At 57.3% G+C, this 56,829-nt stretch carries 48 protein-coding genes, 2 pseudogenes and 1 riboswitch (1 of these 51 cut by a window edge); of the genes and pseudogenes, 23 read left to right on the top strand and 27 right to left on the bottom strand.

The genetic code is table 11. The annotated features are described in order from the left end of the window. Positions 1-1,561 carry the 5' portion of a PTS mannitol transporter subunit IICBA gene (locus DW56_RS20595; protein ID WP_024562032.1) on the bottom strand. It extends 368 nt beyond the left edge of the window, so the window shows 1,561 of its 1,929 coding nt (coding positions 1-1,561); its start codon is at positions 1,559-1,561; its stop codon lies off the left edge, out of view. Between the two features lie 489 nt (positions 1,562-2,050). Here DW56_RS20595 and DW56_RS20590 point away from each other — a divergent pair, with 489 nt between their 5' ends. The 4 genes from DW56_RS20590 (at position 2,051) to yiaY (ending at position 7,370) form a co-directional block, all read left to right on the top strand. Next, positions 2,051-2,659, top strand: a complete 609-nt coding sequence (locus DW56_RS20590; RefSeq protein ID WP_024553634.1) for a glutathione S-transferase — start codon at positions 2,051-2,053, stop codon at positions 2,657-2,659. 124 nt (positions 2,660-2,783) lie between these two features. Continuing rightward, positions 2,784-4,175, top strand: coding sequence for an L-seryl-tRNA(Sec) selenium transferase (gene selA, locus DW56_RS20585; RefSeq protein ID WP_024553635.1), 1,392 nt, complete (start codon positions 2,784-2,786; stop codon positions 4,173-4,175). After that, on the top strand, positions 4,172-6,019 hold the full coding sequence (selB, locus tag DW56_RS20580) for a selenocysteine-specific translation elongation factor (RefSeq protein WP_024553636.1): 1,848 nt from the start codon (positions 4,172-4,174) through the stop codon (positions 6,017-6,019). The genes selA and selB overlap by 4 nt, the downstream gene beginning before the upstream one ends. Before the next feature lie 199 nt (positions 6,020-6,218). Next, on the top strand, positions 6,219-7,370 hold the full coding sequence (gene yiaY, locus DW56_RS20575; protein WP_024553637.1) for an L-threonine dehydrogenase: 1,152 nt from the start codon (positions 6,219-6,221) through the stop codon (positions 7,368-7,370). Between the two features lie 24 nt (positions 7,371-7,394). Here the strand turns inward: yiaY and DW56_RS20570 are convergent, their stop codons facing one another. Next, positions 7,395-8,267 carry an ROK family protein gene (locus tag DW56_RS20570; protein ID WP_024553638.1) on the bottom strand — a complete coding sequence of 291 codons (873 nt, stop codon included), beginning with the start codon at positions 8,265-8,267 and terminating at the stop codon, positions 7,395-7,397. Between the two features lie 169 nt (positions 8,268-8,436). Between DW56_RS20570 and exaC the strand changes: the two genes are divergently transcribed. After that, the gene (gene exaC / locus DW56_RS20565) at positions 8,437-9,975 is read left to right on the top strand and encodes an acetaldehyde dehydrogenase ExaC (RefSeq protein WP_024562033.1); all 1,539 of its coding nucleotides are present in this window, start codon (positions 8,437-8,439) and stop codon (positions 9,973-9,975) included. 31 nt (positions 9,976-10,006) lie between these two features. On the opposite strand, the gene DW56_RS20560 is transcribed toward exaC, so the two are convergent. From DW56_RS20560 to DW56_RS20550, 3 genes are all read right to left on the bottom strand, one after another. Then, entirely contained in the window at positions 10,007-10,318 is a 312-nt protein-coding gene (locus tag DW56_RS20560; protein WP_024553640.1) for a hypothetical protein, read from the bottom strand. Between the two features lie 137 nt (positions 10,319-10,455). Continuing rightward, positions 10,456-11,712 (bottom strand): valine--pyruvate transaminase, encoded by a 1,257-nt coding sequence (gene avtA / locus DW56_RS20555; RefSeq protein WP_024553641.1) that lies wholly within the window; start codon positions 11,710-11,712, stop codon positions 10,456-10,458. Between the two features lie 173 nt (positions 11,713-11,885). After that, the gene (locus DW56_RS20550; RefSeq protein ID WP_024553642.1) at positions 11,886-13,916 is read right to left on the bottom strand and encodes an alpha-amylase; all 2,031 of its coding nucleotides are present in this window, start codon (positions 13,914-13,916) and stop codon (positions 11,886-11,888) included. Positions 13,917-14,230: 314 nt separating this feature from the next. Here DW56_RS20550 and DW56_RS20545 point away from each other — a divergent pair, with 314 nt between their 5' ends. After that, complete coding sequence (locus DW56_RS20545) at positions 14,231-15,055, top strand: protein bax (RefSeq protein WP_071789791.1); 825 nt, start codon at positions 14,231-14,233, stop codon at positions 15,053-15,055. A 47-nt stretch (positions 15,056-15,102) separates the two neighbouring features. On the opposite strand, the gene xylR is transcribed toward DW56_RS20545, so the two are convergent. From xylR to xylF, 4 genes are all read right to left on the bottom strand, one after another. Next, on the bottom strand, positions 15,103-16,281 hold the full coding sequence (gene xylR / locus DW56_RS20540) for a D-xylose utilization transcriptional activator XylR (RefSeq protein WP_024553644.1): 1,179 nt from the start codon (positions 16,279-16,281) through the stop codon (positions 15,103-15,105). A 98-nt stretch (positions 16,282-16,379) separates the two neighbouring features. After that, complete coding sequence (xylH, locus tag DW56_RS20535; RefSeq protein WP_024562034.1) at positions 16,380-17,561, bottom strand: xylose ABC transporter permease XylH; 1,182 nt, start codon at positions 17,559-17,561, stop codon at positions 16,380-16,382. Continuing rightward, positions 17,539-19,080 (bottom strand): xylose ABC transporter ATP-binding protein, encoded by a 1,542-nt coding sequence (locus tag DW56_RS20530; protein WP_024554910.1) that lies wholly within the window; start codon positions 19,078-19,080, stop codon positions 17,539-17,541. Before DW56_RS20530 ends, xylH begins: the two co-directional genes overlap by 23 nt. 64 nt (positions 19,081-19,144) lie before the next feature. Next, positions 19,145-20,137 (bottom strand): D-xylose ABC transporter substrate-binding protein, encoded by a 993-nt coding sequence (gene xylF / locus DW56_RS20525; protein WP_024554911.1) that lies wholly within the window; start codon positions 20,135-20,137, stop codon positions 19,145-19,147. Positions 20,138-20,516: 379 nt separating this feature from the next. Here xylF and xylA point away from each other — a divergent pair, with 379 nt between their 5' ends. The 4 genes from xylA (at position 20,517) to DW56_RS20505 (ending at position 24,960) form a co-directional block, all read left to right on the top strand. After that, the gene (gene xylA / locus DW56_RS20520; protein WP_029697303.1) at positions 20,517-21,839 is read left to right on the top strand and encodes a xylose isomerase; all 1,323 of its coding nucleotides are present in this window, start codon (positions 20,517-20,519) and stop codon (positions 21,837-21,839) included. 45 nt (positions 21,840-21,884) lie between these two features. Further along, a complete protein-coding gene (gene xylB, locus DW56_RS20515; protein ID WP_024554913.1) occupies positions 21,885-23,339 on the top strand; it encodes a xylulokinase in 1,455 nt (484 codons plus the stop codon). Between the two features lie 164 nt (positions 23,340-23,503). Next, positions 23,504-24,046 carry an isochorismatase family protein gene (locus DW56_RS20510; RefSeq protein ID WP_024554914.1) on the top strand — a complete coding sequence of 181 codons (543 nt, stop codon included), beginning with the start codon at positions 23,504-23,506 and terminating at the stop codon, positions 24,044-24,046. Beyond that, positions 24,043-24,960, top strand: coding sequence for a GlxA family transcriptional regulator (locus DW56_RS20505; RefSeq protein WP_024554915.1), 918 nt, complete (start codon positions 24,043-24,045; stop codon positions 24,958-24,960). Before DW56_RS20510 ends, DW56_RS20505 begins: the two co-directional genes overlap by 4 nt. Here DW56_RS20505 and DW56_RS20500 read toward each other — a convergent pair. Further along, positions 24,953-25,948, bottom strand: a complete 996-nt coding sequence (locus DW56_RS20500; protein WP_024554916.1) for an acyltransferase — start codon at positions 25,946-25,948, stop codon at positions 24,953-24,955. The two genes, DW56_RS20505 and DW56_RS20500, sit on opposite strands and share 8 nt — an antisense overlap. A 172-nt stretch (positions 25,949-26,120) precedes the next feature. On the opposite strand from DW56_RS20500, the gene DW56_RS20495 reads away from it, so the two are divergent. The 4 genes from DW56_RS20495 to DW56_RS20480 all read left to right on the top strand — a co-directional run bounded on the left by DW56_RS20495 (position 26,121) and on the right by DW56_RS20480 (position 30,303). Continuing rightward, positions 26,121-26,435 carry a YsaB family lipoprotein gene (locus DW56_RS20495; protein ID WP_024554917.1) on the top strand — a complete coding sequence of 105 codons (315 nt, stop codon included), beginning with the start codon at positions 26,121-26,123 and terminating at the stop codon, positions 26,433-26,435. Between the two features lie 118 nt (positions 26,436-26,553). Continuing rightward, complete coding sequence (gene glyQ, locus DW56_RS20490; RefSeq protein WP_024554918.1) at positions 26,554-27,465, top strand: glycine--tRNA ligase subunit alpha; 912 nt, start codon at positions 26,554-26,556, stop codon at positions 27,463-27,465. Positions 27,466-27,474: 9 nt separating this feature from the next. Then, positions 27,475-29,544: a glycine--tRNA ligase subunit beta gene (gene glyS, locus DW56_RS20485; RefSeq protein WP_024554919.1), complete on the top strand. Its 2,070-nt coding sequence runs from the start codon at positions 27,475-27,477 to the stop codon at positions 29,542-29,544. Between the two features lie 48 nt (positions 29,545-29,592). Further along, positions 29,593-30,303 carry a hypothetical protein gene (locus DW56_RS20480; RefSeq protein WP_024562035.1) on the top strand — a complete coding sequence of 237 codons (711 nt, stop codon included), beginning with the start codon at positions 29,593-29,595 and terminating at the stop codon, positions 30,301-30,303. A 76-nt stretch (positions 30,304-30,379) separates the two neighbouring features. Here the strand turns inward: DW56_RS20480 and DW56_RS20475 are convergent, their stop codons facing one another. The 8 genes from DW56_RS20475 to DW56_RS20440 form a co-directional block, all read right to left on the bottom strand. Next, on the bottom strand, positions 30,380-30,670 hold the full coding sequence (locus tag DW56_RS20475; RefSeq protein WP_024554884.1) for an HTH-type transcriptional regulator: 291 nt from the start codon (positions 30,668-30,670) through the stop codon (positions 30,380-30,382). A 251-nt stretch (positions 30,671-30,921) separates the two neighbouring features. Further along, entirely contained in the window at positions 30,922-32,295 is a 1,374-nt protein-coding gene (locus tag DW56_RS20470) for an MFS transporter (RefSeq protein WP_024554883.1), read from the bottom strand. Positions 32,296-32,626: 331 nt separating this feature from the next. Next, the gene (gene uca / locus DW56_RS20465) at positions 32,627-36,190 is read right to left on the bottom strand and encodes an urea carboxylase (RefSeq protein WP_029590229.1); all 3,564 of its coding nucleotides are present in this window, start codon (positions 36,188-36,190) and stop codon (positions 32,627-32,629) included. 74 nt (positions 36,191-36,264) lie between these two features. Beyond that, entirely contained in the window at positions 36,265-36,900 is a 636-nt protein-coding gene (locus DW56_RS20460; protein WP_024555196.1) for an urea amidolyase associated protein UAAP2, read from the bottom strand. A 2-nt stretch (positions 36,901-36,902) separates the two neighbouring features. Continuing rightward, a complete protein-coding gene (locus tag DW56_RS20455) occupies positions 36,903-37,613 on the bottom strand; it encodes an urea amidolyase associated protein UAAP1 (protein WP_024555195.1) in 711 nt (236 codons plus the stop codon). Positions 37,614-37,627: 14 nt separating this feature from the next. Beyond that, on the bottom strand, positions 37,628-38,443 hold the full coding sequence (locus DW56_RS20450; RefSeq protein ID WP_024555194.1) for an ATP-binding cassette domain-containing protein: 816 nt from the start codon (positions 38,441-38,443) through the stop codon (positions 37,628-37,630). Between the two features lie 10 nt (positions 38,444-38,453). Then, positions 38,454-39,266: an ABC transporter permease gene (locus DW56_RS20445; RefSeq protein ID WP_024555193.1), complete on the bottom strand. Its 813-nt coding sequence runs from the start codon at positions 39,264-39,266 to the stop codon at positions 38,454-38,456. A 15-nt stretch (positions 39,267-39,281) separates the two neighbouring features. Then, a complete protein-coding gene (locus tag DW56_RS20440; RefSeq protein WP_024555192.1) occupies positions 39,282-40,337 on the bottom strand; it encodes a putative urea ABC transporter substrate-binding protein in 1,056 nt (351 codons plus the stop codon). 59 nt (positions 40,338-40,396) lie between these two features. Continuing rightward, positions 40,397-40,491: riboswitch (guanidine-I (ykkC/yxkD leader) on the bottom strand. A 301-nt stretch (positions 40,492-40,792) separates the two neighbouring features. Here DW56_RS20440 and DW56_RS23205 point away from each other — a divergent pair. The 3 genes from DW56_RS23205 to DW56_RS20430 all read left to right on the top strand — a co-directional run bounded on the left by DW56_RS23205 (position 40,793) and on the right by DW56_RS20430 (position 42,113). Continuing rightward, positions 40,793-41,035: a DUF5431 family protein gene (locus tag DW56_RS23205; RefSeq protein ID WP_412093698.1), complete on the top strand. Its 243-nt coding sequence runs from the start codon at positions 40,793-40,795 to the stop codon at positions 41,033-41,035. Beyond that, positions 40,986-41,144, top strand: a complete 159-nt coding sequence (locus tag DW56_RS20435; protein WP_024554594.1) for a type I toxin-antitoxin system Hok/Gef family toxin — start codon at positions 40,986-40,988, stop codon at positions 41,142-41,144. The genes DW56_RS23205 and DW56_RS20435 overlap by 50 nt, the downstream gene beginning before the upstream one ends. Before the next feature lie 258 nt (positions 41,145-41,402). Continuing rightward, positions 41,403-42,113, top strand: a complete 711-nt coding sequence (locus tag DW56_RS20430) for a DUF3053 domain-containing protein (RefSeq protein WP_024554595.1) — start codon at positions 41,403-41,405, stop codon at positions 42,111-42,113. A 43-nt stretch (positions 42,114-42,156) separates the two neighbouring features. Here DW56_RS20430 and ghrB read toward each other — a convergent pair whose 3' ends face one another. From ghrB to DW56_RS20405, 5 genes are all read right to left on the bottom strand, one after another. Then, a complete protein-coding gene (gene ghrB / locus DW56_RS20425; protein ID WP_024554596.1) occupies positions 42,157-43,131 on the bottom strand; it encodes a glyoxylate/hydroxypyruvate reductase GhrB in 975 nt (324 codons plus the stop codon). A 67-nt stretch (positions 43,132-43,198) separates the two neighbouring features. Further along, positions 43,199-44,479 (bottom strand): MFS transporter, encoded by a 1,281-nt coding sequence (locus DW56_RS20420; RefSeq protein WP_024554597.1) that lies wholly within the window; start codon positions 44,477-44,479, stop codon positions 43,199-43,201. Positions 44,480-44,672: 193 nt separating this feature from the next. Beyond that, positions 44,673-45,611, bottom strand: a complete 939-nt coding sequence (locus DW56_RS20415; RefSeq protein ID WP_024554598.1) for a sugar kinase — start codon at positions 45,609-45,611, stop codon at positions 44,673-44,675. 5 nt (positions 45,612-45,616) lie between these two features. Next, positions 45,617-46,366 (bottom strand): sugar phosphate isomerase/epimerase family protein, encoded by a 750-nt coding sequence (locus DW56_RS20410; RefSeq protein ID WP_024554599.1) that lies wholly within the window; start codon positions 46,364-46,366, stop codon positions 45,617-45,619. Between the two features lie 112 nt (positions 46,367-46,478). Next, entirely contained in the window at positions 46,479-47,498 is a 1,020-nt protein-coding gene (locus DW56_RS20405; RefSeq protein ID WP_024554600.1) for a LacI family DNA-binding transcriptional regulator, read from the bottom strand. Between the two features lie 192 nt (positions 47,499-47,690). Between DW56_RS20405 and zinT the strand changes: the two genes are divergently transcribed. Then, the gene (zinT, locus tag DW56_RS20400; protein ID WP_024554601.1) at positions 47,691-48,329 is read left to right on the top strand and encodes a metal-binding protein ZinT; all 639 of its coding nucleotides are present in this window, start codon (positions 47,691-47,693) and stop codon (positions 48,327-48,329) included. 76 nt (positions 48,330-48,405) lie between these two features. On the opposite strand, the gene DW56_RS20395 is transcribed toward zinT, so the two are convergent. After that, positions 48,406-49,068 carry an OmpA family lipoprotein gene (locus DW56_RS20395; RefSeq protein WP_024554602.1) on the bottom strand — a complete coding sequence of 221 codons (663 nt, stop codon included), beginning with the start codon at positions 49,066-49,068 and terminating at the stop codon, positions 48,406-48,408. Between the two features lie 179 nt (positions 49,069-49,247). Between DW56_RS20395 and DW56_RS20390 the strand changes: the two genes are divergently transcribed. After that, positions 49,248-51,581, top strand: coding sequence for a molybdopterin guanine dinucleotide-containing S/N-oxide reductase (locus DW56_RS20390; RefSeq protein WP_024554603.1), 2,334 nt, complete (start codon positions 49,248-49,250; stop codon positions 51,579-51,581). Here the strand turns inward: DW56_RS20390 and DW56_RS20385 are convergent. Next, a complete protein-coding gene (locus tag DW56_RS20385) occupies positions 51,544-51,990 on the bottom strand; it encodes an N-acetyltransferase (protein ID WP_024554604.1) in 447 nt (148 codons plus the stop codon). The two genes, DW56_RS20390 and DW56_RS20385, sit on opposite strands and share 38 nt — an antisense overlap. Next, positions 51,987-52,550: a DNA-3-methyladenine glycosylase I gene (locus tag DW56_RS20380; protein ID WP_024554605.1), complete on the bottom strand. Its 564-nt coding sequence runs from the start codon at positions 52,548-52,550 to the stop codon at positions 51,987-51,989. Before DW56_RS20380 ends, DW56_RS20385 begins: the two co-directional genes overlap by 4 nt. Positions 52,551-52,703: 153 nt before the next feature. Here DW56_RS20380 and DW56_RS20375 point away from each other — a divergent pair, with 153 nt between their 5' ends. Further along, on the top strand, positions 52,704-53,408 hold the full coding sequence (locus tag DW56_RS20375; protein ID WP_024554606.1) for an autotransporter domain-containing protein: 705 nt from the start codon (positions 52,704-52,706) through the stop codon (positions 53,406-53,408). A 6-nt stretch (positions 53,409-53,414) separates the two neighbouring features. On the opposite strand, the pseudogene DW56_RS20370 reads toward DW56_RS20375, so the two are convergent. Next, a pseudogene (locus DW56_RS20370) lies at positions 53,415-53,683 on the bottom strand (helix-turn-helix domain-containing protein). A gap of 335 nt (positions 53,684-54,018) precedes the next feature. Here DW56_RS20370 and DW56_RS20365 point away from each other — a divergent pair. The 3 genes and pseudogenes from DW56_RS20365 to DW56_RS22970 all read left to right on the top strand — a co-directional run. Then, positions 54,019-55,221: an L-lactate MFS transporter gene (locus DW56_RS20365; RefSeq protein WP_024554607.1), complete on the top strand. Its 1,203-nt coding sequence runs from the start codon at positions 54,019-54,021 to the stop codon at positions 55,219-55,221. A 129-nt stretch (positions 55,222-55,350) separates the two neighbouring features. Beyond that, complete coding sequence (locus DW56_RS20360) at positions 55,351-55,779, top strand: organic hydroperoxide resistance protein (protein WP_024554608.1); 429 nt, start codon at positions 55,351-55,353, stop codon at positions 55,777-55,779. Positions 55,780-55,992: 213 nt separating this feature from the next. Continuing rightward, positions 55,993-56,829, top strand: a pseudogene (locus tag DW56_RS22970) (phosphoethanolamine transferase domain-containing protein); the annotation flags it as partial.

Genomic DNA, 56,829 nt, shown 5'->3' with positions numbered 1-56,829 from the left:
CCGCGAAGCGGATAGCCTCTTCTTTTGTGGCGGCGGTACGGCCAAGGAAGATGTTTTCCGCGCCCAGTTTGAACAGGTTGTTGCTGTTATCGTCAAAGCTGTCCTGCAAGCTGGTACGTACTTTCTCTTCATGCTCGGTATGGCGCTGCGCGGCGACCAGGCGCTCGGTCAGGCTGGCGTACAGGCCGCTGTCGAGGAAGTTAGTCAGCGAAATGTGCTGCGCCTGCGGCGCCTGGCGCATAGCGCGCTCAGTCAGATCGCGGTGGGTGATCACCACGTCCACATCGGAAGGCAGGCTGTTAATCGCGCTGTTGGTGACCGAAATATTACTCAGGCCCGCATCCTGCACTTTCTTACGCAGTACGCCCGCACCCATTGCGCTGGAACCCATACCGGCGTCGCAGGCGACGATGATTTTGCGCACGTGGCTCAGGTCATTAGTCACTTCGCCAGCTGACAGCGGCGTGGCGGTCGCTGCGCCTTTAGACTGCGCTTTCATATCCTGCATACGACGGGTCGCTGCTTCCAGATCGTCTTCCTCTTTCACTTTGCTGGTTTTCAGCAGGATAGCGGAGATAACAAAGGAAACCGCCATGGCCGCGACGATAGCCGCCAGGTTCGCGAAGTAAGCGCCTTTCGGGGTCATCGCCAGCACCGCCAGGATAGAACCCGGAGAAGCCGGAGAAACCAGGCCGCCGTTCAGCACGCTCAGGGTAAACACGCCGGTCATGCCGCCGAGAATAACGGCAATCAGCAGACGCGGGTTCATCAGCACGTAAGGGAAGTAAATTTCGTGGATACCGCCCAGGAAGTGGATGATAGCCGCGCCGCCCGCAGACTGTTTAGCGCTGCCGCGACCAAAGAAAATATACGCCAGCAGCACGCCCATGCCCGGACCCGGGTTAGCTTCAATCAGGAAGAAGATAGACTTGCCAAGCTCATGGGACTGCTGAATGCCCAGCGGCGAGAAAATACCGTGGTTGATGGCGTTATTGAGGAACAGGATCTTCGCCGGTTCAACAAAGATAGACGCCAGCGGCAACATGTCGTGAACCACCATGAAGTTCACGCCCGCAGCCAGCGCTTTGGAGAGCACTTCAACCGCCGGGCCGATGCCGAGGAACGCCAGAATCGCCAGGAGCATGCCGATGATGCCGGCAGAGAAGTTGTTCACCAGCATTTCGAAGCCGGACTTGATCTTGCCATCAACCCAGACGTCAAAACGTTTAATCGCCCAGCCGCCCAGCGGACCGGCAATCATCGCGCCAAGGAACATCGGCATATCCGCGCCCACAATCACGCCCATCGTCGTAATTGCGCCGACAACGCCGCCGCGATCGCCGCCAACCAGACGCCCGCCGGTATAACCGATAAGCAGCGGCAGCAGATAAGTAATCATCGGGCCGACCAGCTTCGCCAGCGTCTCGTTCGGCCACCATCCTGTCGGAATAAATAAAGCGGTGATAATACCCCATGCGATAAACGCGCCGATATTGGGCATTACCATATTGCTGAGAAAGCGACCAAAGCTTTGCACTCTGATCTTGATATCGGATGACATAAAACACCCCTTCTTATGGTTACGCGCAGGCCAGCTGCCCGAGGTTTATTGTTAACGTGGCGGCAGAGGTAGCCGGCCGAATGCTCTGGATGACGCGAATCTGGCACCGAAAGAGGGAACTGTCCAGATGGTGGAATGGAGTGTGATCTACATCACATGAAGTTGGGGTGAGCAGGGGGCTAACTAGTGATGTCAGTCACAAAATTAATGTGTAAAAAAAGAACGATGCCGAATTTATGAACATAAAACCTAAGAATATGTGAACTTAATCACCTTTTTGTGTGATGTATTTGTTTTTATTTTGTGATCTTGGTCACATGCGATTTTTCCTTCTTTTCGCCGTCTGTGATCGATCGCAAAGTGTCCGGCTGCGTATCTCAACGCTGTAACTTAATTACAGCGATTATAGCCTGTGACGTCCCGCCTGCTTTTAACGTAACCTGAGCCATACTTAGCCACTGTTGGCGTTAACGCATAAAGGAGCAGGCCATGAAGCTTATCGGCAGTTATACCAGCCCGTTTGTCCGCAAAATTTCGGTCATTCTGCTGGAGAAAGGCATTACTTTCGAATTCGTCAATGAATCGCCTTATGCTGAGCAAAGCGGCGTGGCGCAATATAACCCCTTAGGCAAAGTGCCTGCGCTGGTGACCGACAACGGCGAGCAATGGTTTGATTCGCCGATCATCGCCCAGTATCTGGAACAGCTTAGCGTCGCTCCCGCGCTGTTGCCGGACGACCCGCTCGAGGCCTTAAAAGTGCGCCAGCTGGAAGCGCTGGCGGACGGCATTATGGACGCCGGGCTGGTGCACGTGCGCGAATTGCAGCGTCCGGCGGCGCAGCAATCAGAGACAGAGCTGCTGCGCCAGCGGGAAAAAATCAGCCGCGCGCTGGATGCGCTGGAGCAGTATGCCGCCGACGGCACGCTGAAGGCGGAGAAGCTGACTATCGCGACCATCGCCGTGGCGTGCGCCATTGGCTATCTTAACTTTCGTCGCGTATCGCCTGGCTGGTGCGTCAACCGCCCGCATCTGGTGAAACTGGTAGAAACCTTATTTCAGCGCGAAAGCTTCGCCCGTACTGAACCGCCTAAAACCTGAGAGCTGTCACGCGCTTTCCCCTCCCGGCGTCAACACGCCGGGTTTAGTTTTAAGCGCCGCGGCACCTGAATCTCCCGCTATTTGGTGGTAGATTAGCGCTAAATTCAGCCAACCCTTACTTTCCATGACAAGCGATACCCCTTCACTTTACAGCCAGCTTCCCGCCACTGACCGACTGCTGCGCGATGCGGCGTTTCAACCCGCGCTTGAACGTTACGGCCATCGCCAGGTTGTCGATATGCTGCGCGCCTTGCAGGATGAAGCGCGCCAGGCAATCCGTGAACAGCAGGCACTGCCCGGCTGGTGCGTCGACTGGGCGAAAGAGACGATTTCTCGCCTCGGGAGCCGCGCGCAGAGCGCTTTACGCCCGGTCTATAACCTTTCCGGCACGGTGCTGCATACCAATCTTGGCCGCGCTTTACAGGCGCAGGAAGCGGTTGACGCCGTCGCCCAGGCGATGCGCTCTCCCGTCACGCTGGAATACGATCTCGACGGCGCCGGGCGCGGTCACCGTGACCGGGCGCTGGCTGATCTGCTTTGTCAGCTTACCGGCGCGGAAGACGCCTGCATCGTCAATAACAACGCGGCGGCAGTATTGCTGATGCTGGCGGCTACGGCGGCAGGCCAGGAGGTGGTTGTTTCGCGCGGCGAGCTGGTGGAAATAGGCGGCGCATTCCGCATTCCCGATGTCATGCGCCAGGCGGGATGCAGGCTTGTAGAAGTGGGAACCACTAACCGCACCCACCTGAAAGATTATCATCAGGCCGTAGGCGAAGACACTGCGCTGTTGATGAAGGTGCATACCAGTAATTACCACATCGAAGGCTTCACCAAAGCGGTGGAAGAGAGCGAGCTTGCGAGCCTCGGCGAAGCGCTGGGCATGCCGGTCATCGCCGATCTCGGCAGCGGTTCGCTTATCGACTTAAGCCAGTACGGCCTGCCGAAGGAGCCGGTGGTAAGCGACCTAATTCAGGCAGGCGTAAGCCTGGTGAGTTTTTCCGGCGACAAGCTGACTGGCGGGCCGCAGGCGGGAATTATTGTCGGCAAAAAAGCGCTTATCGAGCGCTTGCAGGCGCATCCGCTCAAGCGTGCGCTGCGCGCCGATAAGATGACGCTGGCGGCCCTTGAGGCGACGCTTCGCCTTTATCTTCAGCCGGAAACGCTGGCGCAGAAGCTGCCTACGCTGCGCCTGCTGACCCGCAGCGCCGGGGCTATTGAAGAACAGGCGCTGCGGCTGCTGCCTGCTTTGCAAACGCGCTACGCGGCGGAATTCACGGTGCAGGTTATGCCTTGCCTGTCGCAAATCGGCAGCGGCTCGCTGCCGGTGGATCGTCTGCCGGGCGCGGCGCTGACCTTTACGCCGGTCGATGGGCGCGGCAGCCGCCTTAATGCGCTGGCGGAGCGCTGGCGGCGGCTGCAAAAACCGGTGATTGGCCGCATTTACGACGGCCGCTTATGGCTTGATTTACGCTGCCTTGAAGACGAGGCGGGACTGATGGAGATGTTGTTGCAATGATTATCGCCACCGCAGGTCATGTGGACCATGGCAAAACAACGCTGCTCGAAAGGCTGACCGGGGTAAACGCCGACCGCCTGCCGGAAGAGAAAAAGCGCGGCATGACTATCGATCTCGGTTATGCCTACTGGCCGCAGCCGGATGGCCGCGTTATCGGGTTTATCGACGTGCCCGGGCATGAAAAGTTTCTCGCTAACATGCTGGCGGGCGTGGGAGGAATCGATCACGCCTTGCTGGTGGTGGCCTGTGATGACGGCGTAATGGCGCAAACCCGCGAACACCTGGCGATTTTGCAGCTTACCGGACAACCCGCGTTGACCGTAGCGCTGACCAAAGCGGACCGGGTGGATGAAGCGCGCATTGAGGCGGTGCGCGAAGAGGTGCTGGCAACGCTGCGCGAAGCTGGCTGGCGGGAAGCCGACATTTTTGTTACCGCCGCCGCGCATGACGCTGGCATTGAGGCGTTGCGCGCGCATTTGCGCCAGTTGCCGGAGCGTGAACGCCGCACCGCGCACCGTTTCCGGCTGGCCATAGACCGCGCTTTCAGCGTGAAAGGCGCCGGTCTGGTGGTGACCGGCACCGCGCTTTCCGGCGAGGTTAAAACGGGCGATACCCTCTGGCTCACCGGCGCGGAAAAGCCGATGCGCGTGCGCGGGCTGCATGCGCAGAACCAGCCTGTTGACCAGGCTTACGCCGGGCAGCGTATCGCGCTGAACATTAGCGGCGATGCGGAAAAAGCGGATATTACGCGCGGCGACTGGTTGCTTTCGCAAAAGCCGCTGGCGGCGGCGGAACGGGTTATTGTCACACTCCAGCGCCACGCCCCGTTGCAGCAGTGGCAGCCGCTGCATATACACCATGCCGCGAGCCATATCACCGGGCGCGTCTCGCTGCTTGAGGGCGATCTGGCGGAGCTGGTGCTGGATTCCCCGCTCTGGCTTGCGGATAACGACCGGCTGGTGCTGCGCGATATCAGCGCCCGCGTTACGCTTGCGGGCGCGCAGGTGGTGGCGCTGGATGCGCCGAAGCGCGGCAAAAGGCAGCCTGAATTTTTAAACTGGCTGGCGAAGCTTGCTCAGGCCACCACCGACGACGGCGCGCTGGCGCTGCACCTTGAGCGCGGCGCTGTTTCGCTGCCGTCGTTCGGCTGGGCGCGACAGCTAACAGACGCCGGGCTGCGTGAGGTCATCGCCACGCAAAAGGTATTGCAGGCGGGGGATTACGCGTTAAGCGAAGGCGTGGCGCAGCGCTGGCGGGAAAAATTACTCGCTACGCTTGCCCGCTACCATGAAAGCCACAGCGAAGAGCCGGGGCCGGGACGCGAGCGGCTGCGCCGTATGGCGCTGCCCTCTGAAGCAGAGCCGCTGGTGCTCGCGCTTATTGAGCAGATGCGCCGCGAAGGCGCGCTGGCCAGCCGCGAAGGGTGGCTGCATCTGCCGGGTCATGAAGCGGGGTTTAACGCCGCTCAGCAAGCCGTCTGGGAAAAAGTAGCGCCGCTGTTTGGCGACGAGCCCTGGTGGGTGCGCGATATGGCGCGCGAAGCGGGTGAAGAAGAGCAGGCGATGCGCCAGCTGTTGCGGCTTGCGGCGCAGCAGGGGTTTATCACCGCGATCGTCAGGGATCGCTATTATCGTCACGATCGGATTGTGGCTTTCGCCGATATGATCCGCGATCTCGATCGGGAAAAAGGCAGCACGGTGGCCGCCGATTTCCGCGACCGCCTCAATGTTGGCCGCAAGCTGGCGATCCAGATACTGGAATACTTTGACCGCATCGGTTTTACCCGCCGCCGCGGCAATGAACATCTGCTGCGCGACAGCGCGCTTTTCCGACGGGTGGAATAACGTAATGGTGTGGAAATAAAAGGAGTTTATTTTCACACTTTATGGCTGTTATTACCGGAAAGGCTATTGATTTATTTATAATTTATTTGAAGCCCTGCTTTTTTCTGTTCCTTTTTCTTAAAAGCAGTTTCTTTGCTTTTTCCCTGCTGGTGATAGGGCTATTTTCGGGGGTGATTACTTCACTATCAGGGAAAACATTATGGCTACCGCGACTTTTTATATCCCCTCAGTCAATATCATTGGTACAAATGGGTTAGATGACGCTCTGGACGCCATGCGCGGCTATGGCTGGCACAACGCGTTAATTGTTACCGACGCTATGCTCAACAAGCTGGGCATGGTGGAAAAGGTGCAGCGAAAGCTGGCGACCCGCGATATCAAAAGCGTTGTTTTTGACGGCACGCATCCTAACCCCACCACCGCGAACGTCGAAGCCGGGCTGGCGTTGTTGAACCAGTACCGCTGCGACTGCGTGATTTCATTGGGCGGCGGTTCGCCGCACGACTGCGCGAAAGGCATTGCGCTGGTGGCGGCAAACGGCGGAAATATTCGCGATTACGAAGGCGTGGACCGTTCAGCGAAACCGCAGGTGCCGATGATAGCCATTAATACCACCGCAGGCACGGCATCGGAGATGACCCGTTTTTGCATCATTACCGACGAAAGCCGGCACGTAAAAATGGCGATTGTCGACAAACACGTTACGCCGGTGCTCTCAGTCAACGATCCGGCGTTAATGGTCGGCATGCCCGCCTCGCTGACAGCGGCGACCGGTATGGATGCGCTTACGCACGCCATTGAAGCTTACGTTTCTACCGCCGCCACCCCCATCACTGACGCCTGCGCGCTGAAGGCAATCGCGATGATTAGCGAGAACCTGACGCATGCGGTTGAGCAAGGCAGCAATATGCTGGCGCGCGAAGCCATGGCTTATGCGCAATTTCTGGCTGGCATGGCTTTTAATAACGCTTCGCTGGGCTATGTACATGCCATGGCGCACCAGCTGGGCGGTTTTTACGATTTGCCGCACGGCGTTTGCAACGCCATTCTGCTGCCGCACGTTCAGCGCTTTAACAGCTCGCTGGCGGCCTCGCGTTTGCGTGACTGCGCACAGGCGCTGGGGTGCGACGTGGCCGGGCTTTCCGCTAAAGAGGGCGCCGCGCTTTGCATTGACGCCATCCAGGCGCTGGCGCGGCAGGTACGCATCCCGGCCGGTTTGCGTGAGCTAAATGTGAAAGAGGAAGATATTCCGGTTCTGGCGACAAACGCATTGAAAGATGCTTGCGGCCTGACGAACCCGATTCAGGCCACACACGAAGAGATCATGGCGATTTTTCACGCCGCCATGTGATATTCCGGCCCCGCCTGCGCGGGGCTATTGTTTACGCACCGCCTGCCAGACTGCGCCGAGTCGGCCCGCCTGGTTGCCCAGTTCGCACGGTTGAATCGGCACGCGCAGCGCGTCCCAGAAAGTGTATTTTTCCAGCGCCCGCTCAAGCATAGGGTAGAGCTTTTGCTGCTGGCACACGCCGCCGCCAATCAGCACCACTTCCGGGTCGAACATAGAAACCACGCTATAAATGCCGCGTGATAAATAGCTTATCCACTTCTCTACCACCTCGCGCAGGTGAACATCGTTTTCCATACGTTCGAAGATCTCTTTGCCATGCAGCGGGGCATCTGCGGGCAGCGCCAGCGCCTGGCGGCTCGCTTCAAGCAACCCGCGCGCCGAGGCGATCTCATGCATGTTTTCGCCATTATCGCCGACTGGCATTACGCCGAATTCGCCAGCGCGAAAGTGGGAGCCGCGCAATAACTGACGCTCCAGAATAATGCCGCCGCCGATGCCGGTGCCGATGGTTATGCAGACTAAGGATTCATACGATTTACCTGCGCCGCGCCACATCTCGCCCAGCGCTGCGCAGTTGGCGTCGTTTTCAATGGTGATGGGCAGGTCTGTCAGCTCGCCGAACATCTCCAGCAGATTTACGCCGTCGAGAAAATCGAGCGCGCCCGCTTTAGGCACTTCGCCGGTATAGGGGTTGATATAGCCGGGAAAGCTAATGCCGATGCCCGCTATCTCCTGCTCCTTTTGATACGTTTCCACCACTTTTTTCCAGGCGTTTTTAAACTCTTCTGCGTCGTAGCTGGTATCAAATTCATCGCTGCTAAGCTCTTCACCCTCTTCGGTAATCAAACCATGTTTGATATGCGAACCGCCTACGTCAAAGCCAATGAAATGCCGCATCATCTTTCCTTATGTGAGCCGTCTCTTTACATTTGAGTATGGTCAGATATCGACGGGTAAAACGTAAAAGAACGTAATCCGTGAGGCGCGTCGTAAAGCGGGGATGCGCTGCCTATAAAACGAGCAGTCACTGTCTACGCTTGAAGGGTACCCTGACCTGGAGAAAATCATGACCAATAATCCTCCGAATACCCGCATTCACCCTGCCGAATACGGCTACCCGCTTAACCTGAAAGCCCGCTATGACAACTTTATCGGCGGCGAATGGGTGGCGCCTGTGGAAGGCGAGTATTACCAGAACCTGACGCCGGTTACCGGGCAGCTACTGTGCGAAGTGGCAAGCTCCGGCAAAAAAGATATCGATCTGGCATTAGACGCCGCCCACGCCGTGAAAGAACAGTGGGGGAAAACCTCCGTACAGGAGCGCGCGGCGATCCTGCTGAAAATCGCCGACCGGATGGAGCAGAACCTCGAACGGCTGGCGACAGCGGAAACCTGGGACAACGGCAAGCCCATCCGTGAAACCAGCGCTGCCGACGTGCCGCTGGCAATCGACCATTTCCGTTACTTCGCTTCCTGTATTCGCGCCCAGGAAGGGGGCATCAGCGAGGTGGACCACGAAACGGTGGCCTACCATTTCCACGAGCCGCTCGGCGTGGTCGGGCAAATCATTCCGTGGAACTTTCCGCTGCTGATGGCAAGCTGGAAAATGGCGCCAGCGCTGGCGGCGGGCAACTGCGTTGTGCTCAAACCTGCCCGCCTGACGCCGCTCTCCGTACTGCTGCTGATGGAAATCGTCGGCGACCTGCTGCCGCCCGGCGTGGTTAACGTGGTTAACGGCGCTGGCGGCGAAATCGGCGAATATCTGGCTACCTCAAAACGCATTGCGAAAGTCGCCTTTACCGGTTCTACCGAAGTGGGCCAGCAAATCATGCAGTACGCCACCCAGAACATTATTCCGGTGACGCTGGAGCTTGGCGGCAAATCCCCCAACATCTTCTTTGCCGATGTGATGGATGAAGAGGATGCGTTCTTTGAAAAAGCGCTGGAAGGATTCGCGCTCTTTGCCTTTAACCAGGGGGAGGTTTGCACCTGTCCGAGCCGCGCGCTGGTGCAGGAATCTATCTACGAGCGCTTTATGGAGCGCGCCATACGCCGCGTGGAAGCTATTCGCAGCGGCAACCCGCTCGATGCCATGACACAAATGGGCGCGCAGGTTTCTAAAGGCCAACTCGACACCATTCTCAACTATATCGATATTGGTAAAAACGAAGGGGCGGATGTGCTGACCGGCGGGCGGCGTAAGGCGCTGGAAGGCGAGCTAAAAGAGGGCTATTACCTTGAGCCGACCATTCTGTTTGGTCAAAACAATATGCGCGTTTTCCAGGAAGAGATCTTCGGGCCGGTGCTTGCGGTTACCACGTTCAGGACCATGGACGAGGCGCTGGAAATCGCTAACGACACCCAGTATGGCCTGGGGGCGGGCGTCTGGAGCCGCAACGGCAACCTGGCTTATAAAATGGGCCGCGGCATTCAGGCGGGACGCGTCTGGACTAACTGCTACCACGCTTACCCGGCTCACGCCGCGTTTGGCGGCTATAAGCAGTCTGGCATCGGGCGCGAAACGCACAAAATGATGCTCGAGTACTACCAGCAAACCAAATGCCTGCTGGTAAGTTACTCCGATAAACCGCTGGGGCTGTTTTAACCCTCTCGCAGGCTGCCCCGGCAGCCTGCTTTTATTCCACGACCTTCACTTCCAGGCGGCGAAAGCGGCTGTAAAGCCACAGCCCTGCGCAGGTCAGCGTGCCGATGATCGCCGTCATCATGACGGAGAAAAAGAACCCCATCACCAGCGAAGCCGGCAGCGCGAGCAGGCCATGGATAGGTTTATTGTTCCAGTTCAGCGTGTCGTAGCCGAAACAGGCCAGCAGGCCGAAAATAAAGCAGAGCAGCATAAGCGAGGTGCCAAGCCCGATTAGTAAAATCCGATAGATGCTGCCGGGTTTAATTTGCTTCACGCTGACGACTGCCGTGATGTCCTTATTCATGGAACGCTCCTGAGGAGGAAAAAAGAACGTCGAGTATCAGCCATCTTCTGATTAAGCGCCAGAATACCCTCTGAAAATTCGTAGGGAGAAAAATGAAAAAGCGCCGCCAGGCGACGCTTTTATTCAGCCAGTAAGGCTTACTGTCCAGCTTCGCGCCAGGCCAGTTCAATCTCTTCAGCCAGGATTTTCACCCCCGCTTCGATTTTTTCCGGCTCCGGCACATAGTTCATGCGCATGCACTGGTGCGTGTGCGGCCAGGGCTTATCAAGACCCGGGAAGAAGTAATCACCCGGCACCATCAGCACGCCGCGCTTTTTCAGACGCTGATAAAGCAGCTCTGTGGTGATGGGTAAATCTTTGAACCACAGCCAGAGGAAAATTGCGCCTTCCGGTTTATGGATAAGACAGCGTTCAGGCGATAAATAGCGGCGAATGGTCGCGATAGTCTCCTGAACGCGCTGTTGGTAAAACGGTTTTATCACCGTTTCAGAAAGCCGCAGCAGGTCCTTACGCTTGATCATTTCACATGCTATAGCCGGGCCAATGCCGCCGGGCGCCAGGCTGATAATGCCGTTCATGTTGCTGATGGCGGAAATCACTTTCTCGTTGGCGACGATGATGCCGCAGCGGCTGCCCGGCAGGCCGAGTTTCGACAGGCTCATGCACAGGATAATATTCGGGTTCCACAGCGGGCGCGCTTCGCTAAAGATAATGCCCGGGAAAGGCACGCCGTAAGCGTTGTCGATAACCAGCGGAATATCATGCTGGTTTGCCAGCGCGTCGAGCTTCATCAGCTCATCGTCGGTAATGACGTTTCCGGTAGGGTTAGTAGGGCGCGAGACGCAAATCATCCCCGTCTCTTCGCCGATATGCAGATGCTCAAAATCGACGTGATATTTAAACTGGCCTTCCGGCAACAGTTCAATGTTCGGGCGCGCCGAGACAAACAGCTCTTCTTCCAGGCCAGCATCGGCGTAGCCGATGTACTCCGGCGCCAGCGGAAACAGCACCTTACGGGTGGTGCCGTCGGCACGACGACCGGCAAACAGATTAAATAAGTAGAAAAATGCGCTCTGGCTGCCGTTTGTCAGCGCAATATTTTGTGGTTCGATATCCCAACCGGATGTTTCACGCAGCATCGCCGCCAGCGCCGCAAGAAGCTCACTCTTGCCTTGCGGACCGTCATAATTGCAAAGCGCGTCAGTCACTTTGCCGCTTTGCAGCATCTCGGTAAGCAATTGCTGAAAGTAGTCATTCATGGCGGGAATTTGCGCCGGGTTACCGCCGCCCAGCATGATAGCGCCAGGTGTGCGTAAACCGTCGTTGAGATCCTCCATCAGGCGCGTGATGCCTGCATGGCGGGTAAATTTGTCGCCGAAAAGGGAAAACGTCATAGCCGTAATGTGTCGCATTTCTTTTAAAAGAGGCTAACGATAACGCTACCAGGATCGCGGTGCAAATCGTCGTCATCGCAGGCGAAACGGATAAACGTCTTACGAAGGCGAAATTTTAAGTCGTAAATATCGCCCCGGCTGGTTTTACCGTTTCGCCAGCCGGAGCGGTATCGTCAGGGGTTGCCCGCCCAGACGACGATAATCTTGTCGCCCTCGTGTTCGCGTAGAAAACCATAGCCCTCATTCACAGAAAGCGTGGTCTGCTTACCCGCGCCGACCGCGGGGTGACGGGCGCGGAACTGGCTTATCCGCTGCCAGTGCTCAAGAAGGGCGGCATTTTTGCCGGAGACGTCCTGCCAGTTCATCTCTGAACGTGTGCCCTGTAAGGGGTCTGAACCCGTCGGGCCGAAAGGGCGCGCCGTTTCGTCGCCGTAAAATATCTGTACGGCGCCGGGGGCAAGCAACAGCAGCTCCGCGGCGCGCGGCCCGCCTTCGCGGAACAGCCGCGTATCGTGCGAAGAGAGATAGCTCAGCACGTTAAATTGCTGAAGTTTTTCCGACATCTGCTGCCACGTCATGTCGATACTGGCAAGGCAATCCGCCGCTTTTGCCGCCTGCTCCTGGTAATCAAAGTTGATCATCGCGTCAAAGCCATGGCGGTAGTAATCGCTCTGCATTACGCCGTGTCCCCATGCTTCGCCGGTCATCCAGAAAGGCGCGTCGTCCAGTTTTTTGTCAGGATTAGCGGCTTTCCAGGCCTGTAGCGCTTCGCTGGCTTGCGTTTTTAGCTGCTGCCAGGCGCCCATCTCGACATGCTTTGCGGTATCCACGCGAAAGCCATCAATGCCGAAATCTTTGACCCAGCGGCTAAGCCAGTGGGTGAGATAGTCCCGCGGCGTGAATTGCGGCAGCTCGCGGGCGGCAGTATCGGGTTTATGGCGGTAGAAATTGGGCAGGCCGGACGGGTCGACCGATTCGGTTTTTAAATCGGGCAGAAAAGCGAGCGACATAGTGAGGTCATCGAAGCCCGGGTTGTCATAATCGCCGATATCGGTACGTATCCACTTTTTGCCCCACCAGTTTTCCCAGGCGGTTTTGTCGCTGAAGTTAATGTAATCATTAAAGCTGTGCCAGCTTTGGCCGGGGCCTGGCCGCCAGTCAGTCCAGCGTTCGCCCAGCGTTTGCTTTATCTCGGCCTCTTTGAGATAGAGCGCGCCGAACTGGTATTCCTGCATATCCGCAAGCGTAGCGTAACCGGTGTGGTTCATCACCACGTCCATCAGAACGCGAATGCCGCGCTTGTGCGCTTCGTCCACCAGGTTACGCAGATCCTCTTCGCTGCCCATATTGGCGTCGAGTTTTGTCCAGTCCTGAGTGTAGTAACCGTGATAGGCGTAATGCGGAAAGTCGCCTTTCGTGCCGCCGCCCACCCAGCCGTGGATCTGCTCCAGCGGCGAGCTTATCCATAAAGCGTTTACGCCAAGCTGTTGAAGGTAATCAAGCTTGCTCGCGAGACCTTTTAAATCGCCGCCGTGAAAAGTGCCGATCTCCTCCATTCCGTCTTTATGGCGGCCATAGCTGTTGTCGTTCTGTGGCTCGCCGTTGACGAAGCGGTCGGTCAGAACAAAATAAACCGTGGCGTTTTGCCAGCTAAAAGGCGCTTTGCCAGCGGTTTGCGCCGGCTCCAGCAGCAACAGTCCGTTACTGTTAGCGGCTGGCGTCAGGGTGACTGCGCCATTCGTCACGGTGGCTGTCAGGCCGCTGTAGAAATCCCTGACCTCGCTGCCTTCAGGAAATACGTTATTCACCTGCACGGTCAAAGGTTTGCCGTCCCATTTCGGGCATTGCCGCACCACCTCTTTAGCGGCCTCGTCCGCTTCCTGCCTGACGTTTAGCATTAGCGTGGGCGTGCCGGAGCGGGTATCAATCTGCACGCGGTAACTGCCGTCGCGAAACAGGCGCCACTGGGGCGGCGCGCCGTCGCAGGGCTTAAGCGAAAGCATCTGATTGAGTTTAATGGTGTCGGCAGGCTGCCAGCACTGTTGGTCAAAAGTGAGGGTGAGGGGTAACGTACCCTTCGCAAGGGTTGCGTCGCTGGTAAAGATACCGGCGGGTTGTTCGTGAAATTCAGGCAGCCCTGGCACCGACCAGCTGGCGCAGGCCAGAGCAGGTGTGATCAGCAGGGCGAGAGGCAAAAGTTTCATTAAGCGGCGTCCTGTGCATTTTTATCCATTTTCGCTTCTGCGGCGTGAAAGTAACTCATCCTTTATTCGTAGTGAAAGGGGTGGAGCCTTTGGGCTGAGACAGAACCTCATGCCTGCGTATTATCGGACAAAAATTTGAGTGATTTTTTTATTAATAATCAGTCAATTATAAAAATCATACGTGACAGGTTTTCAGATTTGGACTATTTCTTTTGATGCCATCGACCGGTATTTTTGATACGATTTAAAATTCGTTTCTTAAATATTTGTGAAAAATAAGGTGTTGGAATGCTTATATCCGACCAGGAGAGCTAATGATATCGACTCGATTACACCGATTCGGGGCCGCGATATTCATGTTGATCACCCTTGGCATATCGGGTGAGGTGCTGGCAAAAGAGCACACAACGAAGAAGACCCACACAGCCCACATAGCAGCAATAAAAGACAGTAAAAAACAGGCGAGCAGTAAACAAGAGTATTCTCGCAATAGTGAAAGCAGTTCACTTCCTGACTTGCGAAAATACCCTTCCGGGACACCAAGGAAAAAGGCGTTTCTCCGGACAGTAATGCCCTATATTACCAGTCAAAACGCAGCCATTACGGCAGACCGCAACTGGCTTATCTCTAAGCAGTATGAAGGTCGCTGGTCGCCGAGCGAACGCGCACGTCTGAAGGACATTGCAAAGCGCTATAAAATCAGCTGGAGCGGCAATACCAAACGTATTCCGTGGAACTCGCTGCTTGAGCGCGTGGATATTATTCCAACCAGCATGGTAGCCACAATGGCGGCGGCGGAAAGCGGCTGGGGCACCTCTAAGCTTGCGCGTAATAACAATAACTTGTTCGGCATGAAGTGTGCGAAACGCCACTGTAATAATGAGCCGGGCAAGGTGAAGGGGTATTCACACTTCACTTCAGTTAAAGAGTCAGTGAATGCTTATGTGGTAAATCTGAATACGCATCCGGCGTATAAATCTTTCCGCAAATCGCGCGCTCAATTGCGTAAGGCGGATCAGGAAATTACCGCCAGCAATATGATCCATAAGCTGAAGGGTTATTCGACAAAAGGTAAGAGCTACAATAATTACCTCTTTGCGATGTATCAGGATAACGCCCGTTTGCTTGCTGCAAACTAAGCAAAAATATCTAAAGCGCCTCCTGCACGGGAGGCGTTTTTTATTGCTCAGATAAGCACTTCGCTGTACCTGTCCCGATAATCTTTCGGCGTAGATTCATACGCTTTTTTAAAGACAGAATAGAAATATTGCAGTGAGGGATAACCGCACATCTGCGAAATTTCATTGATGGTCAGCGAGGTAGAAATAAGCAGGCTGCGCGCTTTATCCAGTTTCTCTGCATGAATAACCGCATGGATGGTTTCCCCCACTTCTTCTTTGAACCGTTTCTCCAGATTTGAGCGAGAAATCCCTACTGCATCCAGCACCTGCTCAACCTTAATGCCTTTACAGGCGTGATTACGGATATAGTGCATCGCCTGAATAACAGCCGGATCGTGCAGGGAGCGATAATCCGTCGACCGGCGCTCGACTACGCGTACTGGCGGAACCAGAACACGCTGAAGAGGCAGCGATTCGTTATCCAGCAAGCGATGCAGCAACTTGGCGGCCTGATAACCCATTTGCCGCGTGCCCTGGGCTACGGAAGAGAGCGCCACGCGCGACAGGTAGCGCGTCAGTTCCTCGTTATCAATGCCGATAACGCACAGTTTTTCCGGTACGGGAATATGCAGGTGCTCGCAGACCTGCAACAAATGGCGAGCGCGCGCATCGGTAACGGCAATAATGCCGGTCTGCGGCGGCAGCGTTTGCAGCCAGTCCGCCAGCCGGTTTTGTGCGTGCTGCCAGTTTTCCGGCGCGGTCTCCAGCCCCTGATAAATCACGCCCCGGTATTTCTCCCGCGCAACCAGCTGGCTGAAGGCATGTTCACGCTCCGCCGCCCAGCGCTTACCGCTTGAAGCAGGCAAGCCATAAAAGGCGAAGCGGTTCACCCCTTTTTCTTTTAAATGCAGAAAGGCGCTTTCTACCAGCGCCTGGTTGTCTGTCGCGATGTAATGCACGGGCGGGTAGCATTCAGGTAAGTGATAAGAGCCGCCGACGCCGACAATCGGCACGTCAACGTCCGCCAGCAGTGTCTCTATTTCACGGTCATCGAAATCGGCGATAACCCCATCGCCCAGCCATTCTTTGATATTGTCGATGCGGGCGCGGAAATCCTCTTCAATAAAGATGTCCCACTCCGATTGCGAAGCCTGCAAATACTCACCTACGCCTTCCACTACCTGACGGTCATACGCTTTATTGGCGTTAAATAACAATGTGATGCGGTGACGCTTTTCAAACATAGTGTTAATTTCCAGGCCCATAACCTGTGTTTGAATACCATATTCCAACAGCCGGCGGCGAACCCCGCGTTGACATTGTGATCTGCCGCCGGGTTTGTTCAGGCGCGACGCTTGGTGGCCGAATCCATCCAGACGGCGAGCAGCAGAATGGCGCCTTTAACAATGTACTGCCAGAAGGTGGGCACATCCATCATGCTCATGCCGTTATCCAGCGAAGCCATGATAAACGCCCCCATTACCGCGCCAGCCACGCTGCCGATGCCGCCTGCCAGGCTGGTGCCGCCAATTACGCAGGCGGCAATGGCGTCCAACTCTGCAATGTTGCCGGCAGAGGGAGAACCTGCGCCCAGACGGGAGCTTAAAATCAGGCCTGCAATCGCCACCATCAGCCCGTTAATAGCAAAGACGGCGAGTTTTGTGCGCTCAACGTTAATGCCGGAAAGACGCGCCGCCTCCAGGTTGCCGCCAATGGCATAGATGCGGCGACCAAAAGCGGTGCGGGTTGCCATAAACAGGCCGCCCAGCAGCAAAAAAGCGAGGATAAGCACCGGCGTCGGCACGCCGCGATAATCATTGAGCAGCCAGATTGCGCCCAGCACAACGATGGCGATGATAGCCTGACGGCCTGCTACGCCGCCTGAAGCGGGTGCGCTGAGGCCCAGCGACTGGCGGCGCATGCGTCCCCGCCATTGCCAGATAATGAACGCACCCAAACCCAGCGCCCCCACCGCAAAACCAACGCCGTCGGGCAAGTAGCTTTGCCCGATTTGCGACATTGCCGCGCTGGTGGGCGAAACGGTAGTGCCGTTGGTTATGCCTATGAGCACGCCGCGAAAAGCCAGCATGCCCGCGAGCGTAACGATAAACGAGGGCACTTTGCGATAGGCGACCCACCAGCCGTTCCAGGCGCCAAGCAGCAGGCCCAGCAGTAGCGTAACCACGACCGTCAGCGGCAGCGGCCAGCCCAGCCAGACGTCAAAAATTGCCGCCGCGCCGCCAAGAAGTCCCATCATAGAGCCGACGGAGAGATCGATTTCCGCAGAGATAATCACAAACACCATTCCCACCGCGAGAATGCCGGTAATAGCGGTCTGACGCAGCAGGTTGGAAACATTACGCGCGCTCAGGTAAGCGCCGTCGGTCATAAAAGTAAAAAAGAGCATGATCGCCACAATCGCGGCAATCATGACGAAAACCTGCAAATTCAGCGCGCGCAAATTGCCGAACGGCGTTGCCAGCGGCGCGGCCAGTTTCATTTCAGACGGGTTGCTTTTCGACATGGCTGTCGCTCCTCAGTGCGGCTTCCATAACCTGCTCCTGGGTCAGGTTATGGTTGATAAGGTTGGCTTTCAGGCGGCCTTCGTGCATTACCAGAACGCGGTCGCTCAGGCCCAGCACTTCCGGCAGTTCAGACGAGATAACGATAACGGCGATGCCCTGCTGTACAAGCTGGTTAATCAGCTTGTAGATTTCGTACTTGGCGCCGATATCAATGCCGCGGGTGGGCTCGTCAAGTATCAGTATTCGGGGGTTCAGCAGCAGGCAACGCGCCAGAATCGCCTTCTGTTGGTTACCGCCGCTTAAGCGGCCAATGGCGAGCATGGGCGAAGCCGTTTTAACTTTTAGCCGCTGCAACGACTGTAAAATACATTGTTGTTCAGCCGCATCGTCCAGCGCGCTAAGCGCGCCTGAAAAGTTATCCAGCGCGGCAAGCGTAATGTTTTGCCCCACCGCCATGACCGGCACGATGCCGTCTTTTTTACGATCTTCCGGCACCATGGCGATGCCGTGGGCAATGGCCTGCTTGCAGTTAGCTATCGTGACTGCTTGACCATCAATAAATACCTTACCCTCGTGACGCCCCGGCCAGACGCCGAACAGACACTGCACCGCTTCGGTACGCCCGGCGCCGACGAGGCCCGCGATGCCAAGGATTTCGCCGCGCCGCAGCGAAAAAGAGAGATTGTTAACCCGCTTGATGTGCCGGTTGACCGGATGCCAGGCGGTCAGGTTTTCCACCCGTAAAATTTCTTCGCCTGCCGTATGCGGCTCGTTAGGGTAAAGCGCCGTCAGCTCGCGGCCCACCATCATGGTGATGATGTCCTCTTCCCGCATCTGTTCGGCTTCGCGCGTGCCGATATGTTGCCCGTCGCGAATCACGCAGACGGTATTGGAAATCGCCTTTACCTCGTTCAGTTTGTGAGAGATGTAAATGCAGGCGATGCCGTGGTTTTGCAGGTCGCGGATAATGCCCAGCAATACGGCGGTTTCCTGTTCAGTAAGCGACGCGGTAGGTTCATCCAGAATCAACAGCCGCACTTGCTTGTTTAACGCTTTGGCAATTTCTACCAGTTGCTGTTGACCAATGCCTAAATCACCGACGCGGGTATCGGGCGAAACAGCAAGGCTGACCTGAGCCAGAAGTTTCTGGCAGCGTAGCGTCATGGTGTCGTAATCCAGCATGCCGCGGTGCGTTATTTCCGCGCCGAGAAAAATGTTTTCCAGCACGGTAAGGTGCTTAACCAGCGCCAGCTCCTGATGAATTATCGCAATGCCTTTGCGCTCGGTATCGCGAATATGGTTCGCCTCCAGTTTTTCTCCCGCGAACCAGATTTCGCCCTCGTAGCTACCATGGGGATAGATGCCGCACAGCACTTTCATCAGCGTCGATTTGCCGGAGCCGTTTTCGCCGCACAACGAAAGCACTTCACCTGGATTTAATGAAAGCGTGACGTTATCCACCGCTTTCACCGCGCCGAACGCTTTAGTGATGTTTTTCATTTCAAGTAAGTAAGGCATAACATCCTCGCCTGACGTTCAGACAACAGCAAAGCGCTTGTGGCGAACCACAGGCGCCGCCAGGTTACAGCTCGCTTTTCTTATGAAAGCCATCTTTAATGACGGTGGTTTCGATATTGCTTTTATCCACTTCGATCGGGGTCAACAGGCGCGCCGGCACCTCTTTCAGACCGTTATTTAGCGTGGCGTCCGACTTGGGTTTCTGGTCATTGCCAAGCTCCACTGCAATTTCCGCAGCGGTATTGGCAAGTTGAGTGATAGGTTTATAAACCGTCATGGTTTGCGTACCGGCGATAATACGTTTCACGCCCGCGAGATCCGCATCCTGACCTGATATAGCCACTTTGCCCGCCAGCCCCTGCGCGCTTAGCGCCTGAATAGCGCCGCCCGCTGTGGCGTCGTTAGAGGCGACCACGGCATCTATTTTGTTATTATTCGCCGTCAGGGCGTTTTCCATAATTTTCAATGCGTTTTCCGGCAGCCAGCCGTCCGCCCATTGATCGCCGACAATTTTTATTTTTCCGTTATCCACATAAGGTTTTAATACTTTCATTTGTCCGGCGCGGAATAACTTGGCGTTATTGTCCACCGGTGAGCCGCCCATCAGAAAATAATTACCCTGGGGCACTTTATCGACCAGGCTTTTAGCCTGTAATTCACCCACTTTTTCATTATCGAAAGAAATATAGAAATCGATGTCGGCGTTATTAATCATGCGGTCGTAGGCGAGAACTTTAATACCCTCGCGTTTGGCTTCCGCCACCACGTTACTTAATACCTGGCCGTTGTAGGGAATAATAACCAGCACGTCCACGCCGCGGTTAATCATGTTTTCAATTTGCGACATTTGCGTCTCTTCGTTGCCGTTCGCCGATTGTACAAAGACCTTAGCCCCCAGCGATTCCGCTTTGCTGACGAAGATGTCGCGGTCTTTTTGCCAGCGCTCAAGGCGCAGGTCGTCAATAGCCATGCCGATTTTGACTTCTTTAGCGATGCCGCTGAAGCTTGAAAACATCAGCGAGGCGCACAGGGTAACGAGCAGGGTTTTCATTTTCATAGCGTTAATACCTGTTATAGGGGTGAAAGGTCGTACAACCGTTAAAGCTAAAGGAAGATAATTACTTTCAGACGCTGGCAATTTTTAGCGCAGAGTTGCAGGTTATCAATTACAGATTTTTATCTTCTTATTATGTTTTTTTGTTTATTTCTGCTTTTATGACGGCGATCGAGTTTCATTTTTCAACACATAGCTCAGTTTCAAAAAAGTGGAATAAGCCTCGAATGTGTTTATTTCATTTTGCATGCTGTTTTGCGAGCCGCCGCACATTTGCGCATTCTCTTAATCGTAGTGTGAAATAACGTAATTGAGCAGAACGAAAGGTAATTCCAGGATAAACCCATCCTCTCTGGAACGGTCCCTGATTACGGAGTCAATTATGCAAACTTATTTCGACCAACTTGAGCGCGTGCGTTACGAAGGCCCGGCCACTACCAACCCGCTGGCGTTTCGCCATTACAATCCCGATGAGAAAGTGATGGGCAAGCGCATGGAAGATCACCTGCGCTTCGCGGCGTGCTACTGGCACACCTTCTGCTGGAACGGCTCGGACATGTTTGGCGTGGGCGCTTTCGAACGCCCCTGGCAGCAGCCGGGCGACGCGCTTGCGCTGGCGAAACGCAAAGCGGACGTCGCGTTTGAATTTTTTCATAAGCTGAACGTGCCCTATTACTGCTTCCACGATGTGGACGTTTCGCCGGAAGGCGCTTCGCTTAAAGAGTACCTGGACAATTTCGCGCAAATGGTCGACGTGCTGGCGGAAAAACAGCAGCAAAGCGGCGTTAAGCTCCTGTGGGGTACGGCAAACTGCTTTACGAACCCGCGTTACGGCGCAGGCGCCGCCACCAACCCTGACCCGGAAGTGTTCTCCTGGGCGGCGACGCAGGTGGTGACGGCGATGAACGCCACCCATCAGCTGGGCGGCGAAAACTATGTGCTGTGGGGCGGGCGCGAAGGCTACGAGACGCTGCTCAACACCGATTTGCGTCAGGAACGCGAACAGATTGGCCGCTTCATGCAGATGGTTGTCGAGCATAAACATAAAATCGGTTTTCGCGGCACGCTGCTTATTGAGCCGAAACCGCAGGAGCCAACCAAGCACCAGTATGATTACGACGTCGCGACGGTTTACGGCTTCCTCAAGCAGTTCGGCCTTGAGAAAGAAATTAAGGTGAACATTGAAGCGAACCACGCCACGCTCGCGGGCCATTCTTTCCATCATGAAATTGCTACCGCTATCGCGCTCGGCATTTTCGGCTCGGTAGACGCCAACCGCGGCGACCCGCAGCTTGGCTGGGATACCGACCAGTTCCCTAACAGCGTCGAAGAAAACGCGCTGGTAATGTATGAGATTCTTAAAGCTGGCGGCTTTACTACCGGCGGGCTGAACTTCGACGCCAAAGTGCGCCGTCAGAGCACCGATAAATATGATCTCTTCTACGGACATATCGGGGCGATGGATACCATGGCGCTGTCGCTCAAAATTGCGGCGCGCATGCTGGAAGGGGGCGAGCTGGATAAACGCGTCGCTAAACGCTATGCGGGCTGGAATGGTGAACTGGGCCAGCAAATCCTGAAGGGACAGCTCACGCTTTCGGAGCTGGCGAAGTACGCTGAACAGCATAATTTTGCGCCGCGTCATCAGAGTGGTCATCAGGAGCTGCTGGAAAACCTGGTCAACCACTATCTGTTTGATAAATAACAGCAGCGCCGCCTCAGCGCGGCGCTTTTTTAAGGAGTCGCCGCTATGTATGTCGGAATCGATCTTGGGACATCGGGGGTAAAAGCGATATTGCTGGACGAGCAAGGAACGCTGTTGGCCTCGCATACGGAACCGCTCAGTGTATCGCGCCCGCACCCGCTCTGGTCTGAACAAGATCCCGAGGCATGGTGGCAGGCAACGGACAGCGCCATGAAAGCGCTGGGCGCCAGGCAGAGCCTGCGCGGCGTTAAGGCGCTCGGCCTGACCGGACAAATGCATGGCGCGACGCTGCTCGATAAGCAGCAGCGCGTTCTTCGCCCGGCGATTTTATGGAACGATGGCCGCAGCGGCGAGGAGTGCGCCCTGCTGGAAGCGAATATTAGCGAGTCCCGGGCGATTACCGGCAACCTGATGATGCCGGGCTTTACCGCACCGAAATTATTGTGGGTGGAGCGCCATGAGCCGGACATTTTCGCTCAGGTAGACAAAGTATTGTTGCCAAAGGATTACCTGCGTTTGCGAATGACCGGCGAGTTCGCCAGCGATATGTCTGACGCAGCGGGCACGCTGTGGCTTGATGTGGCGAAGCGCGACTGGAGCGACGTCATGCTGGAAGCATGTCGTCTTACGCGCGACAACATGCCTGCGCTGTTTGAAGGCAGTGAAATTACTGGCGTGTTGAAAAAGGAGATAGCTGAAGCATGGGCGATGCCTGCGGTTCCGGTGGTGGCAGGCGGCGGCGATAACGCTGCCGGCGCTGTCGGCGTGGGTATGGTGGATTCTGGTCAGGCGATGCTCTCGCTCGGCACGTCGGGCGTTTATTTCGCCGTTAGCGACGGTTTTCGCGCGAAGCCGGAAAGTGCGGTACACAGCTTTTGTCATGCGCTACCCAATCGCTGGCACCTGATGTCGGTGATGCTGAGCGCTGCTTCCTGCCTTGACTGGGCAGCAAAGCTGACCGGGCTTAACAGCGTTCCGGCCTTGCTGGATGCGGCGCAATGCGCGCGTAATGACGCCGGCGTTATCTGGTTTTTACCTTATCTTTCCGGCGAGCGCACGCCGCACAACAACCCGCAGGCGAAAGGGGTATTTTTCGGCCTGACGCATCAGCATGGCCCGGCGGAGCTGGCGCGCGCGGTGCTGGAAGGGGTCGGCTACGCACTGGCGGACGGAATGGATGCGGTGCATGCCTGCGGCATTGAGCCGCAAAGCGTAACGCTTATCGGCGGCGGCGCGCGCAGCAGCTACTGGCGTCAGATGCTGGCGGATATCAGCGGTAAAACGCTTGATTACCGCACCGGCGGCGACGTAGGGCCAGCGCTTGGCGCAGCGCGTCTGGCGCAAATCGCCCTCTCGCCCGGGAGCGCCCTGCAACAGCTTTTGCCGCAGTTGCCGCTTGAGCAGCAGCATCAGCCTGATGATGAGCGCTATCAGCGCTATGCCGGGCGGCGGGAAACCTTCCGCCAGATTTATCAGCAACTGCTGCCGCTGATGTCCTGAGCCTCGTCACGCCGTGAAACGAACGCAGACGTATTATTTTAAGCGCGCCAACAGGCGCGCTTTCTGCTTGTCCTGAACGACCCGGTTTTTGTCCTTTTTTGGTCTGCTCAGCGCCGCCGTCCTTGCGCACAATGGCTACGAACCCCTCTGACCGGAGTCTGAAAATGACACGTAGCGCACTGCTTAATATCGATACCCAATGTTCCTTTTTTCACCGTCATTACTGGCAGGAAACGGATGTGCCGGCATTCCAGCAGGCGTTAAGCCAGCTCATCGCAGGCTGCGAAGCGCGGCAGGTGCCGGTGGTGGATATTTTCCACGTGGACGGTGATGACGTGTTTTCGCTGGCGTCGGGATTTGTGAAGCCGATGCCCTTTTTAACACACCGTCCGGCGGTGGTTTTTCATAAACATGTGCATAACGCTTTTACCGATACCGGGCTGGACCGCTGGCTGCGCGGACAGGATATCAACCACCTCATCATCGCGGGCATTCGCACTGAACAATGCTGTGAAACCACCGCGCGGGTAGCGTCGGACCTTGGCTATAAGGTAACGTTTGTCAGCGAAGCCACGCTCACCTTTCCAATGACCTGGCAGGGGGTGACGCTTGACGCCCAAACGCTGCGTCACCGTACGGAAACGGTGTTGCAGGGCCGCTTTGCTTCCATTCTCACCGTAGCGCAAACGCTGGAGCTGCTTGCATGATGACAGATGTCTGGTTTGTGGTGTTGCCTGGCGTACTCGCTCTGGATATGACCGGCCCGGCGGAGACGCTGCGACTGGCGGGGGAGCGTTTTCGCCTGCATTACATCGGGCCAGACGAACAGGTTGAAACGTCGATTGGGCTGACAATAAGCGGTATTAAGCCGTTGCCGGAGAGGTTGCCTGCGGGCAGCCTGCTGGTGGTGCCCGGCGTAAGCGATTCCGCCCACTGGTTCGCTGCGCCGCAGGCCGAAACGGCGCGCCGCTGGCTGACGCGACAGCAGCCGCAAATCCATAGCCAGCAGCTTACGCTGGTCTGTATCTGCTCGGGCGCGCTGCTGGCCGCCCGCGCCGGGTTAATGCATGGCGTGGAGTGCACGACGCACCATGACGTGCTGGCGCGGCTGAAAGCGGCAGCGCCAGGCGCGCTGGTACGGGATAACCGTATTTTTGTCGAGGACCGGGGGATCTGGACCAGCGCCGGCATTACTTCCGGCATCGATCTCTCTCTGCATCTTATTAACCGGCTCTGCGGCCCGCAGACGGCGCTGGAGGTCGCCCGGGAAATGGTCGTGTGGCTGCGCCGTTCCGGCGACGACCCGCAGCTTTCCCCCTGGCTGCGCTACCGCAACCATCTGCATCCGGCGGTTCATCGCGCTCAGGACTTGCTTTCAGGCGCGCCGCATTCTCCATGGAGCCTGCCCGCCTTAGCGGAAAAAGCGCATGTTAGTCCGCGCCATCTGTCACGTCTGTTTCAGCAGCATCTTGGCATTAGCGTAAGGGATTATCTGGAACATCTGCGCCTCGCCGTGGCGGAACAATGCCTGCTACAGGGGCAACGACTCGAACAGGCGACGCTGGCGGCAGGCTTCTCCTCGCCGCGCCAGTTTTATCGCGCCCGCAGCCGCGCTAGCTGACCAGCCGCCGGGTATCAATGCGCTGCAAAAGCAGCGAAAGCAGCAGCGACCCGATCAACGTTGCGCCGAATATCCATGCCAGGTCCAGCACGGGCCAGGCCGTAAATTCAATATCATGCGTGCGCAGAAAATGAATGATCAGCGCATGAAAACCGTAAATCCCCAGCGAATGGCGCGAAATAAAGCCGAGTACCGGAAGCGGGCGGCTATCGAGCCCGTTTTTCACCAGCACCAGCAGGCTGATGGCGGCGATAAACACCAGCGGACCACAATAGATATAAAAGATATCGGAGAAATTGCCCTGAATGTGCAACTGCTTATGGGTGCCGGTTGAGATCATCACCACGCACAACGCGAACAAAAACGCCGCCGCCGCGCTGACCGCGCCGCTTTTCGTCTCAAGCATGCCAATCGCCCGTCCCAACAGACCATAAAGCACGTAATAAAAAGTATCGCCGCGAATATAGAGATTCACCGGCAGCCACTTCACATCGTGAATAACCTGCGGCACGGTATTCGGGTTAGCAATGACGCCAAGCAGCACCATCAGCCCGAGGATAGTCGTGGCGTTGACCTTTTTGACGGAGATAAGCGGCGAAAGCAGGTAGATAACGGCGATAGCGAAGAAAAACCACAGATGATAGAAAACCGGCTTTTGAAACAAATAGATAAGCGCAAGCCGGGGGCTGATAGGCGTCAGCAGCGAAATATAGATAAACGCCACGGTACTGTAAAACAGCAGACAGAGGGCGATACGCAAAAAGTGGCGCTGTCCGGCGCTGCGCTCCCCAAAAAAGAGGTAGCCGGAAATCATAAAAAAGAGCGGCACGCTGACGCGCGAAGCCGAATTCAGCACGTTGGCTAAATCCCAGCTCCATGCGCTGACCTGGTTTGCATTGGTGATGTACCAGGTGGTGGTGTGGATCATCACTACCATCAGGCAGGCGATGCCGCGCAGGTTATCTATCCAGTTAATTTTTTGCTGCATGCCGTCCTCTGTACCATCTTTATTCTCTGGTGAACTTATCTGCCCGGAACAATCTGAGTTTAACGCTGGCGGGTTGCCTGCGGTTGCGGGGTTTCGCACAATGCGGCCCTTTCTGTGACGGACCACAGCGCAAATGCGGAAAGTTGATACTTTAACACGGAGATAACAAGCAATGGCGAAGCGGTTTTCCTGCATAGTACTGACGACAATAGCTCTGACGACAGGCTGCGCCATGCAGCAAGCGGAACCGCAGCATGCCCAGACGGCGCAAAAAAACCATCTCAGCGCAGCGCGCTCGCTGGATATGGAACAGCTTTGCAAAGGAGAAGCGGCGCATCGTTATAACACCGGTTCGCAGCACGTTAACGTCGTCGGGTTCGATACTTTCCAGGGCAGCTACGAACTGCGCGGCTATACTGCCCGCGAAGAGGGCTTTACCTGCTCGTTCGACGCAGACGGTCATTTTTTACACCTTTCCATGCGTTAGCACCTCACTCTTCCCTCAACGGCCGGGTTTTGTACGCGGATCCGGGCTGTATATCTTGCGGTCAATGGGTATACTGACCGCTTCCCTATAAAACCACTCGTATCGCGTGCGAAATTATATGCAAAAGTTTGATACCAGGACCTTTCAGGGCCTGATCCTGACGCTTCAGGATTACTGGGCTCGCCAGGGCTGTACCATCGTTCAACCTCTGGACATGGAAGTTGGCGCCGGAACCTCTCACCCCATGACCTGCCTGCGGGCGCTCGGGCCGGAACCCATCGCGGCGGCCTACGTACAGCCTTCCCGCCGCCCGACCGACGGCCGTTACGGCGAAAACCCGAACCGCTTACAGCATTACTACCAGTTCCAGGTGATCATCAAGCCATCGCCGGACAATATCCAGGAGCTTTACTTGGGGTCGCTGAAAGAGCTGGGCATGGACCCGACCATTCACGATATCCGCTTTGTGGAAGATAACTGGGAAAACCCGACGCTGGGCGCCTGGGGTCTCGGCTGGGAAGTGTGGCTGAACGGTATGGAAGTGACGCAGTTCACCTACTTCCAGCAGGTGGGCGGCCTGGAGTGCAAGCCGGTTACGGGTGAGATCACCTATGGACTTGAGCGTCTGGCGATGTATATCCAGGGCGTCGACAGCGTTTACGATCTGGTCTGGAGCGACGGCCCGCTGGGTAAAACCACCTATGGCGACGTTTTCCATCAGAACGAAGTAGAACAGTCTACTTATAACTTTGAATACGCGGATGTGGATTTCCTCTTCACCTGCTTTGAGCAGTATGAGAAAGAAGCGCAGCAACTGCTGGCGCTGGAAACGCCGCTGCCGCTGCCAGCCTATGAACGTATTCTGAAAGCCGCGCACAGCTTCAACCTGCTGGATGCCCGTAAGGCTATCTCGGTAACCGAGCGCCAGCGCTACATTCTGCGTATCCGTACGCTGACCAAAGCTGTGGCTGAGGCCTACTACGCTTCCCGCGAAGCGCTGGGCTTCCCGATGTGCAACAGGAATAAATAAGAGGCTGCCATGTCTGAAAAAACTTTTCTGGTGGAGATCGGCACTGAAGAGCTGCCGCCAAAAGCCCTGCGCAGCCTGGCGGAATCCTTTGCTGCGAACTTCACGGCTGAACTGGACGCTGCGGGCCTCGCTCACGGCGAAGTGAAATGGTACGCGGCGCCGCGTCGCCTGGCGGTGAAAGTGGCGAACCTTGCCGCTTCTCAGGCCGATCGCGAAGTGGAAAAACGCGGCCCGGCCATCTCTGCGGCTTTTGACGCCGAAGGCAAGCCGAGCAAAGCGGCGGAAGGTTGGGCGCGCGGTTGCGGCATTACCGTTGACCAGGCGGAACGCCTGACCACCGACAAAGGCGAATGGCTGCTTTATCGCGCCCATGTTAAGGGCGAAAGCGCGCAAACGCTGCTGCCCGCGATGGTGAGCACGGCGCTTTCTAAGCTGCCTATTCCAAAACTGATGCGCTGGGGCGACTCAGACGTGCAGTTTGTGCGTCCGGTGCATACCGTCACCCTGCTGCTGGGCGACGAAGTGGTGCCTGCCACCGTGCTCGGCATTGATTCCGATCGCGTGATTCGCGGCCATCGCTTTATGGGCGAGCCGGAATTTGTGCTGGAAAACGCCGACCAGTACCCGGACGTGCTGCTGGAGCGCGGCAAAGTGATTGCGGATTACGAAGCGCGCAAGGCAAAAATCAAAGCCGATGCGGAAGCGGCGGCGCGCCAGATTGGGGGCAACGCCGACTTAAGCGACAGCCTGCTGGAAGAGGTCGCTTCGCTGGTGGAATGGCCGGTGGTGCTGACGGCGAAATTCGAAGAGAAGTTCCTTGCGGTGCCTGCCGAAGCGCTGGTTTACACCATGAAGGGCGACCAGAAATATTTCCCGGTTTACGGCAACGACGGCAAACTGCTGCCGAACTTCATCTTTGTGGCGAACATTGAGTCGAAAGATCCGCAGCAGATTATCGCCGGTAACGAGAAAGTGGTGCGCCCGCGCCTGGCGGACGCCGAGTTCTTCTTCAATACCGACCGCAAAAAGCGTCTGGAAGACCATCTGCCGCGTCTGGAAACCGTGCTGTTCCAGCAGCAGCTTGGCACTCTGCGCGACAAAACCGACCGTATTCAGGCGCTTTCCGGCTGGATTGCGGCGCAGATTGGCGCAGACGTCAACCACGCGACCCGCGCGGGCCTGCTCTCCAAGTGCGACCTGATGACCAACATGGTGTTCGAGTTCACCGACACCCAGGGCGTGATGGGCATGCACTACGCGCGTCACGACGGCGAAGCCGAAGATGTGGCGGTCGCGCTGAACGAGCAATACCAGCCGCGCTTCGCGGGCGACGACCTGCCGTCTAACCCGGTTGCCTGCGCGGTGGCTATCGCCGATAAAATGGATACCCTGGCGGGTATTTTCGGCATCGGCCAGCACCCGAAAGGGGATAAAGACCCGTTCGCGCTGCGCCGCGCCGCGCTTGGCGTGCTGCGTATTATCGTTGAGAAAAACCTGCCTCTTGATCTGCAAACCCTGACGGAAGAAGCGGTGCGCCTCTATGGCAGCAAGCTGACCAACGCCAACGTTGTGGATGACGTCATCGACTTCATGCTGGGCCGCTTCCGCGCCTGGTATCAGGAGGAGGGGCATGCCGTGGATACCATCCAGGCCGTGCTGGCGCGTCGTCCGACCAAACCGGCGGATTTCGACGCCCGCATGAAAGCGGTGTCTCACTTCCGCACGCTGGAAGAGGCCGCTGCGCTGGCTGCCGCCAACAAGCGCGTTTCCAACATCCTGGCGAAATCGACCGAGCAACTGAACGATATGGTGCACGCTTCGGTGCTGAAAGAGCCGGCGGAAATTAAGCTTGCGGGCAACCTCGTCGTGCTGCGCGATAAGCTGCAACCTTACTTCGCTGAAGGACGTTACCAGGAAGCGCTTATCGAGCTGGCCGCCCTGCGCGAGCCGGTAGATGAGTTCTTCGACAAAGTAATGGTGAATGCCGAAGACAGCCAGGTGCGTATCAACCGCCTGACGCTGCTGTCGAAACTGCGCGAGCTGTTCTTGCAGGTAGCGGATATCTCGCTGCTGCAATAAGCCTGATGAAACCCGCCGCACGGCGGGTTTTTTTATGTGAGGGATAACATGAAAATAGCGTTAACGCTGGCGCTGGCCGGGTTTTTCAGCGAGCCGCTGTATGCTGACGATACCCCGGCGCGCTTTCTGAGCGAGCATTACCAGCCCGCCCCCGTCGGGGAACAGGGCGCGCCGCAGTGGCAGAAAGCCGACACGCCGGGGTTTGTTTATCGGCTTTGTCTTGATAAACCGCTCGACGCGCAGCAGCGTATCCTGGTGATGTGCGGCGAGGGCGATAACGATCACAGCGCGGGCGCCGACAGCGGCTATTTCGATATCTGGTATCTGAACGGCGATAAAGCGGTAAGCCTGACGGGCGAGCAGGGGGCGGGGCGCTACGGCCAGTCCGGCGACGTGCAGGCGGTACGAATGGGCGACCGCTGGGGCGTGGTGACCCAAAGCGGTTATTCGCTTCAGGGTTTCACTCAGGCTTTTGAGCGCTATTACGTCAGGCTTGGCGATAGCATCGCCAGCGTGGCGACCGTCACCACTTACTCAGATAACCTGGGCTATTGCGAACCTGCGCAGGACTGCAAACAGGACGAGCTGAACGTTAATGTGAAGTTTGGCGTGATGCAGCCAGGCAAACTTTTGCCCGATATGAAGCTGACCGCCAAAGGCCGGCTTGAAGGCGAAACGATAAATAAAAGCTGGTCGTTGCCGTTTGATGAAAAAACGCAGCGGTATGCGATTCCAGAAAAACTCAATATTCGTTATTAAAAATGGAAAACCCCGCTTCAGATGGCGGGGTTAATTTTTTACTTTTTTTAAAAACGTTTTAATCAAACAGACCGGATTATTCCATCAGTTGCTGGCTTAGCTTCGGGTTGGCCTGGATCAGGCGCATCAGCTTAAGCTCAGTACTGGAAGGTTTTACGCGTTTTGATTCCCATTCCTGCACCATGGCGACGCTGACGCCCATCATGCGGGCAAGTTCAGCCGTTTTCAGGCCCATGCTCTTACGCAGCTTTTCAAATTCTGAGAAGGCATTAGGTTTCTGCGCCAGGGTAACTTTTTGTGGTGCGTCCTTAAATACAATCTGCTCAAGGCTGCTGAGCAGTTCAGCCATCGGCTCTTTATATTCCATTGAGAACTCCTCGTACATCACACAGCGGGATCGTGAACTTCTAAGAAGCTTCTTAAGGATAGTTCGGAAAATATAAAATGCGCCGTTGCTCGTTAATTAATTTTGCAATTGATGCTTTTTTATGCTTCCTGAGCGATTTATTACGCGCTTCAGGTGATGTTAACTGCCTGAATAATCAGTTAACCCCTTGAGCTAAGTATAAATTTGTAAATCGTTATGCGGGCGGCGGATAACCGCCCGCGAAGGGTGTTTTACGCTTTTTGCGCCGCTTTATTCAGCGCGCTGTCGGCAGAGCGCGCTTCTTTTGGCGCGCGCAGGCTGGCGTAATATTTGATCATCAGCGCGAGGGCGGAAAGCAGCGCCGGGATAGCCAGCAGCATGAAGATGGTGCGAAAAGAGAGCTCCGCCTGCATAAGAAACGCGCCGCTGAACGCGCCCAGAATGCCGCCGAAACGCCCCAGTCCCAGCATCCACGCCACGCCTGTTGCGCGTCCCTGGGTTGGGTAAAAGCCTGCCGCCAGCGCTGGCATGGAAGACTGCGCGCCGTTCATGATGGTGCCCGCGATAAACACCATCACGCCCATCAACAGCAGGCTGCTGGTGGAGAAGCCGACGAGGCACACAAACAGCCCGGTCAGCAGATATCCCACCGCCACCACTTTATTCGGGTTCAGCTTGTCCATCAGCGCGCCGATGATCAGCACCCCGATGCCGCCGCCGAGCGGGAACAGCGCGGTAATGATCGACGCCTGGCTCAAGCTCGCGCCCGTTTCGCGAATCAGCAGCGGCAGCCAGGAGGTCAGCAGGTAGAAAATCAGCAGGCCCATAAAGTAGGTCAGGCAGAGCATCAGCGTGCCGACAAGATAGCGGGGCGAGAAAATAACGCCCAGCGCCGATTTCTCTTTCACCTGGCCTGGCTCGTTTAGCACAATACGGCTCTGTTCCGGCAGGGGCGCAATACGCCGCAAAATGGCGGCAATGTGCGTCTGCGATTTGTTATGCACTACCAGATAGCGCGCCGATTCCGGCAGCAGGAAGATCAGCACCACGGCGAGCATTAACGGCATTACGCCGCCCAGCACCAGCACGCTCTGCCACCCGTAGTGGGGAATAAGCCAGGCGGAGATAAAACCGCCGAGCGACGAGCCAATCGGAAAACCGACGAACATCAGGTTCACCAGCAAGGCGCGCTTGCGCTCCGGCGCGTATTCCGACATCAGCGTGGCGGCGTTCGGCATCGCCGCGCCAAGGCCGAGGCCGGTTAAAAAACGCAGCAGCGCCAGCTGGTTAAGGGAAGTGGCGAAAGCGGTCAGCAGGCTAAAGCCGCCGAACACCAGGATAGAGAGCACCAGCACTTTTTTGCGCCCGATGCGGTCCGCCATCGGTCCGGCGGTGAGCGCGCCAAAAGCCAGCCCCACCAGCGCGGCGCTCATTACCGGGCCTAGCGCCGATTTCTGTACGCCCCACTCCTGCACCAGATCGGAGGCGATAAAGCCGATAATGGCGGTATCGAAACCATCCAGCGCCACGGTAATAAAGCAGAGTACGAGGATCATCCACTGGTAACGCGAAAAGGGATGCTCGTTGATAAACGTCTGAATGTCGGTCGTTGTTTTATTTGTCATACGGCACGTCCTGCTGGAGCGGCGTGGACGACAGAGGTAAGGGTGTCGTCGCCGCCGGAGTTGACCTGTAATGTTCGATTATCGAACAGCCATTCGTTAATCGTTCATTTAATCAAATCATTGCGCCGACGTTCCGGCAATCCTGCGCGCCGCGTAAGCGTGCGATAATCGTACGGTCCGGCGCAAAACTCCCCGATATCGTGATGCACATTGCTGATATTTAAAGAGTATTTAGCGAAGCGAGGCGGTAAAGCGACGAGAAGATTTTGTGATGTGCTTAACGAACTATTAACATCTGCCGCCGGGCCTCCCTGCCCGGCGAAAAACGTTATCAGGCGGCGCGCTCTATCAGCATCAGTAACTGGCCCGCCTGCACCTGGTGCCCCTGCTGGCGCTGAAGCGCATGCACCGTACCGTCAACTGGCGCGGTGACCGGGATTTCCATCTTCATCGACTCCAGAATGCCGATAATTTGCCCTTCGCGCACCTGCTCGCCCGGCTGCACCAGCCATTGCCAGACGCTGCCGGCGACCTGGCTTTCCACGCCGTGACAGCTTTCCGGAATGGCTTCATCGCCGGTTGGCTGTTCGTCCAGCGCGCTGTCGAACGTGAACTGTCCTTCGGCGCGCCAGCGCGCCAGCTCGTCGTCAAACGCCTGCTGGCGGCGCTGCTGGAAGGCATCGATAGACTGCGCCTCGTCCTGCAACATCTGTTGATAAGCGCTCAGGCTGAACTCGCCTTCTTCAACACGCAGCGGATAATCGCCCCACGGGAAACGCTCGCGTATTTCAAGCAATTCGTCATGGCTCACCGGGTAGAAGCGGATCTGGTCGAAGAAGCGCAGCAGCCAGGGCTGGGTGAAGGCCTCGGTCTGCCGGTCGCGGTTCCACATCTGTAAAGTACGGCCGATGAACTGGTAGCCGCCCGGCCCCTCCATGCCATACACGCACAAATAAGCGCCGCCGATACCCACCGAGTTTTCCGCAGTCCAGGTACGCGCCGGGTTGTATTTAGTGGTGACCAGCCGGTGGCGCGGGTCGAGCGGCGTCGCCACCGGCGCGCCAAGATAGACGTCGCCCAGTCCCATCACCAGATAAGAGGCGTCGAAAACGATCTCTTTAACCTGTGCGACGCTCTCCAGGCCGTTGATGCGGCGAATAAACTCAATGTTGCTCGGGCACCAGGGCGCGCCGGGGCGCACCGACTGGGTATAGCGAGTGATGGCCTCGCGGCAGGCTTCGTCATCCCAGGAGAGCGGCAGCCAGACGGTACGCGAAGGCACGCGGGCGTCGTGCAGATCGCCAAGCGACAGATCCGCTTCGATCACTGACTTTAAAAGGATCGCGCGCGGGCAGATCTGCGGATCAAAATGAATTTGCAGCGAACGGATCCCGGGCGTCATCTCCAGGCGGCCCGCTTGCGGTTCGCTTTCCAGCTTTTGCATCAGGGCATGCGCGCGAAAGCGCAGGGCGATATCAAGCTTCAGTTCGCCATATTCCACCAGTAAAAAGCTGTCGCCCGCCGCGCGTACGGTCATGGCAGGCATGCCGTCCCGCGCCGCATCCTGCCAGAGCACCGGCGAGGGGAGGGAAGAGACAGCCGCTGCGGGCGCGACTTCGTTCGTGCTGTCCGCCTCTTCAAGCGTGACCGGCACAAATTCCAGCGTATCGCCCGCTTTCAACTGCCCGAGCTTCCATAAATCTTTTCCAATCACGGTCGCCGGGCAGACAAAGCCGCCGAGCGACGGGCCGTCCGGGCCGAGAATAACCGGCATGTCGCCAGTAAAATCGACGGTGCCGAACGCGTAAGCGTTATCGTGAATGTTAGAAGGATGCATGCCCGCTTCGCCGCCGTCCGGGCGCGCCCATTGCGGCTTCGGGCCAATCAGCCGGATGCCGGTGCGGCTGGAGTTGTAATGCACCTGCCAGCGAGCGGAGAAAAAGGCGCTGATATCGTCATCGGTTAAAAAATCAGGCGCGCCGTGCGGGCCGTAGATCACCCGCAGCTGCCAGTGATTCGTCATCGCGGGGTAGGCGTTGGCTGGCAACGCCGCCAGCGGACGCAACGCTGGCGCGGCAAGATGCAAGACGTCGCCGGCGCGCAGCGCCCGTCCCGCATGGCCGCCGAATTTGCCGAGAGTAAAGGTGCTGCGGCTACCGAGGTAATGCGGACAATCCAGCCCGCCCGCCAGCAGCAGATAGCTGCGACAGCCCGCGCCGCTGATGGCGCCAAGGCGCAGCGTTTCCCCTGCGGCGATATCAATCACTCTCCCCATGGGAAGCGTTTCTTTTTCGCGCATCGCCTCAATGGGCGCGCCGGTTAGCACGATGGAGCATGCCTGGTTGAAGCGCAGCGTCGGTCCGCGCAGCGTTATTTCAAGGCCAGCGGCATCCGGCGCGTTGCCGAGCAGCGCGTTGCCCAGGCGAAACGCCAGGCTGTCGAAGGGGCCGGAAGGCGGCACGCCGACGTGCCAGTAGCCGGTGCGGCCGGGCAAATCCTGAACGGTGGTCAGGGTACCGCCCGTCAGCACGTCGAGCGTGGCGGGTTGCCAGCGCACCTGGCCGAGCGTGGCGGTGATCACTTCGCCTGCCTGCACTTGCGGCAGCGTCAGCAGATGGCGCAGCCAGATAAGGTTGTTTTCGATGCCGTAAAGGCGGCTTTCATCAAGCGCCGTCTGCAACGCCGCCAGCGCCGCCGGACGGTCTTTCGCATGCACGATCACTTTCGCCAGCATCGGGTCGTAAAAAGGCGAAATTTCACAGCCGCTGGAAAGCCAGTGATCGATACGCAACTGCGCCCCGTCCACTGCGTGAGGGAAGGACACTTCGCTTAGCGTGCCCGCGACCGGCTGGAAGTTTTTCGCCGGATCTTCGGCATAAAGGCGCACCTGGATGGCGTGGCCCTGCGGCGTTGTACGAAGCGTTTCCAGCGGCGGCAGCGTCTGTGCGCCCAGCTCCACCATCCAGCGGACAATATCAACGCCGTAAACCATCTCAGTAACGCCATGCTCTACTTGCAGGCGCGTGTTCACTTCTAAAAACCAGAACTGCTGCGACTGGTCGTCATAGACATACTCTACCGTGCCTGCGCTGCGGTAATTCACCGCCTGGCACAGGCGCACCGCTGTTTCCTGTAATGCCTTGCGGGTAGCGTCTGAAAGGCGCGGCGCGGGCGTCTCTTCAATCACTTTCTGATTGCGACGCTGTGCGGAGCAATCACGTTCGCCAAGCGCAATAACCCCGCCTTCGCCATCGCCAAAAACCTGCACTTCAATGTGGCGGGCGCGTGCAATAAATTTCTCTAAAAAGACGCCATCGTCGGCGAAATTGTTGCCTGCAAGGCGTTTAACGCGTTCAAACGCCTCCCGCAACGCCTGCTCGTCGTCGCAGCGCTGCATGCCGATGCCGCCGCCGCCCGCCGTGCTTTTCAGCATTACCGGGTAGCCTGTTTCCTGCGCGGCGGCAACCGCCTGCGAAACGTCGCGTAAAAGCCCGCTGCCCGGCAGCAGCGGCACGTTATTTTGCTCCGCCAGCTCGCGGGCGCGGTGCTTGAGACCAAAAGCGGCCATCTGCTCTGTCGTCGGGCCAAGGAAAATCACTTTTTCGGCGGCGCAGCGTTCGACGAAGCGGGCGTTTTCGCTTAAAAATCCATAGCCCGGATGAATAGCCTGCGCGCCGCTTTCGCGCACGATGGCGAAGAGTTTGTCCTGATCGAGGTAAGTTTCCCGCACGTTGCCTTCGCCAAGCGAGAAAGCCGCATCAGCGAGGCGCACATGTTCGGCGTGTTTATCGGCTTCGGCATAAACCGCGATGGCGGTGATGCCCATTTGCTTAAGGGTGCGGATGATACGGACCGCGATAGCGCCGCGGTTGGCGATAAGAATTCGGCTTAACATAACCGGCTCTCCGGCGGGCAGGTCGTCCTGCGTTAACGTTGCGCTTTGTTGCGGGTCGTCCCGCAGCGCCGGTATTACCAGATAGCGACTTCAACCGGCGTCGGGTTATAACCGTTGCAGGGGTTATTCAACTGGGGACAGTTGGAGATAAGCACCAGTACGTTCATTTTCGCTACCATTTCCACATATTTTCCCGGCGCGGAGATACCGTCCGCAAAGTCCAGCCCGCCTTCGTCCGTGACCGGCACGTTCATAAAGAAGTTAACGTTGTGGGTGATGTCGCGACGCGTCAGGCCGTACTCCGGGTGCTCCGCCACTGCCAGCATCCATGAATCCCGGCAAGCATGCATATGACGCTTCTCCAGGTCGTAGCGCACGGTATTGCTCTCGCACGAGCAGGCGCCGCCCAGCGTATCGTGACGGCCGCAGGTGTCCGCCACAATTTCCAGCATCGGCCGGTCTTCGCTTGAGCGCAGCACGGTACCGGTAGAGAGAAAAACGTTGCGCTGGCCGCGCAGCGTGTCGGTCATGCTGTAGCGCTCTGCGGTGTCGTCGGCATTAAAGAAGAGCGTATCCGCCGCCTGGTTGCCTTCAAGGTCGGTAATGCGCAGCGTCTGGCCTTCGCCAAGGCGATAAAGCCAGTAATCCCCGGCGTTGATGGTGGCGCGGTACAGGGCGTCTGTAATCTGGCGCGGGCTTTCGGTCAGCATCGTCACACTCCTTCGTTCAGGTAGTAGAGGTGGTTATTGCGCAGGCCGCGTTGGTTCTCGGCGCGCGCCAGGCAGATTTCCGGCAGCGGCTGTCGTGTGCCGTCAAGCGTGATGAGCAGCGGCGCGGTGGGGTAGCGGTTTGCTTCACTCAGGGGGTGGGGGCAGGTATGCAGCACCACCAGCGTATCCATTGCGAAGCGCAGCGTAACGCTCGCGCCGGGTTTGCCCTGCTCAACCAGCTTCAGATCTCCGTCGCTGGTTGCCGCTACTCTGGCGAAAAAGTTGATATTGGCAGCGATATCACGCTTTCCGAGGCCATATTTGGCTAACTCCGTCAGGAAGCTGTCATAGCCGTTTTGATGGCGTTCGTTGCGCGCCTGCTGGTAGTTCAGCGCGCCGAACTGTTTCTCCACCTGCGCCGCGTTGCTGACGCCGCAGACGGTGTCGTGCCAGCCAAAGGTATCTTCTTCAATGCCGCACAAAATCCGGCCCATGTCGGAGTAAAGGCAGTGGCCTTTCGTCAGCCGGAAGGTGTGCTGGCATTTGAGCGTGTCCGGCGCGTTGTAGCGCTCAAGCAGGTTTTCCGGGTTGTAGAACAGCACGGCGGCGTTCGCGCCGCCTTGCGCGTCGGTGAGCGTCAGCGCGGCGCCCCGGCGCATCACCAGCGACCAGTGGCTGCCCGCAGGCAGGCGAGTTTCATAAACGGTTTCCATAGCGTCTCCTTGGGTTAACCTTCGCTGATCAAAGCCAGCGGGCGTTGCGTGGGGTCAGAACCGGGAAAAGGGCGCACCACCGCATTAAGCGGCCTGACTTTGCCGGCTGGCGGGCGGTCGAGCGGGATGTCGTAAGTTATGCTGGCGCCGTAAGCGTCCGGCGCCTGCGGGTCATGGCGCACTTTGTCGAAAACCCACAGCCTGGAGCCGAGTGAAAACCCCTCTTTGAGATCGTGGGTTATCATAAAAATGGTCAACCGGTGGCGCTGCCACAGGTCGCTTATCAACTGGTGCATTTCGCCGCGAATGCCCGGGTCGAGCGCGCCGAAAGGCTCGTCCAGCAACAGAATGCGTGGCTGCTTCACCAGCGCCTGCGCCAGCGCCAGACGCTGCTGCATGCCGCCGGAGAGCTGGTGCGGGTATTTGTCCTGCGCCGCCAGCAGCCCGACCTGCTCAAGCATGGCGCGGGCGCGCTCGCGAATAGCGCGGCGTTTGCGCCCCCAGACGCGGCCAAACCAGCGCGCTTCGCTAAACTCATCCGCCAGCATGACGTTGCCCAGCACGGTGAGGTGCGGAAATACCGAATAGCGTTGAAAAACGATGCCGCGCTGGGCGTCCGGCTCCAGCGAAAGCGGTTCGCCGTCGAGCAACAGTTGCCCTTTGCTTTGCGCTTCGGTGCCGAGCAGCATTTTCAGAAAGGTGGTTTTGCCGCAGCCGGAAGCGCCGACGATAGAGACAAATTCCCCTTCTTCGACCTGCACGTTAAGCCGCTCCAGCACGACCTGGTTGCCGTAATGCTTTTCAAGGTTTTTCAGTTCCAGCAAGGGCATAACGGCCTCCTTATTTGGCGTAGTACCAGGGGAAACAGCGACGGCTGAGCGTGCGCAGCAGCCAGTCAAGCAGGAAGGCGAGCAGCGTTATCCAGGCGACATAAGGCAAAATGACATCCATCGCCATGTAGCGGCGCATCAGGAAGATGCGATAGCCCAGCCCTTCGGTGGCGGCGATGGCTTCGGCGGCGATGAGAAAGAGCCAGGCGGCGCCGAGCGACAGACGCAGCGCATCCAGCAGGCGCGGCAGCAGCTGCGGGAGGATCACCCGCACCAGGATTTGGGCGCTGTGGCCGCCAAGCGTCTGCGCTTTCACCAGTTGCTCCTGGGGAATGGCCATCACCTGCATTTGCAGATCGCGAATAAGAAAAGGGGTGATGCCGATAATTATCAGCATCACTTTCGACAGCTCGCCCAGCCCGAAACAGATAAAGAGGATCGGCAGGATAGCGAGCGGCGGCACCAGCGCCACCACGGTTACCAGCGGCGAAAGCACCGCGCGCACCGCGGGCAGGGCGCCGCAGAAGAGGCCAAACAGCAAGGCGGTCGCCGCGCTCAGCAACGCGCCCGTCAGCAGGCGCAGCAGGCTTGCGGCGGTGTCGGTCCACAGCAGGTATTCGCCGGTGCGCGGGCTTGGCGTAAAGGCCATGCGGTCGACGGCGGCGCGCATCGCATCCAGCCCCGGCAGCAGCTTATCGGCGCTGTTAGCCGCCAGACGGGCGTCGGAGGCAATCAGATAAAACAGCGCCAGCGCCAGCAGCGGCAGGGCCCCCAGCAGCACGCGGCTCATCGGCTGCGGCTGGAAGTTAATGACTTTGCGCATCGCCCACCTCCGTTTTTACAGTTTGTTTTCTGCGGCGAGCCGGACAAACTCGTCGCTGAAGCGTAATTTCAGGTTGCCCGCATCGCCCCAGTTGCCGGATGGCGTCGCAATGCCCACCACGTCGGCGGACGGCGCGCCTTCGCCAAGCAGACCGTGGGCGAAGGAGAACTCCGCTACCTTCTGCATGGTGCTTTTAAGCTGCGGGCTGACGGTAAAATCGAGCGCCGACTGCGGGGTGTTAAAGAGATGCGTGGCGGCGAGTTGGGCGTCGAAGCCCGCGAGATCGGTGCCTGCCGCTTCGCCCATCTGCGTGCGGGCGGCTTTTGCCGGCGCCGCGTCGCCCTGCATGGTTTTCAGCGTTTCAAACCAGGCGCCGGTCAGCGCTTTGCCAAGCTCAGGATGTTTCTTCAGGGTGGCGGTGTTCACCACCAGCAGGTCGAGGATTTCGCCAGGAATTTGCGCGGAAGTGAACAGCGTTTTCGCGCCCGCCTGCTTTTGCGCCTGCGCAAGCAGCGGGTTCCAGGTCACGATAGATTTCACATCCGGCGTGCCGAAGGCGGCCACCAGATCGGCGTCCGCGGTGTTCACCACTTTCACATCCCGTTCGCTAAGCCCGGCGGTTTCCAGCGCGCGCGCCAGCAGGTAGTGCGAAACGGAAAGCTCGACGAGGTTAATCTCCTGGCCTTTGAGCGCGGCCACGGAAGGCGCGGTTTTGGACACGATGCCGTCGTTGCCGTTGGAGTAGTCGCCGATAATAAGCGCGGTGCTGTCGACGCCGCCTGCGGCAGGAAGGGTTAGCGCGTCCATGTTAGTCATGGTGCAGCCGTCGAAGCCGCCTGAGGTGTACTGGTTAACCGACTCGATGTAGTCGTTTACCTGCACGAACTGAATGTCGATATTGTATTTGTCGGCCCACTTTTTGATGATGCCGCTCTGCTGGGCGTAGTCCCAGGGCATCCAGCCTGCGTAAATGGACCAGCAAAGTTTGAAGGCGGGTTTTGCTGCGCTGGCTCCCACGCTAAAGAGCGCAAGGGCGATAAGCAGTATTCCTTTCCGGCAGGCGTTAAGCATGGCGTTTCCTCTGAGGTTAACGGGGAAAAAAGCAGGAGGAGGCGCACCTGTGTCGCTTATCCTCCCGGGCTTTTGTCCCGCCGTGTAACCGCCAGAGGGCGGTCGGCCACTCTCGGACCAGCATCTTGCGACCGGAACCCTAGTGACCCATTTAAATTGTCTGGCGACGCGGGCGTTATGCCTGTCACCCCTGCGAAGTGTTTAAAGCAAGCCGCGTGCCAGCTAGCAGCAGGCTTTAAATTCAGCGAGTTAAAGGATTGCGTAGTCGATGCGGCTCAGACGTTTGTGCAACAAAGGAGCAGGCGCACCCGGGGCTGCACTTCAATGGGGCACTTCGATGGGGATGGGGCAACGGACAACGCAGTAAAAATAGAATGCGGATAGTTTCAGATTAAGGCTGAGGAAAATAACGCGCTGCATCTTCTGAAAGTTAACGGAGAGAGGCTGAGTAAGGAATGCGCAGGCGTATAGTGGCGCTGGCGCTTGAGGCTTTTTGCCTCATGCGATCGGCAGAAAAGCGGATGTGCGGTGAGGCAGAAAGAAGAAAGCCCCGAAGGTCAATGTTTATTAACCAACGAGGCCTACTCACGACGCCCAAACACCGTCAGAGTAGCCTCTTACCCGCCGCAAGGCAAGGAGAAGAAAGCGATGAAGCTGCCGCAAAACCCCCGGCTCTGGTACTTATTAATTGTCTGTAGCACGCTGTTAGTCACGCTGTTCCTGACAAGAAATTCATTTTGTGAAATTCGTTATAAGGACGGACCGCTGGAGGTTGTTGCGCTTATGGCCTACGAATCCGGTAAGTAAGCAACCTGAAGGCGGGGGACGATTCCCGCCTTTCAGGCCTGAGGTAGACGGGCGTACCGCGAGCGCCTTTATAAGGGTTGTCAGCGCAGGCTGACAACCCTTTTTACCGGTGAGGAAGCGTCAACCTGATAAAAGCGGCGCAAGCCAGCATCGCGAGGTAATTAAGGGTATCCTGCGAGGCGCGCGTAGACTATTCTTGTCAGCGTTGAAGGCACGCTGGTGGCAGGGTGCGTAATTCGTGGTGAAAGGAGTAAAAAAATGGCGACAGGTAAGTCCTGCTCTCGCTGGTTTGCGCCGCTGGCGGCGTTGTTGATGGTGGTTAGCCTGAGCGGGTGCTTTGATAAAGAGGGCGATCAGCGCAAAGCGTTTATCGATTTCCTGCAAAACACGGTGATGCGTAGCGGCGAGCAGCTGCCAACGCTGACGGCGGACCAGAAAAAACAGTTCGGCCCGTTCGTTTCTGACTACGCCGTGCTTTACGGCTATTCCCAGCAGGTGAACCAGGCGATGGACGCCGGTATCCGCCCGGTAGTGGACAGCGTCAACAGCATCCGCGTACCGCAGGATTACATGACCCAGCGTGAAGCGCTGCGCCAGGCTAACGGTTCGCTCGGCGTGCTGAGCCAGCAGTTGCAGAACGCCAAAATGCAGGCGGACAGTTCGCGCTCAACGCTTAAGCAGGCCGATGATCTGAAACCGGTCTACGACAAAGCCTATGAAAAAGTGGTGACCAACCCGGCGAACGCGCTGCAACCGCTGATCCCGGCGGCGCAGGTGTTCACGCAACAGCTGGTGCAGGTTGGCGATTTCATCGCGCAGCAGGGTACCCAGGTGAGCTTTGTGTCGAACGGCATTCAGTTCCCGACCTCCCAACAGGCAAGTCAGTATAATTCGCTGATTGGCCCGCTCGCTTCGCAGCATCAGGCCTTTACGCAGGCCTGGAGCGCCGCGACCAACGCGATGCAGTGATAAAAAAAACGGCTCTCAGGAGCCGTTTTTTATTGCGCTGCTTTTATTTAACCGCCTGCGGGTTCACGCAGTTTTTCTCAACGTTGCCGTTTAGCGCGTCTATCAGGTTATCGACTGCGCAGGCGGCCATGTTGTACCGCGTTTCGTGCGTCGCGGAGCCGATATGCGGCAGCGCCACCACGTTCGGCATAGAAAGCAGCGGGGAGTCGGCGGGCAGCGGCTCCTGTTCAAACACATCCAGACCGGCGGCGTGAATTTTGCCTGCTTTCAGCGCCTCAATCAGCGCCGGTTCGTCCACTACCGGGCCGCGTCCCGCGTTGATGAGTATGGCGGAAGGCTTCATCAGCGCGATTTTCCCGGCGTTAATCAGATGGTGCGTTTCGTCCGTTAACGGCAGTACGATGCAGACGAAGTCCGATTCGCGCAGCAGCGTATCCAGATCGCACGGGCGGGCGTTAAAGCGCTCTTCCGCTTCCTGGTGCTGACGGCGCGCGTTATAAAGAATCGGCATGCCGAAACCGAAATGGGCGCGCTGCGCCAGCGCCAGACCAATGCGGCCCATGCCGACGATGCCGAGCGTTTTATGGTGCACGTCGATGCCGAACCAGTCCGGCCCGATGCTCTTTGTCCATTCGCCTTTTTTCACGCGTTCCGCCACTTCCAGCGCCCGGCGGGCGGTGGTCAACACCAGCGTCATCAGCGTATCCGCCACCGTTTCGGTGAGCACGGTCGGCGTATGCATGAGCGCAATGCGGCGGGCATTCAGCGCGTCGACGTCAAAGTTGTCATACCCTACGGAAACGGTAGAGGTGGCGCGAAGTTTCGGCATCTTCGCCAGCAGCGCCTCATCGACCTTTTCGCTCGAACCCAGCAGCCCTTCGGCATTGGCGAACGCTTGCGCGTGCTGTTCCACCGTTTCCGGGCTGAGGTTTTTAACCTGAGTGACAGTAAAATGGCTTTCCAGGCGGGCAAGCAGGTCGTCGGGAAGGGATTTATAAAGAATGACGGACGGCTTCATGCAAATCTCCTGCGTTTAACAAAGTAGGAAGGGTAGACGAAAGGGCGGCATTACGCCGCCCTGCGCGTCAGGCGTGGCGAGCGCCGGTCGGCAACTGCTGGCTGACCGCCGGCTTAACGATAAGAGTGAGCCACACTGAGGCGAAAAGCGCCACACCCATAAAAATGTAGGAGGCGGACGGGCTGCCGGTCGCACCGTTGAGATATCCCACCACCCAGGAGCCGACAAACGACCCGAGCGCCCCCATGCTGTTGATTAAGGCCATCGCGCCGCCTGCGACGTTTTTGGGCAGCATTTCCGGGATAATCGCGAAGAACGGACCATAAGGGGCGTACATTGCCGCACCGGCGATCACCAGCAGCGTATAAGAAGCCCAGAAATGGTTCGCGCCCAGCGCCCAGGAGCCGATAAACGCCAGCCCGCCGATGAGCAGCAGCGGCCAGACAAAGAGTTTGCGGTTCTGCATTTTGTCAGAGGCCCAGGAGACGACAATCATGGCGATGGTCGCAGCCAGATAAGGCACCGACGAAAGCCAGCCGACCTCCACCATACCCATGTTTTCACTGCCGCTGCGGATGATGGAAGGCAACCACAGCACAAAGCCGTAAACGCCGATGCTCCAGGCGAAGTATTGCGCGCAAAGCAGAACCACATTGCGTGAACGGAAAGCTTCGCCATAGTTGCGCACGGCTTTAATGCCTTGCTGCTCCTGGTCGAGTTGCGCCTGCAACGCCGCTTTCTCTTCATCCGCAAGCCATTTCACCTGGGCCGGTTTGTCTTTCACCAGCGCCCACCAGCAGAACGCCCAGATAACCGCCGGCACCCCTTCGATGATGAACATTTCCCGCCAGCCGAAGGACTGAATCAGGTAGCCGGAAACCACCGACATCCACAGCACCGTTACCGGGTTGCCGAGGATAAGAAAGGTGTTGGCGCGCGAGCGCTCCGATTTAGTAAACCAGTTGCTGATGTAAATCAGCATGGCGGGCATTACCGCCGCTTCCACCACGCCGAGAATAAAACGGATGGCCGCGAGCATGGGGATATTGCTCACCACGCCGGTGAGCGAGGCGCAGGCGCCCCACAATATCAGGCAGATAAAAATGAGTTTACGCACGCTACGGCGTTCGGCGTAGACCGCGCCTGGGATCTGAAAGAAGAAATAGCCCAGGAAGAAGAGCGCGCCCAGCAGGGAGGAGACCCCTTTGGTGATCCCCAGATCTTCATTAATGCCCGCCGCCGAAGCGAAGCTGAAGTTAGCGCGGTCGAGATAGGCCAGGCTGTACGTGATAAACACGATTGGCATGATATACAGCCAGCGTTTTGATGCATTGGTCGGGCTTTTCATAAACTTCCCTCTATGGTTGAGGTTCGGGCATCTCGCCGGGGTAGGGGCCGGACGGATGCTGTTTATACTGACTATGACGCTGTGGATGAGGTGTGTATTCCCCATCCTGGTCCTCGCCCCAGGGGCGAGGGGAAAACCCGGTGACGTTACGTTCTGTCGTCACCTCTCCTGCATGGGCAAAGCGGTAAGGCTGTTACTCGCCCAATTGTTCGCGGGTCGGCAACCCTTCGCTGTCGCCCGGCACCTGAATGGCCAGCGAGCCGATTTTATTGCCCCGGCGCACCGCCTGCGCCAGCGGTTTGCCTTCCAGTAGCGCGCTTATGACGCCAACCGCAAAGCCATCGCCCGCGCCAACGGTATCGACAACGTTTTCTACTTTCACTGCGGCGACGGCGCCTTGCTCGCCGCTGGCGGTTTTAAACCACGCGCCATCCGCGCCGGTTTTCAACACCACCGCTTTTACGCCGCGCTCCAGATAAAAATCGGCGATGCCTTCCGGCGTCGTCTGGCCGGTGAGAATGACGCCCTCTTTCAGCCCTGGCAGTACCCAGTCCGCCTGGAAAGCGAGCTGGTTAAGTTTTTCCACCATCTCCGCTTCGCTTTTCCACAGCACCGGGCGCAGGTTCGGGTCGAAGGAAATGGTTTTGCCTTCGGCTTTCATCATGCGCACCGTATGGTTAAGCAGCGCCAGCGACGTGTCTGACAGCGCCGCCGCCACGCCGCTGACGTGCAGGTGGCGAGCGCTGTAAAACAACGGCGCGTTGAAATCTTCCGTGGAAAGATGGCTTGCGGCGGAGCCTTTACGGAAATACTCCACGGTGGGATCGGTTCCATCTTCAACTTTTGATTTCAGCTGGAAACCCGTAGGGTAACGGTCATCAATGGTAACGCCCTGCGTGCTGATGCCCTCTTTCGCCAGCTGTTGCAGCACGAAGCGGCCGAAGGAGTCGTTGCCGACCCGGCTGACCCAGCTTACTTTCAGGCCGAGCCGCGCAAGCCCTGTCGCTACGTTCAGCTCCGCGCCCGCGACCCGCTTCATAAAGCGCTCGACTTCCGCCAGCTCGCCGGTCTCTGTAGCCACAAACATCGCCATCGCTTCGCCAATGGTGATGACATCCAGCGTATTCTGCATGGCCCTTACTCCTCGCGTAACAGGTTGACGTAATGACGGGTGACGGCGGTGAGATCGCGTCCTTCCAGCGGGAACTCGATGCCGCGTGGCGCATCGGCGGGTAGCTTATCCAGCAGGGCGCGCCAGCGCGGCTCCGCCTCGTCCAGCGCAATAGCCCGGTAGTGATAGTGGTGCGGCACGGCGGCCTTTACATGAATATAGCTAACGGAAGGGGCCAGAAAGCGCGCGGCATCCTCCGGGGAATCGCCCACCCACAGCCAGTTCGCCATATCAAACGTGAGCTTCACCGGCAGGTTCAGCACCTTGCTGGCCGCCTGGAAGCGCTGCATGGGCTTAAGCTGGCCGCAGTCGGTCTGGTCGTTTTCCACCACCAGCGCGACGCTGGAGAGCGCAAGCAGAGAAAAAAGCGGCTCCGCCTGGCGGTTATGGCGAAAGTGGCCGAGCGAGACTTTCAGCCAGCGGGCGTTAAGTTCGTGCGCTTCGGTCAGCAGGTCGGGAAGGTGCGGATTAAGCTTGCCGTCGGCATCGAACAGCGGCTCAGGCGCAGAGTAGCAGGCGAAAAGGCCTTTCGTTTCGATTGATCGCGCAAGCGCAGGAAGGTTGTTGCGCTCGTCAGCGCTTAACAGTTCGCGGCGAATTTCCACGCCGTCAGCCCCGGCTTCGGCGATGATCGGCAGTACCGCCTGTTGCCCGCCGAGGGCTTTGATCCGGTCGTTACCGTAAGCGGCGGTAACAACGATAATTTCTCTCTCCATTAACTTCTCCGGAGTGGTTACATCTGCATAACATAGTTATTACGCTAGATGGAACCGGTTCCAAAGAGAAGGCCAGGATGTTGAATTTATGATCGCCATCACGAACAGCCGATCAGCGCGCCGTGGAACCCCGGACAATAAGCTCGCCGGAAAAAACCTGCTCCCGCACCGTTTCTTCATGCCCTTCAATGCGTTTTACCACTTGCTCAAGCGCCGCGTAGCCAATCTGCCAGGTCGGCTGCTTTAAGGTGGTGATGCCGACGCCTGCCAGTTCGGCCCATTCCAGCTCGTCAAAGCCAAGCAGGCCGATATCGGCGCCCCAGTGCAGGCCGATGCGCTTGAGGGAACGGGCTACCTGTAATGTCAGCGCGCCGTTGGCGGACATCACCGCCTTGCGTATGCCGCGATACTGCTGGTGAAACTGGCGCAAAATATTATCGAGTCGCTCGGTTTCATGCAGCGGCGTCTCTGCATTTTGCGCCACGACGCCCGGGTAACGCTCAGCGGTATGGCGAAACGCTTTCAGCCGCTCCTGGCGAGTATTTACGGTGCCGAGCGGCTCGCTCAAAAACAGCAGCGCTTCAAAACCCTGCTCGATTAAATGTTCGGTCGCGGTTGTCGCCGCCTGGCTGTTATCAAGCCCCACCACATCGCAGGCGAAGTCGGGAATTTTACGGTCAATCAACACCATCGGCAGCGCCGACTGTTGCAGGCGGCTTAACCCCTCTTCCCGCATGCCTACGGCATTCACCACGATGCCTTCCACCTGATAGCTACGCAGCAGATCCAGATAATGAAGCTCCTGGTCGAGCTCGTTGTTGGTGTTACAGACCAGCGGCGTGAAGCCTTTTTCCCGGCAAGCGGCTTCGATACCACTTAACACGTTAACGGAATAGGGGTTGGTAATGTCGGCGATGATAAGCCCGATAAGCCGCGTACGCCCGCGCTTTAGCCCGCGCGCCATCTGGCTTGGGCGATAGTCCAGGTCGGCGATGGCCTTTTCAATGCGCTCAAGCAGCGGGGGCGAAAGCAAATGTTTTTCGCCGTTGAGGTAGCGGGAGACGCTGGTTTTGCCGGTGTTCGCCGCTTTCGCCACGTCGCTAATAGTGGCGCGGGACGCTTTAGTGGTCATGGAGCTTCCTTTTAAGTGCTGTAACGCCTGCCGGTCAGGTGGCTGTTTTTATTATTAGATTATTTAGGGGGGAGCCGTAAAGCAGGCATCGTTCTCTGTCCGGCGCCACAGCGGGCGGTTTTGCAGATCTATTAATTAATATGTTATAACGTATCAATTAATGACGATGGCCTGCAAAGAAGGACGAAAGAAATGAATAAAACGGCTTTTTTACTGGGGTTGGGGCTGATGCTGCCGGGCGTTCAGGCTTTTGCCCACGGACACCACCATGGCGTCCCGATGACCGAAGTGGAACGAAAGGCGAGCGAAGGAGTATTTGATGATAAAAACGTTAAGGACCGACCGCTGAGCGACTGGGACGGCGTCTGGCAATCGCTTAACCCTTACTTGCTTAACGGCGATTTAGACCCGGTGCTGGCGAAAAAAGCGAAAGAAAGCGGTAAGTCGCTTGAGGAGTATCGCGCTTATTATAAAAAAGGGTATGCCACGGATGTTGAGATGATTGGCATTGAAAACAATGTCATGGAGTTCCATGTAGGGAAAGCCGTGAACGCCTGCCAGTACAGCTATAGCGGCTATAAGATACTGACTTATGCATCCGGTAAAAAAGGGGTGCGTTATCTCTTCGAATGTAAAGACGCCGCCTCTAAAGCGCCAAAATATGTGCAGTTCAGCGACCATACCATTGCGCCGCGCAAATCAGCGCATTTCCATATTTTTATGGGAAACAGTTCGCATGAAGCTTTGCTGAAAGAGATGGATAACTGGCCAACTTATTATCCGTACCAGCTAAGTAAAGAAGAGATTGTCGACGAGATGCTGCACCATTAACGGTTTTTTACGGGAAAAGCGCGCTTTTCCCGTAATTTTCGCCTCACGCCTGTGGCTAAATGAGGCATAAAGCCGGTTACTGCAACGGGCTTAAGGTAATTTCCACGCGGCGGTTCTGCGCTTTACCTTCTTCCGTGCTGTTGCTGGCGATAGGGTTCGCCGGGCCCATGCCGCTGGTGCGGATACGGTTGGCGGCCACGCCCTGGGTGATAAGCGCGCTGGCTACGCTGTCGGCGCGCTGCTGTGACAGACGCATATTGAGATCCTGGCCGCCGGTGCTGTCGGTGTAACCCACCACGTTAACCGCCGTTTTCGGGTACTCTTTCAGCACCATCGCCACGCCGGTCAGGGTGTTGGCGCCCGCCGGTTTCAGGTTTGCCTGGTTGCTGTCGAAGGTTGCATTGTTAGGCATATTCAGGATGATATTGTCGCCGCTGCGGGTCACGCTTACGCCGGTGCCCTGCATTTTGTCGCGAAGCTTCGCTTCCTGAACGTCCATGTAATAACCCACGCCGCCGCCGAGCGCTGCGCCTGCCGCCGCGCCAATCAGCGCGCCTTTGCCGCGATCTTTCTTCGATGAAGAGAGCGCGCCGACGCCTGCGCCGACCAGCGAGCCCAGACCGGCTCCGATGCCCGATTTGCCCGCTTCACGCTCGCCGGTATAGGGGTTAGTCGTACAGCCGGAAACGGCCAGTGCGCCGCTTACCAGAGCGGCAATCATCATTACGCGTTTTTTCATCGCATATCCTTATTCAATTTATTTCTTAGCCGTGCATAACGGCGGTGATTGATTATGCCCGGCGTTTATGTTGAAAATTTCAGGAACTCTTCCGATTTTGTAAGCAATAGTGAGTCGAGTGGCGATAAATTAACCACAATCACGCCACGTTATCTGCAAATGCCAGTCAGGAGCCCGTTTTGGCCAACTCATCCCCTTTAAAACAGATTGTCACGGCCGCCCACTGGGGGCCGATGGTGGTGGAAACTGACGGCGAAACCGTCTTTTCTTCCACCGGCGCGCTGGAAACCCGCCACCCCAATTCTTTGCAAACTGCGGTGCCGGACCAGGTGCACAGCAAAACCCGCGTGCGTTACCCGATGGCGCGTAAAGGCTTTCTCGCTTCGCCGGATAATCCGCAGGGCGTGCGCGGACAGGATGAGTACGTGCGCATTAGCTGGGACGAGGCGTTGCGGCTCATCCATCAGCAGCATCAGCGCATTCGCGCGGACTACGGCCCGGCGGCGATTTTCGCCGGTTCCTATGGCTGGCGCTCCAACGGCGTTCTGCACAAAGCGGCGACGCTGTTGCAGCGCTACATGAGCCTTGCGGGCGGCTACACCGGTCATCTGGGGGATTACTCCACCGGCGCGGCGCAGGCGATCATGCCTTATGTCGTGGGCGGCAACGAAGTTTACCAGCAGCAGACCAGCTGGCCTCTGGTGCTGGAGCACAGCGAGGTTGTCGTGCTGTGGAGCGCCAACCCGATCAATACGCTGAAAATCGCCTGGAACGCTTCTGATGAGCAGGGAATCGGCTATTTCGAACAGTTGAAGAACAGCGGCAAGCGCATTTTGTGCATCGACCCGATGCGCTCGGAAACGGTGGATTTTCTTGGCGACAGCGTGGAGTGGATAGCCCCGCACATGGGCACCGACGTGGCGCTGATGCTCGGCATCGCCCACACGCTGGTGGAAAACGGCTGGCAGGATGAGGCGTTTCTGGCGCGCTGCGCCCACGGCTATGAAATTTTCGCCGATTACCTTACCGGAAAAAGCGACGGCACGGCGAAAACCGCAGAGTGGGCGGCGGAGATTTGCGGCGTGGATGCCGTCACTATTCGCGAACTGGCGCAGCTTTTCCATGAAAACCGCACCATGCTGATGGCGGGTTGGGGAATGCAGCGCCAGCAGTACGGCGAACAAAAGCACTGGATGCTGGTCACGCTTGCCGCCATGCTCGGACAGATCGGCCTGCCGGGCGGCGGCTTTGGCCTTTCCTACCACTTCGCCAACGGCGGCAACCCCACACGGCGCGCAGCGGTGCTGGCTTCCATGCAGGGATCCGTGGCAGGCGGTACGGACGCTGTAGAAAAAATTCCGGTGGCGCGCCTTGTCGAAGCGCTGGAAAACCCCGGCGGCGCTTATCACCACAACGGCGAGCAGCGTACTTTCCCGGATATCCGCTTTATCTGGTGGGCGGGTGGCAGCAACTTTACCCATCATCAGGACACCAACCGGCTGATCAACGCCTGGCAGAAGCCGGAGCTGGTGGTGATTTCCGAGTGTTTCTGGACAGGCGCGGCGAAGCACGCCGATATCGTGCTGCCTGTCACCACCTCGTTTGAGCGCAACGATATGACCATGACCGGCGACTACAGCAACCAGCATCTGGTGCCGATGAAGCAGGTCGTGCCGCCGCAGTATGAAGCGCGTAATGACTTTGATATTTTTGCGCAACTCAGCGAATTATGGGAAGAAGGCGGCCATGCGCGCTTTACCGAAGGCAAAAGCGAGCTGGAATGGCTGGAGACGTTCTATAACATCGCTGGCGAGCGCGGCGCGCAGCAGCAGGTGACACTGCCGCCGTTTGAGGCGTTCTGGCAGGCAAACAAAATTATCGAAATGCCGGAAAATGCGAAGAATGCTGAGTTTATTCGCTTCGCCGCCTTTCGCGAAGACCCGGCGGCAAACCCGCTTAAAACGCCCAGCGGTAAAATTGAAATTTATTCAGAGCGCATCGCCGCTTATGGCTATGCCGATTGCCCGCCGCACCCTGCCTGGCTTGCGCCGGACGAGTGGCAGGGCAACGCGCGGGAAGGGCAGTTGCAGCTGCTGTCAGCGCATCCGGCGCACCGCCTGCATAGCCAGCTTAACTATGCGAAGCTGCGAGAGCGCTACGCGGTGGCGGGGCGCGAACCGCTGACGCTGCATCCGCAGGATGCGAAGGCGCGGGGCATTAAAGACGGCGACCTGGTGCGCGTGTGGAACGAGCGCGGCCAGGTATTAGCGGGCGCGGTCGTCACCGAAGGCATTAAGCCCGGCGTCATCTGCCTGCATCAGGGCGCCTGGCCGGACCTTGATCAATCCGCTGGCGGGATCTGTAAAAACGGCGCGGTCAACGTACTGACGCTGGATATTCCGTCTTCGCGTCTTGGCAATGGCTGCGCAGGCAACACAACGCTTGTGTGGATGGAAAAATACCAGGGGCCTGCGCTTAACGTGACGGCGTTTGATCCGCCCGCCAGCGCATAATCCAGGTTGAGTGTTGCGTTTCTTCCTGCCAGGCGCTTGCAGCAATGCGAAAGCCCTGCGCGTGGTAGAAACGCACCGCGCGCGCGTTTTGCTGGTACACCTCAAGGCTAAGGTCGTCATAATGTTGCTTAGCATGACAGAGCAACGCAGCGCCGATGCCTTCGCCAAGCTTTTCCGGCGCGACGAACAGCGCGCCGATAAAGCGCTCATCCAGCACGCTGATAAACCCCTCGGGTTCGCCGCCCCGTTCCGCAATCCAGGTTCTTGCCCTCGGCAGGTAGAGATCGCGTACGGAAGGCAAGCTTTCCTGCCAGTATTCAGGCGAAATAAACGGGTGCGCCAGGGTGGTGCTGGCGAGCCATAACGGCAGCAGCGCCTCGATATCTTTCATCTCTCCTTCGCGGATCATGCGCGGTAGTCCGGGTGGCAGAAACAGCCGGTGAGATGATCGTTCACCAGCCCGCACGCCTGCATAAATGCATAGCAGGTGGTGGAGCCGACAAACTTAAAGCCGCGTTTTTTCAACGCTTTCGACAGCGCTTCGGAAACAGCAGTGCTGGCGGGAACCTCGGCAAGCGCGGCGTGGCGGTTAATCTGCGGCTCGTTATTCACAAACGACCAGATAAACTTCGAAAACGTTTCGCCTTCGGCTTCCATCGCCAGATAAGCCTTCGCGTTATTGATAATGGCTTCTATTTTTCCGCGATGGCGAATAATGCCCGGCTCCAGCAGCAATTTTTCCACATCCTCAGGCTGCATTAACGCGACGGCTGAAGGATCAAAATCGTGAAAGCATCGACGGTAATGCGCTCTTTTTTTCAGTACCGTTATCCACGAAAGGCCCGCCTGCTGACCCTCCAGGCAGAGCATTTCGAAAAGTTTTTTACTGCTGGTCTGGGGGATCCCCCATTCTTTATCGTGGTAGTCAAGATAAAGGGGATCCTGGGTAACCCAACCGCAACGTTGCATAACGACGTCCTCTGTTTCTGGTGAAGTAAAGTCTTGCTTAACCCTGCTTGACGTAGCGGATAAAGAGACAATAGTTAACTCAGGGTTATACGCAAATCCGTTTATAAAGCGAACAATAATACGCCGGAACCGGCTCTCTTCTGGAGTCGCCTGATGATGACAACTTTACGCAGTGGGCGCCATGCTATTCAACGCATGGCGTGGTTGTCGTGGTGTCTGTTTTTTTCACACGCAGCCCACGCCTGGCAGCAGGAATATATCGGCCAGGACAATTACGCGCCCGGCCCGGAACGGTATACCTGGGATAACGATAAGCGGCCCAGCTATAACGATATTCTCGCCGAACGTATTGAATCCGCGCAGCGCCAGAGCAATGCGGCGGGGCTGACCGTGCTCTCTTACCAGGAGAGCGCGTCGGACCCGGCGACGCTGGGCGTTGGCTGGAATATCACGCTGCCGGCGCAGATTTCCACCGGGCCGGTAGCAAGCTGGCGCTGGGACGGCAGCAATCCGGCTATCTATAACGATTATGGCGACAGCGCCGCAGGCAGCAGCGATAAGCTCTGGCACGCCAGCGTCAGCACATTCGGCTGGCGTGTAGATTCCCGCCTCGGTTATCTGCGGCCCTGGGCGCAAATCAGCTATAACCAGCAGTACGGCGAAAATATCTGGAAAGCGCAGTCCGGCATGCATATGACCGCCTCAAGCAATCAGGACGGCAACTGGATGGATGTGACGGTAGGCGCGGATATGCCCATTAACCGGCATATGGCGGCCTACGCCTCGCTTTCCCAGGCTGACGGCACGGCAGAGGGCGAGGTTTATCTCTACAGCCTTGGCGTGAATGCCCGTTTTTAAACGCGCTTAGCCTGTCTTGCCTTCGCGGCGCGCGGTGAGCCTGATATCCACCCCGCAAGCCGCGGCGTAACGTTTTAGCGTGAGCCAGCTGGCGCGCGTCACGTTACGCTCCAGCCGCGTGATGGCGGGCGGCGTGACGCCCATTCGCGCCGCCACCTGCGCTTTAGTCAGGCCCGCCACCTCTCGCCACTCCGTTAACTGCTCCAGCAGCGCCAGCTCTTCCCCGCTTCATGGTAGGCCGCGATAGCCTCCGGGGTATTAAGCAGGCACGCCATAAAATTCAGGCAAAAGAGAGGGAAACGCCCCGCAACATTTTTCCTGTTACACATGACGCGTAAAGCGGCAGCAAACGGAATGCATTTTTGTTACCCGCGTCACAACATCAATTCACATTTTGTTTACCTGTGTGGCGCGGCCTGTAGGCGAAGTGGGTACTTACATAGACGTTTTCTTTCAGAGCGTGCGGCAGGTTTCAAGGTCATTCATTCCTTCTGACAGGCATTTCATTCCGTCCTGCCTGCATTTCATGCCGTTTTCGATCCGTTATAAAAGCCATTTCGCTATGGTTTGAGGCAGTTAACTTCCTTAATTTTTCTGCGGGATTACTGCCATGAACACTTCACTGAACAACCGCACCCGCTGGCTAACCCTGGTCGGCACCATCGTGACCCAGTTTGCGCTGGGCTCTGTTTATACCTGGAGCCTGTTTAACAGCTCCCTGTCGCAAAAGCTCGATGCGCCCATCAGCCAGGTGGCGTTCTCTTTTGGTCTTTTGAGCCTCGGGCTTGCGCTCTCTTCTTCCGTTGCCGGAAAACTGCAAGAGCGTTTTGGCGTGAAGCGCGTCACCATGGCTTCCGGCGTGCTGCTGGGGCTTGGCCTGTTTCTGACGGCGCATTCCAGTAACCTGCTGATGCTGTGGCTAAGTGCGGGAGTGCTGGTGGGGCTGGCGGACGGCGCAGGCTATTTGCTGACGCTTTCTAACTGCGTGAAGTGGTTCCCGGAGCGTAAAGGGCTTATCTCCGCGTTTTCCATCGGCTCATATGGTCTGGGCAGCCTCGGGTTTAAATTTATCGACAGCCATCTGCTGGCGACGGTCGGCCTTGAGCACACTTTCATGATTTGGGGCGGGCTGGCGATGGTGATGATCCTCTTCGGCGCGACCCTTATGAAAGATGCGCCGGTGCAGAAAGTCGTTAACGCCAATGGCGTGAGCGAGACAGATTTCACCCTAGCGGAATCCATGCGCAAACCGCAGTACTGGATGCTGGCGCTGATGTTCCTGACAGCGTGCATGAGCGGCCTGTATGTTATTGGCGTAGCGAAAGATATCGCTCAGGGGATGGTGCGCCTGGACGCTGCTACCGCCGCCAACGCCGTGACGGTGATTTCCATCGCCAACCTTTCGGGCCGTCTGGTGCTGGGCATTCTCTCCGATAAAATTTCCCGTATCCGCGTTATTACTATCGGCCAGGTGATTTCTCTGGTCGGCATGGCGGCGCTGCTTTTCGCTCCGCTGAATGAAATGACTTTTTTTGCCGCTATCGCCTGCGTAGCGTTTAATTTCGGCGGCACTATTACCGTTTATCCGTCGCTGGTAAGCGAATTCTTCGGCCTGAATAATCTCGCGAAAAACTATGGCGTGATTTATCTCGGTTTCGGCATCGGCAGCATCGTGGGCTCGGTTATCGCCTCGTTGTTTGGCGGCTTTTACGTCACCTTCTGCGTCATTTTCGCTTTGCTGATTGTCTCGCTCGCGCTTTCCACAACGATTCGCCAGCCGCAGCGCGAAGTGCTGGAACACGCACACGCATAACGGCGTCTCCTGGCTTGCTGCCGCCCTTCGGGGCGGCTTTTTTATTTATAGCGGCTGAAAAGTGCGCCGCCCCACAATACGCGCATTACGTCTATCCTTTGGTAACACTCACAACAGAAGGAAAAAGCCATGTCCTTAGAAAAGGTGGTTTACCGCGCAAAAGCGAAAGCGACGGGCGGTCGCGATGGTCGTGCAACCTCTGATGATGGCGTGCTGGATGTTAAGCTCGGCGTACCGAAAGAGATGGGCGGCATGGGTGGGGAAGTGACCAACCCGGAGCAACTCTTCGCGGCAGGGTACTCCGCCTGCTTCCTGGGGGCGCTGAAGCATGTCGCCGCGCAGGATAAGAAAAAAGTGCCGCAGGATGCGTTTATCGAAGGGCAAGTGGGCATCGGCCCGCTGCCGACGGGGTTTGGCATTGAAGCACAGCTGGATATTCATCTGCCGGGCATGGACCGCGACGAAGCGGAAGAACTGGTGCAAAAAGCGCATATCGTCTGCCCTTATTCCAACGCGACCCGTGGAAATATTGATGTGAAGCTTAACGTCATCACCTGATTGCTCACTTATTGAGCAATTACTACAATCTGTTTCCAGCCCGGGTATTTTGTAAATATCCGGGTAATGCCGCGTATTTTTCCTAACTTTTTTCCGCCGCTATGGTCTACTAGCCACGTCTAAGACAAGAATCTTCAGATTCCTTTTTACGTATGAGTTTTCTCTTTAAACGAGGGAAAGCGTTTTTGCACCTGTATTGCCGGGGCGGCTTGCATGAGATATATCCTCTCCATGACGCAGCAGAAAGTCAGTTTTCTGCTTGCGCTCTATATTGGTCTGTTCTTTAACTGTGCGGTTTTTTTCCGCCGCTTTGATGGATATGCGCAGGATTTTACTGCCTTGAAAGGGATTTCCGCCGCGGTTGAGCTGTTTGCGACCGTTTTAGTTACCTTTTTTCTGTTACGTATACTTTCTTTATTCGGCCGGCGCGTATGGCGTATTTTGACGACGCTTATCGTGCTGTTCTCCGCAGCCGCCAGCTACTACATGACCTTCCTGAACGTGGTGATTGGCTACGGCATTATCGCTTCGGTGATGACCACCGATATCGATCTCTCTAAAGAGGTCGTTGGCTGGCAGTTCTTTGCCTGGATGCTTTGCGTCAGCGCCTTGCCGATGATGCTTATCTGGCGCAACCGCTGCCGTTTCACCCTGATGCGCCAGCTGCGCAGTCGTGAACAGCGCATGCGAAGCGCCATTGTCGTGGTGGTGGCCGGGCTGCTGGTCTGGGCGCCGATTCGCCTGCTCGACATGCATCAGAAAACCGTTGAGCGCACCTCGGGCGTGGATATGCCAAGCTACGGCGGCGTGGTGGCAAACTCTTATCTGCCTTCTAACTGGCTCTCTGCCCTGGGGCTGTATGCCTGGGCGCAGGTCGATGAATCAAGCGATAATAAGTCGCTGATCAACCCGGCGAAGAAATTTACTTACGAGGCGCCGAAGGACATCGATGACACCTACATGGTGTTCATTATTGGTGAAACCACGCGCTGGGATCACATGGGCCTGCTGGGCTATTCGCGCGAAACCACGCCAAAGCTTTCTCAGGAG

Source organism: Franconibacter helveticus LMG 23732, assembly GCF_000463115.2.
Lineage (GTDB): Bacteria > Pseudomonadota > Gammaproteobacteria > Enterobacterales > Enterobacteriaceae > Franconibacter > Franconibacter helveticus.
Note: the sequence above shows the minus strand (reverse complement) of the source record. Positions and strands in the feature narration are given on the sequence as shown.

What these genes read in the sequence shown, in the direction of transcription:
- DW56_RS20590 (WP_024553634.1), top strand. Translation starts at nt 2,051, where the DNA reads ATGAAGCTTATCGGCAGTTATACCAGCCCGTTTGTCCGCAAAATTTCG.
- selA (WP_024553635.1), top strand. Translation starts at nt 2,784, where the DNA reads ATGACAAGCGATACCCCTTCACTTTACAGCCAGCTTCCCGCCACTGAC.
- selB (WP_024553636.1), top strand. Translation starts at nt 4,172, where the DNA reads ATGATTATCGCCACCGCAGGTCATGTGGACCATGGCAAAACAACGCTG.
- yiaY (WP_024553637.1), top strand. Translation starts at nt 6,219, where the DNA reads ATGGCTACCGCGACTTTTTATATCCCCTCAGTCAATATCATTGGTACA.
- DW56_RS20570 (WP_024553638.1), bottom strand. Translation starts at nt 8,267, where the DNA reads ATGCGGCATTTCATTGGCTTTGACGTAGGCGGTTCGCATATCAAACAT.
- exaC (WP_024562033.1), top strand. Translation starts at nt 8,437, where the DNA reads ATGACCAATAATCCTCCGAATACCCGCATTCACCCTGCCGAATACGGC.
- DW56_RS20560 (WP_024553640.1), bottom strand. Translation starts at nt 10,318, where the DNA reads ATGAATAAGGACATCACGGCAGTCGTCAGCGTGAAGCAAATTAAACCC.
- avtA (WP_024553641.1), bottom strand. Translation starts at nt 11,712, where the DNA reads ATGACGTTTTCCCTTTTCGGCGACAAATTTACCCGCCATGCAGGCATC.
- DW56_RS20550 (WP_024553642.1), bottom strand. Translation starts at nt 13,916, where the DNA reads ATGAAACTTTTGCCTCTCGCCCTGCTGATCACACCTGCTCTGGCCTGC.
- DW56_RS20545 (WP_071789791.1), top strand. Translation starts at nt 14,231, where the DNA reads ATGATATCGACTCGATTACACCGATTCGGGGCCGCGATATTCATGTTG.
- xylR (WP_024553644.1), bottom strand. Translation starts at nt 16,281, where the DNA reads ATGTTTGAAAAGCGTCACCGCATCACATTGTTATTTAACGCCAATAAA.
- xylH (WP_024562034.1), bottom strand. Translation starts at nt 17,561, where the DNA reads ATGTCGAAAAGCAACCCGTCTGAAATGAAACTGGCCGCGCCGCTGGCA.
- DW56_RS20530 (WP_024554910.1), bottom strand. Translation starts at nt 19,080, where the DNA reads ATGCCTTACTTACTTGAAATGAAAAACATCACTAAAGCGTTCGGCGCG.
- xylF (WP_024554911.1), bottom strand. Translation starts at nt 20,137, where the DNA reads ATGAAAATGAAAACCCTGCTCGTTACCCTGTGCGCCTCGCTGATGTTT.
- xylA (WP_029697303.1), top strand. Translation starts at nt 20,517, where the DNA reads ATGCAAACTTATTTCGACCAACTTGAGCGCGTGCGTTACGAAGGCCCG.
- xylB (WP_024554913.1), top strand. Translation starts at nt 21,885, where the DNA reads ATGTATGTCGGAATCGATCTTGGGACATCGGGGGTAAAAGCGATATTG.
- DW56_RS20510 (WP_024554914.1), top strand. Translation starts at nt 23,504, where the DNA reads ATGACACGTAGCGCACTGCTTAATATCGATACCCAATGTTCCTTTTTT.
- DW56_RS20505 (WP_024554915.1), top strand. Translation starts at nt 24,043, where the DNA reads ATGATGACAGATGTCTGGTTTGTGGTGTTGCCTGGCGTACTCGCTCTG.
- DW56_RS20500 (WP_024554916.1), bottom strand. Translation starts at nt 25,948, where the DNA reads ATGCAGCAAAAAATTAACTGGATAGATAACCTGCGCGGCATCGCCTGC.
- DW56_RS20495 (WP_024554917.1), top strand. Translation starts at nt 26,121, where the DNA reads ATGGCGAAGCGGTTTTCCTGCATAGTACTGACGACAATAGCTCTGACG.
- glyQ (WP_024554918.1), top strand. Translation starts at nt 26,554, where the DNA reads ATGCAAAAGTTTGATACCAGGACCTTTCAGGGCCTGATCCTGACGCTT.
- glyS (WP_024554919.1), top strand. Translation starts at nt 27,475, where the DNA reads ATGTCTGAAAAAACTTTTCTGGTGGAGATCGGCACTGAAGAGCTGCCG.
- DW56_RS20480 (WP_024562035.1), top strand. Translation starts at nt 29,593, where the DNA reads ATGAAAATAGCGTTAACGCTGGCGCTGGCCGGGTTTTTCAGCGAGCCG.
- DW56_RS20475 (WP_024554884.1), bottom strand. Translation starts at nt 30,670, where the DNA reads ATGGAATATAAAGAGCCGATGGCTGAACTGCTCAGCAGCCTTGAGCAG.
- DW56_RS20470 (WP_024554883.1), bottom strand. Translation starts at nt 32,295, where the DNA reads ATGACAAATAAAACAACGACCGACATTCAGACGTTTATCAACGAGCAT.
- uca (WP_029590229.1), bottom strand. Translation starts at nt 36,190, where the DNA reads ATGTTAAGCCGAATTCTTATCGCCAACCGCGGCGCTATCGCGGTCCGT.
- DW56_RS20460 (WP_024555196.1), bottom strand. Translation starts at nt 36,900, where the DNA reads ATGCTGACCGAAAGCCCGCGCCAGATTACAGACGCCCTGTACCGCGCC.
- DW56_RS20455 (WP_024555195.1), bottom strand. Translation starts at nt 37,613, where the DNA reads ATGGAAACCGTTTATGAAACTCGCCTGCCTGCGGGCAGCCACTGGTCG.
- DW56_RS20450 (WP_024555194.1), bottom strand. Translation starts at nt 38,443, where the DNA reads ATGCCCTTGCTGGAACTGAAAAACCTTGAAAAGCATTACGGCAACCAG.
- DW56_RS20445 (WP_024555193.1), bottom strand. Translation starts at nt 39,266, where the DNA reads ATGCGCAAAGTCATTAACTTCCAGCCGCAGCCGATGAGCCGCGTGCTG.
- DW56_RS20440 (WP_024555192.1), bottom strand. Translation starts at nt 40,337, where the DNA reads ATGCTTAACGCCTGCCGGAAAGGAATACTGCTTATCGCCCTTGCGCTC.
- DW56_RS23205 (WP_412093698.1), top strand. Translation starts at nt 40,793, where the DNA reads ATGCGCAGGCGTATAGTGGCGCTGGCGCTTGAGGCTTTTTGCCTCATG.
- DW56_RS20435 (WP_024554594.1), top strand. Translation starts at nt 40,986, where the DNA reads ATGAAGCTGCCGCAAAACCCCCGGCTCTGGTACTTATTAATTGTCTGT.
- DW56_RS20430 (WP_024554595.1), top strand. Translation starts at nt 41,403, where the DNA reads ATGGCGACAGGTAAGTCCTGCTCTCGCTGGTTTGCGCCGCTGGCGGCG.
- ghrB (WP_024554596.1), bottom strand. Translation starts at nt 43,131, where the DNA reads ATGAAGCCGTCCGTCATTCTTTATAAATCCCTTCCCGACGACCTGCTT.
- DW56_RS20420 (WP_024554597.1), bottom strand. Translation starts at nt 44,479, where the DNA reads ATGAAAAGCCCGACCAATGCATCAAAACGCTGGCTGTATATCATGCCA.
- DW56_RS20415 (WP_024554598.1), bottom strand. Translation starts at nt 45,611, where the DNA reads ATGCAGAATACGCTGGATGTCATCACCATTGGCGAAGCGATGGCGATG.
- DW56_RS20410 (WP_024554599.1), bottom strand. Translation starts at nt 46,366, where the DNA reads ATGGAGAGAGAAATTATCGTTGTTACCGCCGCTTACGGTAACGACCGG.
- DW56_RS20405 (WP_024554600.1), bottom strand. Translation starts at nt 47,498, where the DNA reads ATGACCACTAAAGCGTCCCGCGCCACTATTAGCGACGTGGCGAAAGCG.
- zinT (WP_024554601.1), top strand. Translation starts at nt 47,691, where the DNA reads ATGAATAAAACGGCTTTTTTACTGGGGTTGGGGCTGATGCTGCCGGGC.
- DW56_RS20395 (WP_024554602.1), bottom strand. Translation starts at nt 49,068, where the DNA reads ATGAAAAAACGCGTAATGATGATTGCCGCTCTGGTAAGCGGCGCACTG.
- DW56_RS20385 (WP_024554604.1), bottom strand. Translation starts at nt 51,990, where the DNA reads ATGATCCGCGAAGGAGAGATGAAAGATATCGAGGCGCTGCTGCCGTTA.
- DW56_RS20380 (WP_024554605.1), bottom strand. Translation starts at nt 52,550, where the DNA reads ATGCAACGTTGCGGTTGGGTTACCCAGGATCCCCTTTATCTTGACTAC.
- DW56_RS20375 (WP_024554606.1), top strand. Translation starts at nt 52,704, where the DNA reads ATGATGACAACTTTACGCAGTGGGCGCCATGCTATTCAACGCATGGCG.
- DW56_RS20365 (WP_024554607.1), top strand. Translation starts at nt 54,019, where the DNA reads ATGAACACTTCACTGAACAACCGCACCCGCTGGCTAACCCTGGTCGGC.
- DW56_RS20360 (WP_024554608.1), top strand. Translation starts at nt 55,351, where the DNA reads ATGTCCTTAGAAAAGGTGGTTTACCGCGCAAAAGCGAAAGCGACGGGC.